This window comes from Amycolatopsis rubida (assembly GCF_900115345.1).
Lineage (GTDB): Bacteria > Actinomycetota > Actinomycetes > Mycobacteriales > Pseudonocardiaceae > Amycolatopsis > Amycolatopsis rubida.
This window is the reverse complement of sequence record NZ_FOWC01000012.1, coordinates 168,409-223,901: the sequence shown is the minus strand read 5'-3', so window position 1 is coordinate 223,901 and position 55,493 is coordinate 168,409. Positions and strand designations below refer to the sequence as shown.

Below are 55,493 nucleotides of genomic sequence, written 5' to 3'. Positions count from 1 at the left end.
CGCTCGGCGGCGATCCGGCCGGCCGGATCGCCGGCGGATTATCCCGGCTGGCCCAGATCGTCGTGCTCGCGCAGGCGTTCGGCGCGTACGTCTTCCCGGCGCAGCCCGGGTATGCCGCCGCTGCGCTCGTGGTGTTCGTCGCGGCGGCGGATTTCGCCGGGCTGCGGCTGCCGGATCTGCTGGTCACCTGGGTGCTGGGCGTGCTGCTGGCCGCCGCGGCGGTGCTCGTGGCGATGTGCCTGGCGGTCGCTCCGGTGTCGCAAACGGGCGGAATCGGGACACCGCCCGCGGCCGGGATCGTCGTCGCGGCGCTGTTCCTGCTGCCGTTCCTCCTTCCGGAACCGGGGGAGCGCGGCACCGGACGCGCGTTGGTTCTGAGCCTCGTCGCGGTGGCGGTCACAGCGGTGACGCTGCTGCAGCTGGGTCCGGTCCGGCTCGGATTGTCCGGGACCGCGATGCGGGATCTGCTGTCCGCCGCGGACGCCGGGCAGCTCCAGCCGTTGCTCACGGTGATCGCAGTGCTGGCGACTCTTCCCGCCGTATTCACGACTTTCGTCGGTGCGCGACAGCGGTTCGCGCCGTCCGGCGGGGCTCCGGTCGCGGTGGCCGCACTGCTGGCAGCGGCCGCCGCGGCGTTCGTTCCGCTGTCGGCGGCGCTGCTCGCGGCGGGGCTCGGCGCCGTCGCGGAACTGCTGCTGCGGGTACGGATCCGCCGCTACCGTGGCGTCCATGACTGAGCACCGCTGGGCGCCGGGACAGACAGTCGTCGAACGTTTCGTCCGCCCGGACGGCAGCATCGGCCAGCATCATCCGCTGCGTGTGATTTCCGACGACGGCGAGACGCTGCTCGGCTGGCTCCCGCTCGGCACGCCGATCGTCGGCAGCAGGCTCGCGGACGGCCGGTCTCTGCGGGAAGCGCCGCTGGAACAACGGTTTCGCGAGCCGCGCGTACGCGTGCCGGAGGTCTGGCACGGCACCTCGACGCTGCGGCTGATCCCCGACCGGGCGTGGTCGTCGGTGTGGTGGTTTTTCGAGGCGGACGGCCGGTTCCGCGACTGGTACGTGAACCTCGAAGTGCCGCGCGGGCGCACCGGAACCGGCCCGGACCGGATCGACGGCATCCTCGACCTGGTCGTGACGCCGGGCGCGGGCTGGAAGTGGAAGGACGAGGACGAAGCGGAGGCGGCCGTCGAGGCAGGCCGGTTGACCACCGCTGAACTCGGCAAGCTGCGCGCGGAGGGCGAACGGCTCGCCGGGCTGGCCGAGCGGGGCGCGTACCCGTTCGACGGCACGCACACCGATTTCCGCCCGGACCCGGACTGGCCCGCTCCGGCGCTGCCCACCGGGCTGTGCTGACTCACTGCGGGTTTCGCAGCGGCGCGGTGCACGGCGGGTTCGCGGTCCGGCCAGTGTCAGCGAGAACGGGAGGAGCCGCGCGGCCGCTACCGCGAAAACCTTACTGGGCCAGCAGGACCAGCACCCCGAACAGCACGATGTTGACGACGAGCAGGATCACCACGGATTTGGTCGGCAGGTTCCTGGTGATCACCTTGCCGTGCAGGTTCTTCCACCAGTAGATGCCGAATCCGGCGACGACGAGGCCGAGGAAGAAGCCGAACCCGCTCGAAAGCAGGCCCCAGCCGACCATCCCGAGCAGTCCCGCGCCGAAGGTCAGCAGGGCCGCGGCGCCGAAGGTCTTGACATCGGGCCCGGCCCCGGGCCCGGCTTGGCGTGCTGGTTGAGTGCTCACGCCGTCCATCGTAGTGGGGTGACGCCGCGAGCGCGGGACAGCGCGGCGAGTAAGACCACAGGACTTCCGACTAACGTGCTTCCGACCAAGCGCTATCGTCTACGCATGACCACAGCGACGCAGTTCACCCACGTTCCGAACCCGAGCCCCGCGAGTCCTGAACGCGTCGCCGAGGTACTTGCCAAGCCGGGGTTCGGCACGCATTTCACCGACCACATGGTCACCGTGCGCTACAGCACCGAGAAGGGCTGGCACGACGCCAAGGTCGGGCCGTACGAACCGTTCTCCCTCGACCCGGCCACGTCCGTGCTGCACTACGGGCAGGCGATCTTCGAGGGCCTCAAGGCCTACCGCCAGCCGGACGGCACGATCGCCGCGTTCCGGCCGGAGGCCAACGCGCAGCGGTTCCGCGAATCCGCCGAGCGGCTCGCGATGCCGCAGCTGCCGGTGGAGACCTTCGTCGACTCGCTGCGCGAGCTGATCGCCGTCGACGAGCGCTGGGTGCCGACCCGCGAGGGCGATTCCCTGTACCTGCGCCCGTTCATGATCTCCACCTCGGCCGGTCTGGGCGTGAACAGCCCGGCCGACGAGTATGTCTTCGCGGTGATCGCCTCGCCGGCCGGCTCGTACTTCAGCGGCGGCGTGAAGCCGGTCAGCGTGTGGCTGTCCACTGAGTACGTGCGCGCGGCCCCGGGCGGCACTGGCGCGGCGAAGTGCGCGGGCAACTACGCGGCGTCCTTCGTGGCGCAGGCGCAGGCCGTCGAGAAGGGCTGCGACCAGGTGGTGTGGCTGGACGCGGTCGAGCGCCGCTGGGTCGAGGAAATGGGCGGGATGAACCTGTTCTTCGTCTTCGGCTCGGGCGACGACGTCCGCGTGGTCACCCCGGAGCTGACCGGTTCGCTGCTGCCGGGCGTCACCCGCAAGTCGTTGCTGCAGCTGGCGAAGGACGCCGGGCACAAGGTCGAGGAGCGCCGGATCTCCACCGACGAATGGGAGAAGGCGGCCGCCTCGGGCGAGCTGACCGAGGTGTTCGCGTGCGGCACGGCGGCGGTCATCACGCCGGTCGGCCACGTGAAGCACGGCGGCGGCGAGTTCTCGATCTCCGGCGGGCAGCCGGGCCCGGTCACCATGGCCCTGCGCGAGCAGCTCGTCGGCATCCAGGAAGGCACCCGCCCGGCCCCGTCCGGCTGGATGACCCCGCTCACCTGACGCGCTAGCTGTCCGTGCGGGGAACCCTGAAGGACTCTGCTTCCCGCAGGGTTCCCCGCACGGCTTTCAGGACGACAGCGGGCCGGAGACGCCGGACTGCTCGTGGGTGGTCATTTCGGCGAGCACGCGGGCGGCCATCATCAGCAGCGGCAGCGCGGTGACCGCGCCGGTGCCTTCGCCGAGCCGGACGTCGAGGTCGAGCAGCGCGCCGAGGTCGAGGTGCTCCAACGCGAGCGCGTGCGCGGGTTCGCCGGTCAGCTGCCCGGACATCCACCAGCGGCGCGCGCCGGGTGCGAGTTCTTCGGCGACGAGCGCGGCGGAGCAGACCACGAGCCCGTCGAGCACCACCGGCGTGCGGCGAACCGCCGCCTGCGCGAGAAAGCCCGTCATCGCGGCGATATCGGCCCCCGAGGACGTCCGCAGCAGCGCGAGCGGGTCGGCCAGCACCGCGCGGGCCCGGCGCAGCGCGTCGCGGACCGCGGCGGCCTTGCGCATCCAGGTGTTGTCGTCGATGCCCGAACCCCGGCCGACCACGGCGACCGGTTCGCTGCCGGTCAGCGCCGCGACCAGCACCGATGCCGGGGTGCTGTTGCCGATCCCCAGGTCGCCGGCGATCAGCAGGTCCGCGCCGCCGTCGACCTCCGCGTCGGCGATCTTCCGGCCGGCGTCCACCGCGGCGCGCACCTCGGCGTCGGTGAGCGCGTCCTCGACGTCGATCGAGCCGGAACCGCGGCGCACCTTGAACTCGCCGATCGACCGCATCGCGGATTCCTCGGTGTCCACGGCCATGTCGACCACGCGCACGCCCGCGCCCGCCGCCGCGGCGAGCACGTTGATCGCCGCGCCGCCGGTCAGCATGGTGCCGACGAGCTGCGACGTGACCTCCCGCGGATACGCCGAGACGCCCTTCTTCGCGATGCCGTGATCGCCGGCGAACACGACGACGCGCGGGCGGGTGAACGGCCGCGGCGGCGCCTGGCCCTGGCACGAGGCGATCCAGACGCCCAGCTCTTCCAGCCTGCCGAGCGAGCCGGCCGGTTTGACGAGCTTGTCGTGCAGCGCGATCGCGCCCGACCGGGCCTGGTCGCTCGGCGGTTCGATCTCGCCGAACTCGATGCCCGTTTCCCCGGTGTCCACAGCCAGGTTTCCTTTCGCCGCTGGGCGTCCCGGCGCCCAACCTACCGCCGCGAGGGCAGGGCCCTTAGGGTCGGTCGGCGTGCGGGAATCGACGGCGGCCGGGGTCGTGCTGGCCAGTGGTGCGGGGACCCGGGTCGGGGCCGCGCTGAACAAGGTTTACCTGCCGGTCGCGGGCAGGCGGGTGGTGGCGTGGTCGCTGGACGCGTTCGCCGCCGCGCGCGGGATCGGCGTGCTGGTGCTGGTGATCCGGCCTGAGGACGCGCCGCTGGCCGAGGAAGTGCTCGCCGAACTGTCCGTCCCGGTGGAGATCGTGCCCGGCGGCCCGGCGCGGCAAGCCTCCGAGCTGAACGCGCTGCGCCATCTCGCGCCGCGGATCGCTGACGGGACAGTGGATTCCGTGCTGCTGCACGACGGGGCCCGGCCGTTGGTGACGCCGGAGCTGATCTCCGCGGTGCTGGAACGGACCAGGGAAGACGGGGGAGCGGTGCCGGGCCTGGCCGCGGACGACGTGGTCGCGATGGCCGGGCCGGACACGGTGGCCGGGCCGCTGCCGGGCGCGATCCGGGTGCAGACCCCGCAGGGCTTCCGGGCGCGACCGCTGCTCGCGGCCTACGAGCAGGCCGCCGCGGAAGGGTTTCTGGGCACCGACACGGCTTCGTGCATGGAGCGGTTCTCCGCGCTGCCGGTGCGGTGGGTGCCCGGCAGCGCGGAGAACGTGAAGATCACCTATCCGCACGACCTCGCGGTGGCGGAGCGGTTTCTGCTGCGGCCTTCTTCGTAGCCGCCGCAGTGCTCACGGACTTTCGCCGGGGCGAACCCGGCCGCGGTGATCAGGGGGAAACGGTGAGCGCCGGGTCGGCGACCACGACGTCGCCCAGCGCCTCGTCGATCGCCGTGAGCAGCTCCGGCTCCAGCTTGACGCCCGCCGCCTTGACGTTGTCGTAGACCTGCTCCGGCCGCGAGGCCCCGATGATCGCCGACGCGACGTTCGGGTTCTGCAGCACCCACGCGACGGCCAGCTGCGCCATCGACAGCCCGGCTTCGGCCGCCAGCGGCTCCAGTTTCGCGACCGCGGCGAGGGTCTTCTCGTCGAGGAAACGCTTCACCATGTTCGCGCCGCCGTTCTCGTCGGTCGCGCGCGAACCGGCGGGCAGCGGCTGGCCCACCTTGTACTTGCCGGTCAGCACGCCCTGCGCCACCGGCGACCAGACGATCTGGCTCAGGCCCTCGCGCTCGGAAGCGGGCACGACCTGCGATTCGATGACGCGCCACAGCATCGAGTACTGCGGCTGGTTCGACACGAACGGGATCTTCAGCTCGCGGGCGAGCGCCGCGCCGCGGGAGATCTGCTCCGCGTTCCACTCCGAGACGCCGATGTAGAGCGCCTTGCCCTGGCGGACCAGGTCGGCGAACGCCTGCATCGTCTCTTCCAGCGGCACCGTGCGGTCGAACCGGTGCGCCTGGTAGAGGTCGACATAGTCGGTGCCGAGCCGCTTGAGCGACGCGTTGGCCGACTCGATGATGTGCTTGCGGGAGAGACCCTTGTCGTTGGGGCCCTTCGGACCGGTCGGCCAGAAGACCTTGGTGAAGATCTCCAGGCTCTCCCGGCGCTGCCCCTTGAGCCCGCGCCCGAGCACCGACTCCGCGGCGGTGTTGGCGTAGACGTCAGCCGTGTCGAAGGTCGTGATGCCCGCGTCGAGTGCCGCCTTGATGCAGGCTTGTGCCTGGTCCTCCTCGACCTGGGACCCGTGGGTCAGCCAGTTGCCGTAGGAGATCTCACTGATGTTGAGGCCGCTGCGGCCGAGACGTCGAAACTCCATGCCGACAGCGTAAACGTTTCGTTCGCGTGGCTAACGACCTGTGTGCCGCACGGCTCAGTTCGGGATCGGGTCGCCTGCCTTCAACCGCGGCTTCGGGACCCGCAGCTTGCGGATCTGGCTCGCCCGGACGAAGGCGTACCAGCCGACGCCGCGGGTCGCCGTCGACGGCTCCTTCGGGAAGCGTTCGCGGACCAGCTTCGAGATCTTGCGGCCGTTCACGAAGCCCTCGATGGCCATGACCAGCAGCATCGCCATGCAGACCAGGGTGATGTACTGCTGCACCGCCGGCGCGGGCACCAGCAGCGCGAGGAACACCAGGATCGCCAGCGGCATGAACAGGCCGAGGATGTTGCGCCGGGAGTCGACCAGGTCGCGCACGTACGCCTTGACCGGGCCCTTGTCGCGCGGCGGCAGGTACTTGTCGTCGCCGGACATCATCCGCTCGCGGCGGACGCGGGCGGCCTCCTTGCGGTCTTCCTTGCTGACCGGATTGGCCTTGCGCAGCTCTTTGTTGCGCTTCATCGCCTCGCGCATGGAGGTGGGCGGCGCCGCGACCGGCCCGCGCCTGCGTCCTTCGGCCTCGCGCCGCTTGGGCGTCGCCTTGCCCTTTCCCGGCGTGTACGACTTGCTCGTGGCCTGGGAATCGACAACGGCGGTCTCGGCCGCGGAGTCGTCGGCGGCGGGGTCAGTGGTGCTTCGGCGCAGGAACCTCACCTCACCAGGGTATTGCAGCCGTCACGACGTTGTTCACCAGGTCGTTCCATATGCGACGATGGAGGGGAACAGATCGGGCGAGTCCCGTGTTGTGCCTAGGACACGAGATGTACCCGCAGCGAGTTCGACCAAAGAGGGAGTGCCATGACGACCGCTGAGCAGACCGGTGCGGCTGCGGCCGAGACCGCCGAGGAGACCCACGGCGTGACGTTGACCGACGCCGCGGCCGCCAAGGCGAAGGCGCTGCTCGAACAGGAGGGCCGCGACGACATGCACCTGCGCATCGCCGTGCAGCCCGGCGGCTGCGCGGGCTTGCGCTACCAGCTGTTCTTCGACGAGCGCACGCTCGACGGCGACCTGTTCCGCGACTTCGACGGCCTCCAGGTCGCCGTGGACCGGATGAGCGCGCCGTACGTGTCCGAGGCCGTGATCGACTTCGTCGACACCATCGAGAAGCAGGGCTTCACGATCGACAACCCGAACGCCACGGGTTCCTGCGCCTGCGGCGACAGCTTCCACTGAACCCAGAGCTGAAACAGGCCCCGGCGCGGCCGCGCCGGGGCCTGTTTGCGTTTTCCGGCGCGGACGCCGTTCACCTGCTGCCGAGCGTTCGCGGGCTCAGACGTACGCGTCGAGATCGGCGACCTGCGCGTGGCAGGCGTCGTCGACCGTCCACGGCCGGGCGGTCCTGGGCCGGGGCAGCCGGGCCTGGCCGGCGGGGCGCTCGGGCCGCAGCGCGGACGGGAGGTGGGCGCAGTCGGCGATCAGGTCGCCGAGGGTTTCCGGTTCGGTCGCGAGGTTCACGAACGTCACGCTATTCAGCCGGACTTGAACGGGAAACGAGTACCGGCCGGTAGTGTCGGAACGTGGCGCGGAAACTACCCGGAAGGGTCATGACCAGCGGGTAACTTGCGTCAGGGCGCGAAAACGACAGCTCATCCACCCCGTGAGGAGAACCGGTGGCAGACAAGCCCAGGATCGCCGTGTCCGGCAGCATCGCGACGGACCATCTGATGCACTTCCCGGGGAGGTTCGCCGAGCAGCTCGTCGCCGAGCAGCTGCACCGGGTGTCGCTGAGCTTCCTCGCCGACGACCTCGTCGTGCGCCGCGGCGGCATCGGCGCGAACATCGCGTTCGGCCTCGGCGTGCTCGGCGTGCAGCCGGTGCTCGTCGGAGCCGTCGGCCAGGACTGGGCGGACTACCAGTCGTGGCTGCAGCGGCACGGCGTGGACACCGCGGGCGTGCTGGTGTCCGAGGTCGCGCACACCGCGCGCTTCGTGTGCACCACCGACGAGGACATGTGCCAGATCGCGACGTTCTACGCGGGCGCGATGGCGGAGTCCCGCAATATCGAGATGGGGCCGATTTCGGACCGGGTCGGCGGGCTCGGGCTCGTGCTGATCAGCCCGGACGATCCTGAGGGCATGGTCCGGCACGCTCAGGAGTGCCGTCAGCGGGGGTACACCTTCGCGGTCGACCCGTCGCAGCAGCTGGCCCGGATGGACGGGGCGCAGGTGCGGTCGTTCGTCGAGGGGGCCAAGTACCTGTTCAGCAACGACTACGAGTGGGAGTTGCTGCTGCAGAAGACCGGCTGGACCGAGGCCGATGTGCTGGAGCGGGTCGGGCTGCGGATCACCACGCTGGGGGAGAAGGGCGTGGAGATCGTCGGGCGGGACGGGACCGCGCTGCAGATCGGGGCGGTTCCGGAGCGCGGGAAGGCCGATCCCACTGGGGTTGGGGACGGGTTCCGGGCCGGGTTCCTCGCGGCGATCGACGGCGGGCTCAGTTTGGAGCGGGCCGCGCAGTTGGGGTGTTTGATCGCGGTGCTGGTTTTGGAGACGGTGGGGACGCAGGAGTGGACGCTGGAGCGGGCTGAGGCGTTGGGGCGGTTGCGGGAGGCGTTCGGGCCGGAGGCTGCCGAGGAGATCGCGGCGGTTCTGCCTGCTTGACCGGGCCTGCTCGTCGCCTGGCGGCGACCTTGCGCCCGATCGCTTGCGGGCACCCCGAAGCTGATGGTGCTGACGGACGGCGGGTGCTCGTCAAGGCGGGAAAGATGCCTTGACAAGCACCCGCCGTCCGCATTCGGGCTTCGGATCGGGGTGCGGGTGGTATGGGTGCCTGGTTTGGTGGGTGCGCTGGTGTGGTTTCAGGGCCGTGAGGGGAACCCTGAGGGAATCAGATTTCCCCTCACCTGCGGTCAGAGCTTGACGGGGTAGGCCGGTTCCGGGATTTCCGGCTTGATGCGGTGTTCCACGAAGATGCCGTGCCACAGCATGAAGACCAGCAGAGCCCAGAGCTGGCGGCTGCGGTCCAGCTGGCCCTCCTTGTGCTCGTCCAGCAGGCGGAGCACGGCGGTTTTGTCCAGCAGCTCGTCGGTCTTCGAGTCGTTGATGATGCCGCGGGCCCAGTCGTGCATCTCGTTGCGCAGCCACAGCCGGATCGGCACGGGGAAGCCCAGTTTCTTCCGGTTCAGCACGTGGCCGGGGATGATCTTCGCCAGGGCCTGGCGCAGCGCGTACTTCGTGGTGCCGTGGGCGAGTTTCTGGTCCAGCGGGATCGAAGCGGCGACCTTGAACACCTCGGCGTCGAGGAACGGCACCCGCAGCTCCAGCGAGTTCGCCATGGTGACCTTGTCCGCCTTGACCAGGATGTCGCCGCGCAGCCAGGTGAACAAATCCACGTGCTGCATGCGGGCCACCGGGTCCCAGCCGCGGGACACCTCGTACCAGGGGTCGGTGACGTCCTTGAAGCCGACGTCTTCCTGGTAGGTCCGCAGCACGGCGCGCAGCTGCTCGTCGCGGAAGTTGCGGGCGTTGCCGTAGTAGCGGTCTTCCAGCGGGAGCGCGCCGCGGCGCAGCAGGTCCTTGCCGCGGGTGCCCTCCGGGATCTTCGTGGACACCTTGCCCAGCAGTTTCCGCACGCCGCCGGGGATCTTCTCGAACGGAGCCAGCGAGATCGGCTCGCCGTAGATCGTGTAGCCGCCGAACAGCTCGTCCGCGCCTTCGCCGGACAGCACCGCCTTCACGTGCTTGCGCGCCTCGCGCGCGATGAACCACAGCGGGACCAGCGCCGGGTCGGCGACCGGGTCGTCCAGGTACCAGACGATGAGCGGCAGCGCTTCCATCATCTCGTCCGCCGACACCGTGCGGACCACGTGCTTCACGCCGATCGCGGCGGCCGATTCCGCGGCCACGTCCACCTCGGAGTAGCCCTCGCGCTCGAACCCGGTGGTGAACGCGATGAGGTTCGGGTTGTGCTCCTTGGCGAGCGTCGCGGTCGCGGTGGAGTCGATGCCGCCGGAGAGGAACGCGCCGACCGTGACGTCCGGGTCGGAGATCATGTGCTTGCCGACCGAGTCGCGCATCACATCGGCGATGCGCTCGTACAGCGCCTCGGCCTCGGCGGGGCCGTTCACCGGCTTCGCGGCGAACTTCGGGTGGAAGTAGCGGGTGAACTCGGGCTTCCCGCCCGGCGAGAGCCGGAACGAGGTGCCGGACTCGACGCGGCGGATCGCGGTGTGCAGCGACTCCGGCTCCGGCGCGTACTGCAGGACCAGGTAGTGCTGCAGGGCCGTGCGGTCCAGCTCCTGCGCGACGCCGAGCGTGTCCGACAGCTCCAGCAGGCTCTTCTTCTCGCTGGAGAACGCGGTGCCCTTCGGGCCTTCGCTGTAGTAGAGCGGTTTGATCCCGAACGGGTCGCGCGCGCCGAAAACGACCTTTTCCGCCGAATCCCAGATCAGGAACGCGAACATGCCGCGCAGTTTTTCGACCGCTTTGTCCCCGAGGTAGTGATAAGCCGCGACGATCGCCTCGCCGTCGCCTTCAGTGGCGAACTTCGCACCGAATTCTTCGGCGAGCTCGTCGCGCAGTTCGCGGTAGTTGTAGATCTCGCCGTTGAAGTTCAGCGTGTACCGGCCGGGAGCCTCCGGCGGGCCCCACACCAGCGGCTGGTGCGCGTGGTCGACGTCGATGAAGGCGAGCCGGTTGAAGCCGTACACGACCTCGGCGTCCGCCCAGGTGTCCTGCTCGTCAGGGCCGCGGTGGCGCTGGCAGCGCATCGCCGCGCCGACGCTCTCCCGGGCGTTCGAGGCGTCGTTTTCGGTCGCGCAGATCAGTCCAAGCAGGCCGCACACGTGTACTCACACACCTCAGGGTCGGGCCGGTCCGGGGAAGGGCCCAGTATGCCGGGGCGGGGCGCCTCGCCCGGAACGCGGGTGACGCGTGGCGCAACTGGTCACCCCTTGGTCAGCGGGAGCGGCCAACTCGGCTAGGCTCCGCCTGTCACGAAGATCGGTCGAAGAAGGCCCGGTGTGAGAGGGCCTGTTGGGTGAAAGGGCAGGGCGCAGTGGGAAAACCAGAGCGCACCCCGGTGGGTAAGCGGGTCGGGCGTGTCGCCGCGCTGGCCGTGCTGGTGGCGCTGACCGCGACGGGCTGCTCGGGAGACGAGATCCTCCGCTTCGGCTGGCCCAAGGGCGTCACGCCGCAAGCCGACCAGATGCGCACCCTCTGGACGTGGACGGTCGTCGCGGCGCTCGTCGTCGGCGCGATCGTGTGGGCCCTGATCTTCTGGACCGCGATCTTCCACCGCAAGAAGAAGGGCGCGGCCGCCGAGGGCCCCGAGGACCTGCCCCGGCAGTTCCAGTACAACATCCCGCTGGAGATCTTCACGGTCGTCCTGCCGACGATCATGGTCTGCGTGCTGTTCTTCTTCACCGCGACGACCGAGAGCAAGGTCCTCGACAAGAAGCCGAACCCGGACGTCGTGGTCGACGTGATCGCCTTCCAGTGGAACTGGGAGTTCAAGTACGAGGGCGAGAACGCCAAGCGCGCCGACGGCACCCAGGTGAGCACCGTCGGCTCCTCCGGCGAGATCCCGCTGCTCGTGCTGCCGACGAACAAGACCATCGAGTACCGGCTCCGCTCGACGGACGTCATCCACTCGTTCTGGGTCCCGGAGTTCAACTTCAAGCGCGACGTGATGCCGGATCCGGAGAAGAACAACCAGGACAGCTCGTTCCAGAACTCGATCGACCGCGAGGGCTCGTTCGTCGGCCGCTGCGCCGAGCTGTGCGGGACGTACCATTCGGTGATGAACTTCGAGGTGCGGGCCTTGTCCCCGGACAAGTACGACCAGTACCTCAAGCTGCGCACCGAGACGAACCCGAAGACCGGCAAGCCGAACAGCGCGGCCGAGGCGCTGGCGTCGATGAACTGCGGCGAGCTGTGCAGCCCGTTCGCGGTGACCACGAAGCCGTTCAACACCGACCGCACCGCGCGCACCGCGTCCAACTGACGGCGAACCCAGAGGAGTAGGGGACCAATCCCATGAAGGTCGAAGCCCGGATTTTCTACATGGTGGCGGGATTCGCCGTCCTCATGACCGCCGTTTACTGGGTCATGACCGCGCTCTTCACGACCGACCAGAAGGCCGAGCCGGTCGGCATCGTCGCGCTGTTCCTGACCGGCGGCCTCGCGTTCCTCGCCGGCAGCTACATGCAGTTCGTGTCCCGCCGGATCGAAGAGCGCCCGGAGGACCGCGAGGACGCCGAGATCAGCGACGGCGCGGGCGAGCTGGGCTTCTTCAGCCCGGGCAGCTACTGGCCGGTCGCGCTGGCCGCGGCGGCCGGGCTGGCCGGCCTCGCCCTCGCGTTCTTCCACATCTGGCTGCTCGTGATGGCGATCGTGGCCCTGCTCATCGCCGTGGGCGGGCTGGTGTTCGAGTACCACACCGGTCCCGAGCACGACTGAGTTTTTCCGCTTCACCGCGACGCCCGGCTGGGAATTTCCGGCCGGGCGTCGCGCGTATCCGCCTTGGCGCGCTGCGGAGCGAGCGCCGCGGCGAGCACCGCCAGCATCCCCAGGCCCTCCGGCCAGGTGAGCCGGTGGCCGAACGCCAGCATGTCCACCACGACCGCGACCACCGGGTACAGGTAGGACAGCAGCGCCACCGTCGTGGTCGGCAGCTTGCCGATGCTGGCGTACATCAGCACGTACATCACCGCGGTGTGCACTGTGCCCAGCAGCAGGAGCCACAGCAGTCCCGGAGCCGAGCTCGGCAGCGGAGTGAAAATCAGCGCGGGGGCGAGCACGATCGCGCCGACCGTCAGCTGCACCGCCGCGAGCAAATGCGGCCGGATGTGCTTGAGCTGCTTCGCGATGAAGGACGCACCGGCGTAGAGCAGGGCCGCGCCGAGCGCGAGCGCGATCCCGGCGAACCGCACGGGTTGTCCGTCATCTCCTTGTGCGGAAAGGGAAATCACCATAACTCCGGCGAAAGCCACGCACGCGCGCAGGAGGTGCGAGCGGCCGACTTTCTCGCCGAGGAACATCGCCGCCATGCCGACCAGGATCAGCGGTTGGGTGTGGTAGACGACGGTGCTGACGCCGATGGACGACAGCGAGTAGGACGCGAACAGCAGCACCCAGTTGCCGACCAGCAGCAGGCCGCCGGCGACAGCGAGCAGCAGGTCGCGGCGGGCCGGCCGCCAGTCGCGGAACCAGCCTCGGGCCAGGGACCACCCGACCAGCAGGACACCGCCGACGAGGCAGCGGGCGAAGGCCACCGCCGGGGCGGCCGCGCCGCTTTCGAGCACGACCGCGCCGATCGTGCCGGACAACGCCATCGCCGCGGACCACTGCAGGACCGGGCGGGATTCGGGGTTCTTCATGCGACCCAGATTCGTCGCGGCGGTTCCGCTCAACCAGTGTCAGAGATGACAATGACCGCACAACTTGTGACATGCTGGGTCGCATGGACGTGCACCGGGTCGCCGTGCTGCTCGCGGACCGGGTTTCGCCGTTCGAGCTGGGGGTCGCGTGCGAGGTGTTCGGCACCGACCGCAGCGCGGACGGCATGCCCGGCTGGGACTTCGGCGTGTGCTCGCCGGGCGGGGCGGAGGTGGCCAGCTGGTCCGGATTCGGCCTCGCCGGACTGCGCGATCTCGACTTCGCGGCGTCGGCGGATTTGGTGATTGTGCCCACCCAGGCGCCGCGGACCGCGCCGCCGCCGGAGCCATTGCTGGACGCCTTGCGCGCTGCGCGGGAACGCGGCGCGTGGGTGGCGGGGTTCTGCGCGGGAGTGTTTTCGCTCGGTTACGCGGGACTGCTGGCCGGCCGTCGCTGCACGGTGCACTGGATCTACGAGCCGGAATTCCGCCGCCTGTTTCCCGCCGCGGAAGTAGATCCCCAAGCCCTCTATGCGGACGACGACGGCGTGTTCACCAGCGCTGGGACGGTCGCCGCGGTGGATCTGTGCCTGCACCTGGTGCGGCGCTTGCGCGGAGTCGCGGCGGCGACGGCACTGGCCCGGCGGATGGTGGCCGCTCCGCACCGCGCCGGCGGGCAGGCGCAGTTCGTGCAGGCCCCAGTGCCCGCGACGGCCGCTCCGGACGACGCGGTGGTCGCCGAAGCGCTCGAATGGGTGGAACGGCGGTTGGACCAGCCGTTCACGGTCGCGGAGCTGGCTCGCCGCAGCGGATTGGGGGAGCGGACGTTCCTGCGCCGCTTCTCCGCCGCGACCGGAACGACTCCGCATCGCTGGCTGACCGAACGCCGCCTCGACCGGGCGCAGGCGCTGCTGGAGGAGGGCTCGCTTTCAGTGGAGGACATCGCGGTGGCCTGCGGTTACACCTCCGCGGCTGCGCTGCGGCACCAGTTCTCGCGGCTGCGCTCTACCACGCCCAGCGCATACCGGACCGCTTTCCGTCCGTGAGGGGAACCCTGCGGGAATCAGATTCCCGCAGGGTTCCCCTCACGGACGTCCACCGAGGCAGGCCGCGCTCGCTGGCCGAGGCGAACTTCGGGCAGCGCGGACGGTCAGCGATCAGCCGAGGAGAACGCGATCCACCGGTCCAGCAGCGCCGCTGCCGCACCGCTGTCGATGGCCTGGCGTGCTTGGTCCAGCCCGGCCGCCAAGTCGTCTTCGAGCGAACCGGAGAAGCCCGCGAAGGCGGCCAGCGCGGCGGCGGCGTTCAGCGCCACCGCGTCGCGCACCGGACCGGTCTTGCCGCTGACCAGTTCCCGGACGACCTCGGCGTTCGCCGCGGCGTCGCCGCCGCGCAGGTCCTCCGCCGTGGCGCGCGGGATGTCGAGCGACTGCGGGTCGAAGGAGCGTTCCGTCACCGTGCCGCCGGAGACCACCAGCACCGACGTCGTCGTGGTGGTGGTGATCTCGTCCAGCCCGTCGTCGCCGCGGGCCACCAGCACCGACATCCCGCGTTCGGCGAAAATCTCCGCCAGGGCACGGGTTTTGTCCGCGTACGCACAGCCGATCAGGGCACTTCGCGGCTGCGCCGGGTTGGTCAGCGGGCCCAGCAGGTTGAACGTGGTCGGCACGCCCAGTTCGCGCCGCGGCGGGCCGGTGTGCCGGAACGCCGGGTGGAACGCCGGGGCGAAGCAGAACCCGATGCCGATCTCCTCGAGCGACGCGAGCACCGCTTCCGGCGGCAGGTCGATCTTCACGCCGAGGGTTTCCAGCACGTCGGCCGCGCCGGACTTCGACGACGCGCTCCGGTTGCCGTGCTTGGCCACCGGAGCGCCCGCCGCCGCCGTCACGATCGTCGCCATCGTGGAGATGTTCACCGAGTTCGACCGGTCGCCCCCGGTGCCGACGATGTCCACCGCGGGACGGCTCAGCGTGATCCGCCGGGCGTGCGCCAGCATCGCGTCGGCCATGCCGGAGATCTCCGCGGGCGTTTCGCCCTTGGCGCGCAGCGCGACCGCGAAGCCGCCGATCTGCGCCTGCCCGGCGCTGCCGGACATGATCTGGTCCATCGCCCACGCCGTGTCCTCCGCGGACAGGTTCTCGCCGGCGATGAGCCGGGTGAGCAGCGCGGGCCAGGTGTGCGGGGTGGCGCCCACCGGGCTCAGCCGCCGTTGACGGCGGGGACCCGCCCGGCGCGCAGCACGCCGGCGACGGTTTCCGCCGCGGTCAGCGGGTCGAGCGGGTGCACCAGCACGGCGTCGGCCAGCGCCCAGGTGGCGAGCCATCGGTCGTCCCGGCGGCGGACGGCCACGATGATCGGCGGGCAGTCGTCGATCTCGTGCTTGAGCTGGCGGGTCAGGCCGATGCCGCCGGTCGGCTGCGCCTCGCCGTCGAGGATCGCGAGGTCGACCGAGCCCGCGTCCATTTCGGCGAGCACGTCGGCGATGCCGGCCGCCTCGACCCACTCGACGCGGCCGAGGTCGGCCGCCGGGCGCCTGCCGACGGCGTTCATGATCGCCTCGCGGACCTCGGCCTTGTGGCTGAACACCAGGATCCGCTGGGACTGCTCGCTCATTGAGCACGCCTCCGTCTCGTCACGGGTGGAACAGCCGCGATCGTATCCGCCGAGACGCATCTCACGCGGACGCGGTGGGCGAGTCACCCGGTTGCCGCGCCTCCCAGCCCGGAGCGTCGCCGCCGAGCCGCTGCGCCAGACCGGCCATCCGGGACCGTTCCTGGGCGCAGTGCAGGGCGTCCAGCACCTGCACCCGCCGGGCGTGCGCCAGCACCCGGTCGCCGTCGCGGCTTTGTTCGCGCAGGTCGTAGCCGTCCTGCGCGAGAATCGCCGCCGCCTCCTCGATCCGGTCCGCCGGAAGGAGCAGGTGATGGACGAGGACCGCGGGCGCTTCGCTTGCCCAGCCGGGTGATTCGGCGAGCACCGCCGAATCCGCGACGGCCGGATCGAACGCCGAAACGACGGTCGCCAGACCGGGCGCGTCCGGGTCGAGAACCGCTTCTTCGGGCTTTCTCACCAGGTCACGGAGCTTCTCCAGCCAACTCACGAGTAACTCCTTCCGCCGCTGGTCCGCGTCGCGCGCGCGGGTGTGACGCGAAGCTCCCACGACCCGCCGCAGACCCGGCGGGCGGGGTGCGGTCGCGGGAGGACATAATGCGATTCGTGACAACGGCAGCTCCCACCATCAGCCAGCGGGTCCACTCGCTGAACCGGCCGAACATGGTCAGTGTCGGCACCGTCGTGTGGCTGTCCAGCGAACTGATGTTCTTCGCCGGACTGTTCGCCATGTTCTTCACCGTCAAGGCGCAGAACCCGGCCGGGGCGTCCTGGCCGCCGCCGTTGCACGGCGAGGAGTTCCACCTCAACGTCGCGTACGCGATCCCGTTCACGGTGATCCTCGTGCTGTCGTCGCTGACCTGCCAGTTCGGCGTGTTCGCCGCGGAGCGGGGCGACGTCTACGGCCTGCGCCGCTGGTACATCGTGACGCTGATCATGGGCGCGATCTTCGTGTTCGGGCAGGCGAACGAGTACCACAACCTGGTCGAGGAGGGGCTCACGATCCCGTCCGGCCCGTTCGGCACGGTGTTCTACCTCGCGACCGGTTTCCACGGCCTGCACGTGATCGGCGGGCTCATCGCCTTCGTGTTCCTGCTGGTCCGCACGAAGCTCAGCAAGTTCACTCCGGCGCAGGCCACCTCGGCGATCGTCGTGTCGTACTACTGGCACTTCGTCGACATCGTGTGGGTCGGCCTCTTCGCGGTGATCTACATCCTTCCCTGATCTCCGCACCGCCCACCACAAAACGGCCTGAACTGACAGCAAGGGTTGCCGCAAGATGACCACCAGCACCAAATCCTCGGAGCGCCGGTTCCGCGCGCGCTCGAAGATGCGCAGGCGCCTCGCGGGCGTGCTCGCACTCGGCGTCGCCCTGGTGGGGGCCGGCGCCCTGTACGCCGTCTTCGCCCCGGAACCGCAGACCGCGCAGGCACAGGGCGACCCGGCGCTGCTGCGTCAGGGCGAGCAGGTCTACAACAACACCTGCATCGAATGCCACGGCGCGAACCTGGAGGGCGTCAAGGACCGCGGTCCGAGCCTCATCGGCATCGGCGACGCGGCCGTCTACTTCCAGACTTCCTCCGGCCGGATGCCCGCGGCGCGCCAGGAGGCGCAGGCCGCCCGCAAGCCGCCGAAGCTGACCCCGAGCGAGATCGACGCGGTCGGCGCCTACGTGCAGGCACACGGCGGCGGAGCGCAGCGCCCGGCGGAGCGCGGCGAGGCGCTGCGCGGCAACGACCCGGCGCGCGGCGGCGAGCTGTTCCGGCTCAACTGCGCGTCGTGCCACAACTTCACCGGCCGCGGGGGCGCGCTGTCGGCGGGCAAGTACGCGCCGCCGCTCGACCCGGCCACCGAGGAGCAGATCTACGACGCGATGCTCACCGGGCCGCAGAACATGCCGAAGTTCTCCGACCGCCAGCTCAGCGCGGAGGAGAAGAAGGACATCATCGCCTACGTCAAGTCGGTGTCCGACGGCAACAACGACCCGGGCGGCAACGGTCTCGGCGGGGTCGGCCCCGCCTCCGAAGGCGTCATCGCCTTCGTCGTCGGAATCGCCGCGCTCGTCGGCATTACGCTGTGGATTGGATCGAAGGCATGAGTGCCGAAGGGCCCAAGCCGCCCTCGGAGGCGGAGCTGGCTGAGATGGACCGCGACGAGCTGCTCAAGCTCGGCGGTCAGCTGGACGGCGTCGAAATCGTCGACTACCCGGAGCCGTGGCCGGTCGAGGGCACCCGCGCGGAGCGGCGCGCGCAGCGCCTCGTCGCGTTCTGGTTCGCCCTGTCCGCGCTCGCCGGGCTGGCGTTCGTGGTCGTGATGGCCTGGCCGAAGTGGTGGGAGTACAAGGACCCGAGCGACCCGAGCGGGCACTCGACCTACAGCCTCTACACCCCGGCGCTCGGCGTCACGCTCGGTCTCGCGGTGCTGTCGCTCGGCATCGGCGTGATCCTCTACACCAAGAAGTTCGTCCCGCACGAGACCTCGGTGCAGCAGCGCAGCGACGGCCCGTCCGCGGAGGTCGACCGGGCCACCATCCTGGCCCACCTGGCCGACGCCGGGACCCGCAACGGCATCGCCCGCCGGTCGCTGATCAAGCGCACCGCCGGCGCGGGCGCGGGCGCACTCGGCCTCGCGGTGGCGGCCCTGCCGATCGCGTCCTTCATCAAGGACCCGTGGAAGGACACCGAGAACAAGGACGGCCTCTGGCACACCGGATGGCTGCCGAACTTCAAGGGCGAGAAGGTCTACCTGCGCCGCAACACCGGCAACCTCGAAGCCGACGTCAAGGAAGGCGTCGCGCTGGTCAAGGCCGAGGACCTCGACGCGGGCGCGATGGAGACGGTCTTCCCCTACCGCGAATCGGAGAAGGGCGACGAGAAGGCCCTGTCCGAGGCGCTGATGCGGGTCGACAACCCGGTCATGCTCATCCGGCTGCGCTCGACCGACGCCGCGCGCGTGGTCAAGCGCAAGGGCCAGGAGGACTTCAACTTCGGCGACTACTACGCGTACACGAAGATCTGCAGCCACGTCGGCTGCCCGACCTCGCTGTACGAACAGCGCACGAACCGCATCCTCTGCCCGTGCCACCAGTCGCAGTTCGACGCCCTGCACTACGCGAAGCCGATCTTCGGCCCGGCGACCCGTCCGCTCGCCCAGCTTCCGATCACGGTTGACGAAGAGGGATACTTGATCGCGAAGGGCGATTTCATCGAGGCCATCGGACCGGCCTTCTGGGAGCGTAAGTCATGAGTTCACTCACCACGCCGACCAAGGGCACGAGCGCACTCCAGAAGCACCTGGGCGAGGCCGCGGACAACGCGGACCAGCGGTACAAGCTGGCCAAGGGCCTGCGGCACCAGATGAACAAGGTGTTCCCGACCCACTGGTCCTTCCTGCTGGGCGAGATCGCGCTGTACAGCTTCATCGTCATCCTGCTGTCCGGGGTGTACCTGACGCTGTTCTTCGACCCCTCCATGCAGGAGGTCACCTACCACGGCAGCTTCACGAACATGCAGGGTATGCAAATGTCCCAGGCGTTCCGCACCACGCTGGACATTTCGTTCGACGTGCGCGGCGGCCTGTTCGTGCGGCAGCTGCACCACTGGGCGGCGCTGATCTTCGTCGCGTCGATGATGGTGCACATGCTCCGGATCTTCTTCACCGGCGCGTTCCGCAAGCCGCGTGAAGCGAACTGGGTCATCGGCGGCCTGCTGCTGATCCTGGGCATGTTCGAGGGCTTCTTCGGCTACTCGCTCCCGGACGACCTGCTGTCGGGCACCGGCATCCGCGCGACCCTGTCCGGCATCGTGCTGTCGGTGCCGGTGATCGGCACCTGGATCCACTGGGCGCTGTTCGGCGGGGAGTTCCCCGGCGACCAGATCATCCCCCGGCTCTACACGCTGCACATCCTGCTGGTCCCGGGCATCATGCTGGCGCTGATCGGCGCGCACCTGGCGCTGGTCTGGTACCAGAAGCACACCCAGTTCCCGGGCGTGCGGCGCAAGGAGACCAACGTCGTCGGCGTGCGGATCATGCCGTACTTCGCCCTCAAGGGCGGCGCGTTCTTCACCCTGGTCGTGGGCGTGCTGGCGCTGATGTCCGGCCTGTTCCAGATCAACCCGGTGTGGAACTTCGGGCCGTACAACCCGTCGATGGTGTCCGCGGGGTCCCAGCCGGACTTCTACATGGCCTGGGCCGACGGCATGCTCCGGATCTGGCCCGCCTGGGAGGTCTACCTCGGGAACTACACGATCCCGGCGGTGTTCTTCCCCGGCGCGATCGGGATGCCGATCCTGTTCGCGCTGCTGCTCGGATATCCGTTCCTGGAACGCAAGCTGTCCAAGGACAACGCGTCGCACAACCTGCTGCAGCGGCCGCGCGACGCACCGGTCCGCACCGCGCTGGGCATGATGGCGCTCGGGTTCTTCGCGGTGATCGAGCTGTCCGGCTTCAACGACATCATCGCCGACCAGTTCGACATCTCGCTGAACGCGACGACGTGGGCCGGGCGCATCGGCGTGCTGATCGTGCCGCCGCTGGCGTACTACTTCACCTACCGGATCTGCCTGGGCCTGCAGCGGTCCGACCGTGAGGTGCTGGAGCACGGCGTCGAGACCGGCATCATCAAGCGGCTGCCGCACGGCGAGTTCATCGAGATCCACCAGCCGCTGGGCGGCACGGACAGCCACGGCCACGCGATCCCGCTCGAATACCAGGGCGCGGCGGTGCCGAAGAAGATGAACAAGCTCGGCACCGCGGGCCACGCCGTCCCGGGTTCGATCTGGACGCCGGACCCGGCCGAGGAGAGCAAGGCGCTCGACCGGGCTCGCGGCAACGGCCACGGGAACGGGCACGGGAAGCTCGAAGGCACCGAGGAGTCGACCGAGGTCGGTTCCGGGCACTGAACCCCGGGGACTCCCGGGTCCCGCAGAACGCCGGAAGGCCCCTTCCTCATCGCGAGGGAGGGGCCTTCTTGCGGTGCTGGGCGGTTCTCCGAGCTGGATGCGGTCGTCCGTCTCGCCGGTCGGCCGGAAGCCCAGCTGCCGGGCAGAAGGGCCGGGAGCTGGGCTTTGCCGGGCAGCCAGCTGACCGTGACGGATTCGGCGTCGCGCTTCGGCCAGCACCGCTTCGACGGCGAACCGTCCGGGTCGCCGCCAGGACGAAGCCGACGAGTTTCTTCTCGGAGCAGATCAGCCTCGGTCAGGCGTTTTCGTGCACGCTAGCGCTGGCGGCGGGGTTCAGAGCCGGATGCGGGCGACGACCTCGCGTTCGTGAAGCTGGCCGGTGGCTGGAATCCCCGCCGCAGATAGAACGGTTCCGGACTGTGCTCGCCCGGCACCCCAAGCACCGTCGCCGACGCTTCTCCGCGACGGTGCGCTTCGGCCAGCACCGCTTCGACGGCGAACTTCCCGTAGCCTTTCTTCTGGTGCTCGGCGGCGATGTTCAGCCGCCAGATGCCGCAGCGGAAGTAGTCGATCGGACAGTCCGGATCGAAGGCGGCCATGACGAAGCCGACGAGGTCGTCGCCGGCGTAGACCAGCCTCGGCCAGGCGATGCCCGGCTGGGCGTGGGCCTCGGCCAGCGACCGGGGCTACGTAATCTTTCTGGTGTGGTGCTACCGCCAGATCGCAGGCCGCGCCCACATTGTCGCTGGTGACCTCGGCCAGCCGCAGTGTCGTCCTGCCCCGGACGTTAGCCCGGGGGTACGACAGGTCTCAGGCTCCTTCGACGCCGATCTCGAATGCGGAGTCGGTGTCGGCGCGCGAGTAGGACCGGAACGCGATGTGGGTGACGGTGTCGAGCACGCCGCGGACCTTGCCGATGCGGCCCGGGATCAGGTCGGCGAGGTCTTCGTGGGCCTGCACGCGCACGGTGGCGATGAGGTCGACGTCCCCGGCGCACGAGTAGACCTCGGACACCTGGTCGAGGTCCGCGATCGCCTGTGCGGCCTGCGGGATTTCCTCGGCCTCTACGTTGATCAGCACGATCGCCGTGATCACAGCGTTCCTCCCACTTCCTGGCGGTAACCGACGTGCGCGATCGTAGCCGGGAACGCGCCCGCGCACGGCGCAGCGGGTGTCTCAGCCCGCGAGGTGTTCGAGCGACCGGGCATCGGCGGCTCGGGCGAGCCAGGCTTGCCATCCGGCGACCGCGGCGGGCTCGGCCCACGGCCGGGTGGTGCGGACGAGCCGGGTCCCCGGCCGGGCGAGCCAGCGCAACAGGATCCCGACCTCCTCGCCGGGAGCACCCCGCAGCGGACCTTCTCCGGGCAGCACGGTTTCCCCCGCAGCGACCAGGGATTCGACCACCGGCATCGGCGGCACCCCACGCCGGGCGACCCCTGCGGAGGCGAGCCTGCCGTAGCGAATGACGGACAGTTCCCAGCCGCCATTGCCGTCCGGGGCCGCGGCGATGAGTTCCGCGACCGACGCGAGCGCGGCCTGCCGGTGTGCGCGGCCGACAGCGCGGACCAGCCCGGCCAGTTCGTCGCGGTGGCGCGCGGCCTGTTCGTAGTGCCTTCGCTCCGACATCTCCTCCAGCCTCGCCGCGGCCAGGTGGAGCGGACGGCCGTCGTGACCGGCGATGAGCCCGCGGGCAGCTTCCACCGCAGGGGAGTAGTCGGCGACGGTCTGCCTGCCCGCGCACGGGGCTCCGCAACGGCCGAGTTCGGCCAGGACACACGGCGTGCCGGACGCGGCGGTGGCGGAGATGCGTTGCGTGCAGGTGCGCAGCCCGGAAGCGTCGGCGAGAGTCTCCGCGGCGGTGCGCGCGTCGGCTTGGCTGCGGAACGGCCCGAGCGTGCCCGCGCGCGGCAGGCGTACCACGGAAAGCCGCGGGAAAGCCTCGTCGGTGACGCTGATCCACCAGCCGTGGTGCGGGTTTTTCGAACGCCGGTTGTACGCCGGCCGGTGCGCGGCGATCAGCCGCAGTTCGCGGATCTCGGCTTCGAGGGAGTGTGCGCATTCGATGGCGTCCACCCGCTCCGCCAGCGCGACCATCTCCCGGATCCGGCCCCGGCTTTCGGAACCGGTGAAATACGTCCGCACACGCCGTCTCAGGTCGCGCGCGGTGCCTACGTACAGGACTTCGTCGCGCGGTCCCTTGAAGAGGTACACGCCGGGCCGCGACGGCAGGTCGGCGGCGAGGTTTCGCTTGCGCCGCTGGGCTGGCGTGACGTCCGGGAGGTAGTCGATCAGCTCCTCGACGGTGTGCACGCCGAGGTTGCCGACTCGCTCCAGCAACGCGTGCAGGACGTCGGTGGTGGCGCGGGCGTCGTCGAGCGCACGGTGCGTCGGCCGGGTGCGTGCGCCGAGCAGCATGGACAGCGACGACAACCGGTAGCTGCGCGCTTCTTCGCGCGGGATGACGCGGCGCGCGAGCTTCACCGTGCAGACGACGGTGGGGCGCGGCCAGACGTAGCCGTGTCCCTCGCAGGCCGCCTTCATGAAGCTGGTGTCGAAGCCGGAGTTGTGCGCGACCAGCACGGTGCCCGCGATGAACTCCAGGAACGCGGGCAGCACGCGTTCGATCCGCGGCGCGTCGTAGACCATCGCCTGCGTGATCCCGGTCAGCTCGACGATCTGCGGCGGGATCGGCGTGCCCGGGTTGACCAGCGTCGCGAACTCGCCCAGCACCTGTCCGGCGCGGACCTTGACCGCGCCGATCTCGGTGATCCCGTCCGGCCCCGGCTTGGTTCCGGTGGTCTCCAGGTCGAACACGACGAACGTGGTGTCCCGCAGCGGGGTGCCGAGCTCGTCGAACGCCAGCTGAGCCTGGTCCGGCCTCGGTCGGGTCTCCATGATCGCGCACAGTAGGGCCGGCCACCGACAATCTTCGCGCGCGCCGCCCGTGGCCCGATGGTGACCAGTGGAACGGGCCGGTGCGGCGCGCGATCCGGCGGCGGGGCCTACCCTGGACCAATGCACCCTCAGCCCGTCGAACCGGAGGGAGCCGCGGAGGCCGTCGGCCCCTCGGCGGTTCCGGCACGGGCGGGACAGGACGCCGAGGTCCCGGAACCGGGGACGTGTCCGGAACCGGCGACGTGGACGAGCCTGCCGGAGGCAGTGCGCGAGCGGATCGCCGAACTGGCCGCGGCCGCGGTCGCGAAACTGCCGGTCGCGGACGTGCCGCGGCAGCTGCGGCCGGTCGCGAAGTTCGCCCCGGCCAAGCGCGCGAAGCTCGGCGGCACCGCGCTGCTGGCCGCGTTGGGGGACTCCGCGCAGTTCCGGACCGCGGTGCTGGAGTGGCTGCGCGAGCACCGGACCGACGCGCTGGACCCGAATGTCTCGGATTCCGTCGCTGCCGCTGCCGCCGCGGTGCTGCTCGGCGAATCCGGTGCGGCCGGACGCGTGCGGCTGATCGCGAAGAACGCCGAGGAAACCGCGCTGCGCGCGGAGCGGGACGCGGCGCTGGCCCGGAACCAGCGGCTGGAAGTCGAAATCGCCGAGCTGCGAGCCGAGCTGGAACAGGCGCGCGGGGCGGTCGAGAGCGCGCGCGGCGAACGCGAGGCCGAGGTCGAGAAGCTGCTGCGCCGGCTGCGGGAGCAGGGCGTGCTGCTGCGGCAGGCCAAGGACGCGGCCGAGGCGGCGCGCGCCGAACTGGCCGACGGGGGAGCGACGCGGGAACGCGAGATCGAGATGCTGAACGGGCAACTCGACCGGGAACGCCGCCGGGTCGCCGCCGAACGCACCCGTGCCGAACGGGCGGTCGCGGACGCGGAGATGGCCCGGCAGTCCGCGCGCGAGGCCAGGGAGGCCGACGAGGTCCGGCTGGCGTTGCTGGTCGACACGATCGACGGCGCGGTGCACGGCCTGCGTCGTGAACTCGCCTTGGGCGACCGCGGCGCGCGCCCTGCCGACATGGTGAGCGGCGCGCGGTCCGGACTCGGCCCGGGAGGGCGGATCCAGGACGTCACGGCCCTCGACCGGCATCTGGCGCTGCCGAACGTCCATCTCATCGTGGACGGCTACAACGTCACCAAAACGGGTTATCCGGAACTGGCGCTGGCCGATCAGCGAGACCGGCTGGTGCACCAGCTCTCGGCGCTGGCGGCGCGCACGTCGGCGGAGGTCACGGTGGTGTTCGACGGGGCCGGTGTGCTGTCGGTGCCCGCCGCGGTGCCGCGCGGGGTCAGAGTGCTGTTCTCCGAGCGTGGGGTGCTTGCCGACGACGTGATCCGGTCGTTGGTCGCGGCCGAGCCGAAGGGCCGCCCGATGGTCGTCGCGACGTCCGACCGGGCGGTCGCGGACTCGGTCCGCGCGGGCGGTGCGCATCCGGTGGCGTCGGCGGTTCTCGTCAGCCGATTGGGTCGAGTCTGACCCTGCCCGACGTGCGGGCTCCGGAAATTGTCGGTGGTGCTTCCTACCGTTTGTTCCCGAGGCGATTCCCGGAACCGGTCCGGGGCCTCGCGGACGGACGGAGGCCTGGCGATGGGCGAGAACGAGCGGGAGCGGTTCGGGGTCGGTTCCGGCATGCGTGCGGGAGACGCGACTGGTGCCAGCGGGGGAGTTCCCTTCGCGGCGGGGCCGGGGGATCGGGTCGGCTGTGCGGCGGGCCCGGGAGATCGGAACGCCGGTGTCGATGGCCGGGCGGTTGAGCGCTCTCGGCCGCCGGACTGTCGGGCTGGCGGGGCGGTTGGATGGTTCGGGCCGCTGGATCATGGGGCTGGTGGGGTGGCTGAGCGTTCTGGGCCGCCGGACTGTCGGGCTGGTGGGGCTGCTGAGCGTTCTGAGCCGCCGGACTGTCGGGCTGGCGGGGTGGCTGGATGGTTCGGGCCGCTGGATCATGGGGCTGGTGGGGTGGCTGAGCGTTCTGGGCCGCCGGACTGCCGGGCTGGCAGGATGGCTGAACGGTCCAGCCCGCCGGACCGGGCCGGTCACCCGGGCGGGGCGGGTCCGGCGGTGAGTCTTGCCACTGGGGTGAGTCCGGCCACGGGCCAGGCGCGGGACCGGGATCTGGAGGCGCGCCGGGAAAGCGGCGGTTCGCCGGGTGCTGGCGGGAGCGCTGCTGCCGCGGCTACCGGCGAAGGCGAGTGTGCGGAAGCTGGCAGTCGGCGGCGCTCGGCGCGGCGGCACCCGAGCGCGAAGTGGGCGAAACCTGGTGCCTCCCGCCAGGAAGAGCGGCGTCCAGCCGGCGCGGTGGACGTCGCGGTGGAGGACATCGACACGTTCGTCGTCGACTGCGACCGGTGTGCGGTGCGCGGGGCGGCGTGTGCCGATTGTGTGGTCAGTGTGCTGCTCGGGCCGCCGGTCGGCCTTGTCTGGGACGCGGCCGAACGGCGGGCTGTCGACGCGCTCGCCGAGGCGGGGATGGTGCCGCGGCTGCGTCTGGTTCCGGAGACCGACAGTAGGTCGGCGTGACACCAGTGGGTGACACTGGCTCGCCGAGCGGTCGCCTCGGTGCGGTGAACGGTAAGTAGTCGAAGAGGTCTTTTGTGCTGCCAGAGCGTGTGACCTAAGTCACGTGTAACTGCCTTGCTGGTCCGATGGTGTTTCGCCGGACTACGGAGAGTTTTTACGGGGGGCCCGGTGGACGCGCCGACGGTCTTTTCGTAACCTGGCCGAGATCTCGCGCCAGTCAGCTGTCGGACGACGGCGACGCGGGATCGCCGCCGGTTCGGCTTTGTCGGGGAGTCAGGACCGGAACCAACCACCGTGCGCGGGAATGCTGTTGTGGCACATGACGGCCGGAACGCGGACGGGCAGCGTGCGCGAAGAGGGCCCCCGACCTCTTCCGCGCCGGGGTTCCGGCCACGGCGGCCCGACGAGCAAAGGAGACCCGCGCGGCCGTGCAGTCGCATCCAGTCAAGCGCGTGGTGTCAGGCGCCCTCGCGGCTGCCTCGGTGATCGCAGTAGTCACCGTGGCGCAGCCAGTGGGCACCGCAGCCGCTTCCCCCCTCCCCGTCCTCCAGGCCCCGCCGGACTCCGGTTCGGACGCTCTCGCCAAGTACCGCGACCTCGCGGCGCAGGCGGAGAAGGCGAACGAGGACCTCCTCAAAGCCAAGGACGACCTCACCGCCCGCCAGGGCGACCTCGACAAGGCCAACGGAGACGTGGGCAACGCCCACAACCTCTCCGCGCAGGCGGCCGAGAACGAAAAGAAGTACAAGGTCGACGTCGACAAGTTCGCGAACGCGTCGTTCCTGTCCGGCGTGCAGATGAACAAGCTGTCCGCGCTGCTGGCGGGCACGTCGACGCAGGAGTTCCTCGACCGGTCGTCGGCGCTGGACCAGATCGCGTCGCAGAAGGCCGCCGCGCTGGAGAAGCTCCAGGGCGCGGTCGACCAGGCCAAGTCCGCCGAGAAGCTGGCCTCCGACGCCGCGCAGCGGGCCACCGCGGCGCGCGACGCGGCGGCGAAGCTGACCGAGGACATCACGGCCAAGAAGAAGACGCTCGACGACCAGGTCGCCGAGCTGAAGAAGACCTCGTCGGCGCTGAGCCAGGCCGACCGCAACGCGCAGAAGGACACCGGCGGCGACATCTCGGTGGACCTCGCGAACGCGGGCCCGGCCGCGGCGGCCGCGGTCCAGGCCGCGCTGAGCCAGCGGGGCAAGCCCTACGAATGGGGCGCCACCGGGCCGAGCTCGTACGACTGCTCGGGCCTGATGCAGTGGGCCTACAAGCAGGCCGGCGTCTCGCTGCCGCGTTCGAGCCGCGAGCAGAGCACCACTGGAACGCCGGTTCCGCGCAGCCAGCTGCAGCCCGGCGACCTGGTGTTCTACTACTCGCCGGTTTCGCATGTGGGCATGTACATCGGCAACGGGATGATGGTGCACGCGCCGACCACCGGCGACGTCGTCAAGATCTCGCCGCTGCAGAGCCAGTACGTGGGCGCGCGCCGGGTCGCCTGACCGGACGTTCTCGCTTCCATCGGGGCGGTGCCGCATTGCGCGGCACCGCCCCGATGTCGTTCACGGGAGCGCTTGACCGGAGGAGCCGACGATGCCGCTCGCGGGCGAGCTGGTGACCGAGACCTTCGCGTACGACCGCGGTCGCCAGGTCACGGTCTACGTTCCGGCGGGTCGGCCCGACGCGGCCGTGTTCGCCGGCGACGGCGAGCTGATCTCGCAGGGGGCAGCGATCTCAAGACCGCCGATGCGCCGCCCACGATGATCGTCGGCGCTCACTGCCTGGCCGATGACCTCCCGGCTCCACGAGTACTCGCCGGGATTCGATCCGGAGCGGTTTCGGCGCACGAGAGATTCTTCCGTGCGGATCTCGGCCGGTGGGTGCGATCGCGATGCGGAGTCGCGCTGCCCGCCGAGCGCACTGCGGTGTCTCGGCGAGGGTGTCTCGGCGGTGTCTCGGCGAGGGTGTCTCGGCGAGCGGAGAGCTGGCGCTGGCGATGGGGCTTCGGCATCCGGACGTCTACGGCACGGTTCTGTGCTCCTCGCCCGGAGGGGGGGTTATCGACGCTCCTCGCCCGGAGGGGTTATCGACCGCCTGCTGACCTGCCGGGTTCGCTTCCGCGCGGTACGTCGCGCCGGTGCGCGGGAACCGTTCTTCCTCCGGAACGCGATCCGGTGGGCGGACGTACCGTGCGAGGCCGGGGCAGGCGTCGTCGTGACCGAGCGAGCCGGATCGCACGGGGGTCCGTTCCGGCGGGAAGAGTTCCCGCTGAGGGTGGCGTGGGCGTTCGGGAGCTGAAGAAGCCGGCTGGACGTTCCCGCTTCACCGGGGCGGCCCCGCGCGGCTGCTCGTCGGTAGCCTGCGGGGGTGCTGAGGACCCTGCTCGTGACGAACGACTTCCCGCCGCGCCCCGGGGGCATCCAGAATTACCTCAATTCGCTGGCCACCCGGCTGCCCGCGGACGACCTCGTCGTCTACGCGCCGTCCTGGGAACGCAGCAGCGGCTCGCACGTCGAGTTCGACGCGGCCGCGCCGTTCGAGGTGGTACGCCATCCGACCTCGCTGATGCTGCCCACGCCCGACGTCCTGCGGCGCGCGAAGCAGATCATGCGCGCCCGCGGCTGCGAGGCCGTCTGGTTCGGCGCGGCCGCTCCGCTCGCGCTGCTGGGCCATCCGTTGCGGCAGGCCGGCGCGCGCCGGATCGTCGCGTCCACGCACGGGCACGAGGTCGGCTGGTCGATGCTGCCGGGCTCGCGGCAAGCTCTGCGGCGCATCGGCGAGACGGTCGACGTCGTGACGTACGTCAGCAAGTACACGCGCAACCGGTTCGCCGCCGCGTTCGGTCGGCACGCTGGGCTGGAAATGCTGCCGAGCGGCGTCGACACCACGGTTTTCGCGCCGGACCCGGTCGGCCGGGAGGAAATCCGGGCTCGGCACGGGCTTGGCGACCGACCGACCGTCGTGTGCGTTTCGCGGCTCGTTCCGCGCAAGGGCCAGGACATGCTGATCGCCGCGCTGCCCGCGATCCGCGAGCGCGTGCCCGGCGCGGCGTTGCTGCTCGTCGGGGGCGGTCCGGATCGCAAGCGCCTCAACCAGCTGGCTGCGGCACTGGGGGTGGCCGACGACGTGGTCTTCACCGGCTCGGTCCCGTGGGAGGAACTGCCCGCGCACTACAACGCGGGCGACGTCTTCGCGATGCCCGCCCGCACGCGCGGCAAGGGGCTCGACGTGGAAGGGCTCGGCATCGTCTACCTGGAGGCGTCCGCGACCGGGCTGCCGGTGGTCGCGGGCACGTCCGGCGGGGCGCCGGAGGCGGTGCTGGACGAGGTGACCGGGCACGTGGTCGACGGCCGCGACCCGGGCCAGCTCGCGGAGACTCTGGCGGCCCTGCTCTCCGACCCGGTCCGCGCCCGCAGGATGGGCGAGGCGGGCCGTTCGTGGGTCGCCGAGAACTGGCGCTGGGACACGATGGCGCAACGCCTCTCGACGCTCCTGGACGGCGATCCGGTGGCAGCGGTGCGCTGACCCGGCTCAGGGTTCGTAGATCGCCGGGTGGCGCGGGTCGTCCACGCGGACCACGACGTCCGCGAGGGCACTCGGATCGACTTCGTTCTCGTAGCGTTCGTAGGCGGGCAGCGCCCATTCCTCGGACACGCGGCGGCGCAGCGCGCCCGGCGAAAGCCACAAATGCACCACGAAATCGAACGCCAATCCCGCGCCCAGCAAGAACTCTCCGTCGACCAGGACGACGCCCCGGTCCGGGACCGGGACGCGCGGCAGCCTGGTCGCGCGGTCGCGTTCGGCGTCCCACAGCGCGGGCAGCACTTCGCCGCTTCCGTCGTCGGCGAGCGGGTCCAGGACTTCCCGGCGCAGACCGCCTGAATCGAGCCACTCGGCATACCGGGCGTCCGGATTCTGTCTCCCGTGCTCGAAACGGAGTGACGCTGGTCGCAGAAAACCGGCGGCGGGCACGTGCAGTACGGCCCGGCCGAGCAGCTTCAGCGGGTCGGTCAAGGCCTCCGCGAGCGGGCCGGTTCCGGCTGCTCCGTCGAGGGCGACGGCGATTCGCCCGCGGTGGGCGAGCGCGTCGACGCGCTCGGTCAGCTCGGCGGCGAGGGCGTCGGGGGAGATGGGGCGGTAGCGCACGATCGCATGATCCCGCACCGGTTTCCGCCGGTCCCCGATGCCCTGATGGCGGCATGGCCGGCGAGGAGGGCAAGACCGGGCGGAGTGGTGGGGAGACAGCCGTTGCCCGCACGATGCCGTACCCGGGCAGCCGGGTGTGGAGGTTCCTGGTGGGGACGGGATGGAGATCTGGCCCGGCCCCGGCGTCGAGCTGCCACGCGAACGCGGGGCCGGATACGAGACCGAACACGGCACCTGGCGTCCGACGGACTGGGATCACGATTCCTCGCTGGAACTCGAGGTCGCGGATCTCGGCAAGCGCAGCACGCGCAAGATCGCCGGGAGCGGCTCGCGGACGTGGCGGAAAAGGCCGGGCAGCGGGCATATTGGAAACCAGTGGTCGAGCGCGTCGAGGCGGCATTGGCCGAACGCTGACCGAACTGCCCAGGGGGCCTCAGCAGTGAGCGTCGACGAACAAACCGAGGAAATCCCTTACGCGGACGAGGAATTCTGGCAGCATCCGCACGAATGGCTCGCACAGCGGCGCGAGTCCGGCGCGGTGTGCCCGATGACCACCCGCCGCGGAATCCCGTCCTACCTGGTCAGCGGATACGAGCAGGCGCGCGAGCTGCTCAACGATCCCCGGGTCAGCAAGGACAGTGCCGACGTGCAGCGGGTGTACGCGGCGAAGGCCGGCCAGGAGGTCCAGGGGCCGGACTTCGGCAACCTGCTCACCCGGCACATGCTCAACAGCGACCCGCCGGTCCACACCCGGCTCCGCAAGCTGGTGAACAAGGCGTTCACCGCTCGCACCGTCGCGCGGCTGCGGCCGCGGATCCAGGAGATCGCCGATTCGCTGCTGGCCGAGATGGCCCGGCACGAGCAGGTCGACCTGGTGCGGGCATTCGCCGAGCCGTTGCCGATCACCGTCATTTGCGAACTGCTCGGCGTGCGGGTCGAGGACCGCGGCGAGTTCACTGCCTGGTCGCACACGCTGCTGTCGTTCTCCGAGGACCCGGAGTGCCAAGCCGCGGCGGCGCGCGACATGCAGAACTACCTGCGGCAGCTGGTCGAGAGCAAGCGCGCCGAACCGGCCGAAGACCTGCTGTCGGACCTCGTGCACGCCAGCGACGAAGGCGATTCGCTCGACGAGGACGAACTGATCTCGATGGCGTTCCTGCTGCTGGTCGCCGGGCACGAGACGACGGTCAACCTGATCGCCAACGCCACGTTCGCGTTGCTGCGTGCGCCCGAGCAGGCGGAGAAACTGCGTGCCGACCCGGGCTTGCTGCCGGGTGCGGTCGAGGAGTTCCTCCGGTTCGACGGGCCGATCAACTTCGCGACGCTGCGCTACACGGTCGAGGAGATCGAGGCGGGCGGCGTCACCGTGCCGACCGGCGAGTTCATGCATATCTCGCTGCTGTCGGCCAACCGCGACCCGGAGAAATTCCCCGACCCGGACACGCTCGACGTCACGCGAGCGCCGGGCGGGCATCTCGCGTTCGGGCACGGCATCCACTACTGCGTCGGCGCGCCGCTGGCCCGGCTGGAGGCGCAAATCGCGCTGGGCTCGCTGCTGGCGCGGTTTCCGGAGCTGAGCTTGGCCGTGCCTGCCGGGGACATCGTCTACCGGCCGAGTTCGCTGGTGCACGGTGTGCTGGCGCTGCCGGTGCGGCTGAAGGGGGCGTAGCGGCGGTCACTGCGGTTCCGCCCATCGCCCGGTTAGGGTCGGCGGGTGGAACCCAGTGCTGCCGATCTCCTCGCCCTCGACGCCGCGCACGTGTGGCATCCCTACGCGCCGATGCCGGGCCGGGTGCCGCCCCTGCTCGTGGAAGAGGCGAGCGGGGTGCGGTTGAAGCTCGCCGACGGACGGGAACTGGTCGACGGCATGTCGTCCTGGTGGGCGGCGGTGCACGGCTACCGGAACCCGGTGCTCGACACCGCGTTGCGGGAGCAGGCCGGGCGGATGAGCCACGTGATGTTCGGCGGGCTCACCCACGAACCGGCGATCACGCTCGCGAAGCGGCTGGTCGAGATGACCCCGGACGGGCTCGAGCACGTGTTCCTGTGCGATTCGGGCTCGGTTTCGGTCGAGGTCGCGGTGAAAATGTGCCTGCAGTACCAGCGTTCCCGCGGGCTGCCCGGCAAACACCGGCTGCTGACCTGGCGCGGCGGCTACCACGGCGACACGTTCACGCCGATGAGCGTCTGCGATCCCGACGGCGGCATGCATTCGCTGTGGCGCGGAGTGCTGCCGGAGCAGGTTTTCGTGCCCGCGCCGCCGTCCGGGTTCGGCACTCCGGTCGATCAGTCCTATGTGGACGAATTGGCGAAGGCGATCGGGCAGCACGCGGACGAAGTGGCCGCGGTGATCGTGGAACCAGTGGTGCAAGGCGCGGGCGGCATGCGGTTCCACCATCCCGGTTACCTGCGCGCGCTGCGCGAGCTGACCCGGGAACACGACGTGCTGCTGGTGTTCGACGAGATCGCGACGGGATTCGGCCGTACTGGAAGGCTTTTCGCGGCCGAGCACGCCGGCGTGACGCCCGACGTGCTGTGCGTCGGCAAGGCGCTCACCGGCGGCTACCTCACGATGGCCGCCGCGCTGTGCACGCCCGAAATCGCCGGCGGCATCAGCCGCGGCGAACTTCCGGTGCTCGCGCACGGCCCGACGTTCATGGGGAATCCGCTGGCTTCGGCGGTCGCCAACGCCTCGCTCGGCTTGCTGGCCGAAGGCCGATGGCAGGCCGACGTCGCCCGGATCGAAACCGCGCTGCGGCAAGGGCTCGAACCGGCTCGGGAGCTGCCGCACGTCGTGGACGTGCGGGTGCTGGGCGCGATCGGCGTGCTGCAGCTGGATCACGAGGCGGACATGGGCGTCGCGACCGAAGTAGTGACGGCCGAGGGCGCGTGGCTGCGGCCGTTCCGGGATTTGATCTACGCGATGCCGCCGTACATCAGCACTGACGCGGACCTGGCGGTGATCACGTCGGCGATGCGGGCCGCCGCGGCGAAGGCCTGAGGTTACTTCGGGTTTGACGTGGCTGCCGGTAGTGGATCTTGCCTGGTCGCGCAACCCGATCGTGGGTAATTCGATAAAGATCCACTCCATAGAGTGGGACATAGCGGACATTTCACAGGAACATCGGTTTCCTGGTCAGCATGAGACGACTTGCCGTGCTTCGCCACGACGTGCCCGCCTCGCTCGTGGTTTTCCTCGTCGCGGTCCCGCTTTCGCTCGGGATCGCCCTCGCGTCCGGCGCCCCGATCGTCGCCGGGCTGATCGCCGCTGTCGTCGGAGGTGTGGTCGCCGGCGCCCTCGGCGGCTCTCCGCTGCAGGTCAGCGGGCCCGCCGCCGGGCTGACCGTGCTGATGGCCGAGACGATCTCCACCTTCGGCTGGGCGGTCACCTGCCTGATCACCGTCCTCGCCGGGGCGCTGCAGATCCTGTTCGGGCTGAGCCGCGTCGCGCGGGCGGCGCTGGCCATCTCGCCGGCGATCGTGCACGGGATGCTCGCCGGGATCGGCATCACGATCGTGCTCGGCCAAGCGCACGTGCTGTTCGGCGGGAAGGCGCGGAGTTCGGCGCTGGAGAACATCGCCCAGCTGCCCGCGCAGATCGCCGCGCACCACGACGCCGCCGCGCTGATCGGCGTCCTGACCCTCGCCATCCTGCTGGCCTGGCCCAAACTTCCCGCGGCGGTAAGGAAAATCCCCGGACCGCTGGCGGCCATCGCGGTCGCGACGGTGGTGTCCCTGGCCGCCGGAATGACGCTGCCGCGCGTCGAACTCTCCGGCGACCTGCTGCAAATCCGTTTCACCCCGCAACTGCCGGACGGCGGATGGGGTCAGGTCGCGGTCGCGGTGATCACGATCGCGCTGATCGCCAGCGTCGAGAGCCTGCTGTCGGCGGTCGCGGTCGACAAACTCCAGAACGGCCCGCGCGCCAACCTGAACCGCGAGCTGATCGGTCAGGGCGCGGCGAACATGGTGTCCGGCGCGCTCGGCGGACTGCCGGTGACCGGTGTGATCGTGCGCAGTTCCACCAACGTCGCGGCCGGGGCGCGCACCCGGGCGTCGGCGATCCTGCACGGCGTGTGGGTGCTGGTGTTCGTGGTCGCGCTCGCCGGGGTGCTGAAGTCGATTCCGCTGGCCGCGCTGGCCGGGCTGCTCGTGCACGTCGGCGCGAAGCTGGTGAATCCCGGTCATCTGCGGCAGGTGCTGCGCCACGGCGATCTGCCGCTCTACCTGGTGACCGTCGCCGGGGTGGTCGTGTTCGACCTGCTGACCGGCGTGCTCGCCGGGATCGTGCTGGCAGTGCTGCTGATGCTGCGCCGGACCGTGTGGTCGGGCGTCCACGCCGAGCACCACGGCGGCGAATGGCGCGTGATTGTCGAAGGTGTGCTGACGTTCCTGTCGGTGCCGCGGCTGACGAAGGTGCTCGGCACGATTCCGGCGGGCTCGAAGGTGACACTGGAGCTGGTCGCCGACTACCTCGACCACGCGGCGTTCGAGAGCCTTTCTTCCTGGCAGCAGGCGCACGAGCGGACCGGCGGCACGGTGGTGGTCGACGAGATCGGGCATCCGTGGTTCGCGAAGGGCAAGGAAGGCCGTCCGACACTCCGGCGCACCGCGGCGGCCGGTGCGATGCCGAGGTGGCTGGCTCCGTGGTCGGCCTGGCAGGCGGTGGACGCGCGGGTTCCGGGGCAGCGGACGCACCGGGGCGCGACCGAGTTCCAGCGCCGGGCCGCGCCGCTGCTCAAGGACGTCCTCAGCGGGCTCGCGCACGCGCAGGAGCCGCACACGCTGTTCATCACCTGCGGTGATTCCCGGATCGTGCCGAACCTGATCACCACGTCCGGTCCGGGCGACCTGTTCACCGTCCGCAACATCGGCAACCTGGTGCCGCCGGGGCAGGCTGATCCGTCGACCAACGCGGCGATCGAATTCGCGGTCGGGGTGCTGGGAGTGCGGGAGATCGTGGTGTGCGGGCACTCCTCGTGCGGTGCGATGGGCGCGCTGGCCAGCGGTCCGCCCGCGGGCACCGCGCTCGCGACCTGGCTGGTGCACGCCGAACCGAGCCGGAAGCGGGCGGGCGCGGTGACCCTCGACGGGGAACGGCCGGAGCGCGAACCGGACCGGCTGGCGTTGCACAACGTCCTGCAGCAGCTGACGCATCTGCGGCAGTATCCGCTGGTCGCCGAGGCCGAAGCACGCGGCGAGCTGGCGCTGACCGGGCTGTACTTCGACGTGGGCGAGGCGCAGGTGTACCTCGCCGACCCGGAGAAGGGCGAGTTCGTGGCCGCGGGAGCGCCCGCGGCGGCCCCGGCGGGCTGACTCGGGCCCTCGCGCGTGCCTCCGGTGCGCGCGAGGGAACCCCGAGTGTTGACATCGGGCAACACGGCAATATCTTGATGGCTCGTGACGACGCTCGTGATGACCGGAACCGGGACCGACGTCGGCAAAACGGTCGCCACCGCGGCGATCGCGGCGCTGGCCCTCGCGCAGGGACAACGCGTCGCGGTGCTGAAGCCCGCGCAGACCGGTGTGCTCCCCGGCGAGGCAGGAGACCTCGCCGAGGTGGTGCGGCTGGCGGGCAAGGACCTGACGGTCCGGGAGCTGCGGCGTTATCCGGATCCGCTGTCCCCGGAAGCCGCTTCCCGTCGCTCCGGGCTCCCGGCTGTGGGTCCCGGGGAAATCGCCGCCGCCGCCAGCGAGCTGGACGCGGCGCACGACCTCACCCTGGTCGAAGGCGCGGGCGGGCTGCTGGTCCGGTTCGACTCGCAGGGGAGCACGCTGGCGGATGTTGCCTGGTCGCTGGGGGCTCCGGTGGTTCTCGTCGCGCAAGCCGGGCTGGGAACGCTCAACACGACTGCGCTGACCGCTGAGGTGGCTACCCGGCGCGGGTTGAACGTCGTGGGGGTCGTCATCGGGTCCTGGCCGGCTGATCCGGATCTGGCTGCTTTGGAGAACCTTCGGGATCTGCCGGTGGCCGGCGGTGCGCCCTTGCTGGGGGTCCTTCCCGCGGGTCTGGGCGCGGCGGATCGGGAGACCTTCGCCGAGCAGGCCAGGCGGGGGTTGTCGCCGTGGTTCGGCGGGGAGTTCGACCCGGAGGCGTTCACCGCGGCCGCCTCCGCCCAGAACTAGCCCCGCCGCGAGGAATCGCCCCGGTTCCGGGACTGAGCGATCCGCTCGGCCCCGGCTCAGCGGATCGGGAGGGGAAGAAACCGGGCCGATTCCTCCGCCGCGACGGAGCCGTGGCGATCAGACACGAGTCGCGGCACTCGAACTCACCGCGAGCGGTTACTCTCAGTCCCGCACACTCGCAGGGAACGCACGCGCAGGGAAGGGAGCCTCGGGTGGTCGATTCCGCGGGCAAGGCGGCGCATCGGTCTTCGGCGATGGCCGAGGAGTGGTCGGTGCCGGTGTTGTTTCCGCCGCAGCGGCCGCGGGTGGTGGTGAAGGCTGATCTGCTTCCCGCGGTGAGCGTGCTGTCGACTGCTGCGTTGCTGGGGATTCCGCTGGGGTGGTTGTGGTCCCTGCTGGCTCCGGCGGAGCGGGTGCGGGTGATCGGGACCAGCGGTCAGCTGGCGCCCTTGGAACTGGAGAGCTGGCATCGGTTCGACGATCTGGCCGTGTTCGGGTTTCTGGCGATGGCTGCCGGGTTGCTGATCGGGCTGGTGGTGTGGTTCCTGCGGGAGCGGCGGGGGCCGGTCGTGCTGGCGGCCGCTGCCGGCGGGGCGTTGGTCGCGGCCTGGCTGGGGACGCAGATGGGGCCCGCGTTCGCCAATGCGAAGTATTCGGTGGACGCGCCGCCCGCGTTGGGGACGGTGATTGAGCAGGCGCCCCGGATCGAGACCGGGTGGGTGGTGCTGGCCGCGCCGTTGGTGACTTGCCTGGTTTATGCGTTGATGACGGCGTGGAATGGGCGGGAGGATCTCGGGCGGCGGCTTGGGTGAGTCCTCCGTCCCGGGGGCTCGTCGCCTGGCGGCGACGTTGCCGCGGTTCTGTGTGGGGCCACCCCGAAGCTTGAGGGTGCCGTGTTTGTGGCTTCGTATCGGGGTGGTGGGGGTGTGGCTGTGTTGAGGGGTGGGGGTTCGCGGGCGGCGGTTTGGCGGCGGGTGGGACCGCGGGAGGCGAGAGAGGGGAACCCTGCGGGAATCTGGGGATGTGAGGGTGGCCCTCACGGCGAGCGGAGCGGGAGTGCGAGGGGGCTAGTTCAGGTCTGCGGGTTTGGTGAAGGTCGCCAGTTCGGTGGGCGGCAGGGGGACCGCGCCCAGGGTTTCCAGGAAGCCGGCTTCCCGGGTGAGCAGGCGGCAGGCGATGCGCAGGCGGCGAAGCGGGTGGGTTTCCTCCAGCAGCAGCTGCCGGTCCTCCAGCGGGAGCAGGCAGTCGGCGGCTAGCTGGTAGGCGAGTTCGCCCAGATCGGCGTCGTCGTGGGGTGGGTGCCAGTCGTCTGCGTGCCAGGCGGCTTCGCAGTATCGCTGGTGGGTGCCTCTCGCTACTTCAGCCAGTTGGCGGGCCGTGGACTCCGCTGAGGCGGGGACTGGGTCGTCGGGGAGCCAGTCGACCTCGGCCATCAGGTACGGCGCGGACGCTTGGTGCAGTTCGCGCAGGCGGAAGCGGCGGGCGGCGCGCGTGACTACGTCGTAGCGGCCGTCGGGGAGGCGTTTCGCTTCGCGCAGGATCGTGCTGCAGCCGACACTGTACACATGGTCCAAACCACTGACCTCGCGGACAAGCGGGGCGCGCAGGGCGACCACGCCGAACTCGTGCTCGGGGACGTTGCCGGTCACCAGGTCCGCGGTGAGCTGCCGGTAGCGCGGTTCGAAGATGTGCAGCGGCAGGTGCGTTCCGGGGAGCAGCACGGTTTGCAGCGGGAACAACGGCAGGGTCGCCGTTCCGCTGGGGCACTGCTCTGGCTCGGTCACGGCGTCCACGGTACGGGCTGCGGAGCCCCGCCGCAGTTCGTGTTTACCGCCGCGGAGGGGGCTTCAGTACCGCGAAAGGGTCGGTGATGTGCATGTCTTTCGCGGCAAAAGAAAACAGCGCCGCAGGTCGTCCGCCGCTCCGGCCGGGGGCCGCGGTGTGGCCGGTGGGGATCAGCAGGCCGCGCCGCTGGAGCACGCGTTGCAGGTTCGTCGCGGACACTTTGTAGCCGAGTGCGGCGGAGTACAGGCCCCTTAACGCGGAGATGGTGAATTCCTCTGGGGCCAGCGCGAAACCCAGGTTGGTGTAGCTCAGTTTCGACCGCAGGCGGTCGCGGGCGCGCAGCACGATCGCCTCGTGGTCGAACGCGGTGCGCGGCAGCGCGTTCACGTCGTGCCACTCGGTGTCTTCGGGGACTGCTGGGTCGACGCCGGAGGGGACCAGGCCGAGGAACGCGGTGGCTACGACGCGGGGGCCGGGGACGCGGTCCGGTGCGCTGAACACGGCGAGCTGCTCTACGTGCTTCAGCTGGCGTACGTCCACCTTCTCCGCGAGCTGCCGCCGGATGGAGGTTTCGACGTCCTCGTCGGGGCGCAGCCTGCCGCCGGGAAGCGACCAGCGGCCGAGGTGCGGATCGAGCGCTCGGCGCCACAAAAGCACGCGCAGTGTGTCCGAGCGCACTTGAAGGACTGCCGCCAGAACCTCGTGGGCGAGGGGGGCTTGGGTGTTAAGATGGCTTCGCACGGTTTTCGATTATAAGGCGAAAACCGGGATGGGGAGGAACCGGGGTCGATCCGGTTCCGAGGCCGGCGATTCTCGAGAGGGCCGAACACATGACCACCACGCTTGACCAGGATCTGACCCCTTACGGCGGGGTCGAGGCGGACGCCGACTGGGCCGCCCGCGTGCGGGAGCTCGCCCGCAAGCGCGACGCGGTGCTGCTCGCGCACAACTACCAGGTCCCGGAGATCCAGGACATCGCGGACTTCACCGGCGACTCTCTGGCGCTCAGCCGCATCGCGGCCAGCAGCGACGCGTCGACGATCGTCTTCTGCGGCGTGCACTTCATGGCCGAGACGGCGAAGATCCTGGCTCCGGAGAAGACGGTGCTGATCCCGGACGCGCGGGCCGGCTGCTCGCTCGCCGACTCCATCACCGGCGCCCAGCTGCGCGAGTGGAAGGCCGAGCACCCGGGCGCGGTGGTCGTCTCGTATGTGAACACGACGGCCGAGGTCAAGGCCGAGACCGACATCTGCTGCACGTCGTCGAACGCGGTCGACGTGGTCGCTTCCATCCCGGCTGACCAGGAAGTCCTCTTCCTGCCGGACCAGTTCCTCGGTGCGCACGTGAAGCGCGTGACCGGGCGCGGGAACATGCACATCTGGGCCGGGGAGTGCCACGTGCACGCCGGGATCAACGGGGCCGAGCTGGCCGCGCGCGCCGAGGAGAACCCGGACGCCGACCTGTTCATCCACCCCGAATGCGGCTGCGCGACCTCGGCGCTTTACCTGGCGGGCGAGGGCGCGGTGGCTCCGGAGCGGGTCAAGATCCTGTCCACCGGCGACATGGTGCACGCGGCCCGCGACACCAAGGCGACCTCGGTGCTCGTGGCCACCGAGATCGGCATGATCCACCAGCTGCGCAAGGCGGCGCCGGAAATCGACTTCCGCGCGGTGAACGACCGGGCGTCGTGCCGGTACATGAAGATGATCACTCCGGCCGCGCTGCTGCGGAGCCTGACCGAGGGCGCGGACGAGGTCCACGTCGACCCGGAGACGGCCTCGCGGGCGCGTGCCTCGGTGCGGCGGATGATCGAAATCGGGCAGCCTGGCGGTGGGGAATGAGCGGCCTAGTTAGCGCCGATGAGGCGAAAACCCCACCGGATCCGCGGTGGGAAGCCCGGGCCGATGCGGTGGTGATCGGCAGTGGCGTGGCGGGGCTGTCCGCGGCGCTGCGGGCCCGCGAACTCGGGCTGCACGTGCTGGTCGTGACGAAGGCTGCGGTCGCCGACGGCAACACCCGGTGGGCGCAGGGCGGCGTGGCCGTGGTGCTGGACGGCGAGCGCGACGAGGGCGACACGGTCGAGAAGCACACGGCTGACACGCTCACCGCGGGAGCCGGGCTGTGCGACGAGGACGCCGTTCGGTCGATCGTTGGCGGCGGTCCGGCGGCAGTCACTGAGTTGCGGCAGAACGGCGCGGTGTTCGATCACAGCGCGAGCGGGCTGTCGCGGGCTCGCGAGGGCGGGCACAGCGCGTTCCGGGTGATCCACGCGGGCGGCGACGCGACTGGTGCGGAGGTCGAGCGCGCGCTCGTCGCCCAGGCAGGCGAGCGGCGGATCCCGGTGCTGGAGCACCACATCGCCGTCGACGCGCTGCGCACGTCCGCGGGCGAGGTGGCCGGGGTGACGGTGCTCGACCGCAACGGTGTGCCGGGGGTTGTGCGCGCGTCGGCGGTGGTGCTGGCCAGCGGCGGATACGGGCAGCTGTACCAGGCGACCTCCAATCCGGAGATCGCGACCGGCGACGGGTTGGCGCTCGCGTTGCGCGCTGGTGCGGCGGTGGCCGACATCGAGTTCGTGCAGTTCCACCCGACGGTGCTGTACACGCCGGGCGCGCGCGGGCGGTGTCCGCTCGTCACGGAGGCGGTGCGCGGCGAGGGCGCGACGCTGGTGGACGGCGCGGGCGCGTCGGTGATGGCCGGGGTGCATCCGCTCGGCGACCTGGCTCCGCGCGACGTCGTGGCGGCGGCGATCACTCGGCGGCAGACGTTGGCTCCCGGCGGCATCGACGATCACGTTTTCCTTGACGCCACTGGAATTCCTGGCTTCGCGAAGCGGTTCCCGACGGTGCACGCGGCGTGCGCGGTGCTCGGCATCGACCCGGCAGTGGACGCGATTCCGGTGACGCCCGCGGCGCACTTCGCGTGCGGCGGTGTGGTGGCCACTGTGGACGGACGCTCGACGGTGCGCGGGCTGTACGCGGCTGGCGAGGTGGCTCGCACCGGGTTGCACGGGGCGAACCGGTTGGCGTCCAACAGTCTTCTCGAAGGATTGGTCGTCGGGCAGCGGGCCGCGGAGGCGGTCGCCGCGGATCTGGCCGCCGGGTTGCTGCCGGATCCGTCGCGGGGCCGGATTCCGGAACGGACAGTCGCGCCGACGGCGGAACGTGATGTGCTGCAACGGGTGATGAGCCGGTACGCGGCGATCGGCCGGGATGCCGACGGGCTGGCCGCGGCGGGTTCGGCGCTCGATTTGTCGACAACGGACAGTCCGTTGTGGACGCACACCGCGGTCGAGGACGCGGCGCTCACCTTGGCCGCGCAGGCGTTGCTCGCGGCGGCGGAGCGGCGGAGCGAATCGCGGGGATGCCACGTGCGGACGGACTTCCCGGAGCGGGTCGAAGGGCTGCGGCGGAGCCAGCTGATCCGGCTGAGCCCGTCGGGGCAGCCGGTGCTGGTCGAGGCGACATCGTTGGAAGGGGTGGCATGAGCGGGGAATTTTCGGAAGCGGTGGTGCGGGCGCTGGTGGTGGACGGGCTGGACGTCGCTGATGTCCGGCGGGTCGTGACCACCGCGCTGGAAGAGGATTTGCGGTACGGGCCGGACGCCACGACGGCGTCCACGGTTCCGGCCGGCGCCCGCGCGGTGGCGGAGTTGACGCCGCGCGTCTCCGGTGTCGTGGCCGGGATTCCGGTGGCGCTGGCGGTTTTCGACGAGGTGCTCGGGGCCGACTGCGAGGTGGTCTCGATCCGCGAGGACGGTTCGACCGCGGTCGCGGGGGAGCCGGTGCTCGTGCTGCGCGGTCCGGTGCGCGGGTTGCTGACCGCTGAGCGCACGGCGCTGAACCTGGTGTGCCAGCTGTCCGGAGTGGCGACGGCGACCGCGGCGTGGGTGTCCGCGATCGAGGGAACCGGTGCTGCGGTAAGGGATTCGCGCAAGACGACACCGGGGTTGCGGCTGCTGCAGAAGTACGCGGTGCGATGCGGCGGCGGCGTGAACCACCGGATGGGTCTTGGCGACGCGGTGCTGATCAAGGACAACCATGTGGTCGCGGCCGGTTCGGTCACCGCGGCGCTGGCGGCGGCACGGGAGCACGCGCCGCGGCTGGCGTGCGAGGTCGAGGTGGACGATCTGGCCCAGCTGGACGAGGCGCTGACCGCCGGGGCGGACGAGGTGCTGCTCGACAACTTCACGCCGGAGGAGTGCGTGAAGGCGGTCGCGCGGCGGGATGAGGTGTCGCCGAAGACGCGGCTGGAATCGTCCGGCGGGCTGACGCTCGACCGGGCGCGGGCGTACGCCGAGTCCGGTGTGGACTACCTCGCCGTCGGCGGGCTCACGCATTCCTCGCCCGCTCTCGATCTCGGGATGGACCTGCGCTGACCCTGTCGCCGCGGCCCGTTCTCCACTAGAATCTCCTTGTCCGGCAAGGGGAGGGGGCCGCGGTGCGGGGAATTGCCGCCGGAGCGGTGGCCGCGCTCGTGGCGCTCGGCCTGCCCAGCACGGCGACCTCGGCCGGGGCGGCCGCGTGCGCGAATCCGTCCGGTCCCTACACCGGGGCGGTGTCGTGGGGGCAGCGGCTGGTCAACCCGCCGCGGCTGTGGGCGCTGACCAGAGGCGAGGGCCAGACCGTCGCGGTGATCGGCACCGGTGTCGACAAGCAGAACGCGCAATTCGGGCCCGGACAGGTGCTCGGCGGCGCGGGCACCGCGGATTCCGATTGCGACGGCCGCGGCACGATCGCCGCGGGCATCGTCGGCGCGCAGCAGGCGAACGAGACCACGTTCACCGGCGTCGCACCCGGCGTGAAGCTGCTTCCCTTGCGCTATACCGAAAGCAACGGTTCGTCCTCGGACGGCGGCGGCGATCCCGGTGCGCTGGCGGGGGCGATCGACACGGCGGCCGACCAGGGTGCGGGTGTGATTCTCGTGGCGGTCCCGGCGGGTTCGGACAGCCCGGCGCTCGGCGCGGCGCTCGAGCACGCGAAGTCGCGCGGGGCCGTGGTGATTTCGGCCGCGGCGGCCACTCAGCAAGGGGCGCACACTTACCCGACCGCTTCGAAGGGCGTGCTCGCGGTCGGTTCGACCGACGAATCCGGCGCGCCGGTGCAGGCCGAAGCCGGGGACTACCTCGGAATCGCCGCGCCCGGCGCGAATCTGGTGAGCACGTCGGCGGGCGGCGGGGGCGCGGTCGCGCATCGCTGGCCGATCACCGACCCGAGCCTGGCCGCGGCGTATGTCGCCGGGGTGGCGGCGCTCGTTCGTTCGGCGCATCCGGAGCTGAAGGGCGAGGAGGTGGTGAACCGGTTGCTGCTCACCGCTTCCCGTCCGCCGTCCGGGGCGCACGATCCGCGCCGAGGGTGGGGAATGCTCGACGCTTACGCTGCGGTGTCTTCGACGTTGCCCGCTGACGCGCCCGGTCCGAGCGCGGCCGCGGTGCGGTCTGAGCTGCCCGCGGTGGTTCCGGCCGCGGCGCAAGCTCGGCCGGCGTCCGAGGTGGCGGCGGGAGTCGTCGCGGTGGGCGGGGTTGTGGCGGCGGCCGCGGCGGGGATCGGCGTGGCGGCGTTCCGGCGGGGGCGGCGGCGCGGGTGGCGGCCGTCGCGGTTCCGCGCGTCGTGAGTGTTCGTGCCGGTTCTCACTGCGATGACCACTCACGCGGCGGGGCGGGCTCGCGTCCGTTGCGTGCGAAGGTTGGCGGCGCGATGGGAGTCGTGCGTGTTTATGCCGGTTCTCACCGTGATCAGCACTCACGAAGCGGCGCGGGCGTGCGGGGTCAGTCTTCGTCAGCGTCGGGATCAGCGCTCACGAGCCGGGTCGAGCCGATGATCGCCACCCCACGCCCGTCGCGCGCGATGTGCACGCTGAAATCCGCGCCCGCACGGGAAAACCGCGCGATGACCTCGCGGTAAGTGCTGCGGTCGTACGCTTCCCAGCCCGCTGTTTCCAGCGTCGGCCGCACCGCTTCGGCCAGCACCCGCAAAGCTGCCGGGCTGTCCTCCAGCCGGACCCCGTACTGCCAGCACACCACATGCCCTGGCTGCGCCGGATCGCAGTCCAGTTCACCGTCCACCGTGGGCACTGCGCGAGGGCCGAACGCGGCGGCGACGCTGTCGACGACGTTCGTCAGCTCGGCGGCCAGATCCTTCAATTCCCGCGTGATCACGGAAGCACCGCCGGAACCGGCACGGGGGCCTCGGTGACGTGACCACCGGTCAGGACGCCGTAGATGTTCTCCCACGAATCCGAACCCGGTTTGAGCACGCCGCTGTGCGAGGACAAGCCCCACTGCACGTTTCCGGCCGCGTCGTGGCCGGTGGTGAGGTCGGTGACGCCGGGGAAGGTGTCCGGGTCGGCACCGTGGCCGATGCCGGTCCATTCCAGGGCCCCGGCGTTGCCCTGGGCGAGGATGATCGGGTCCAGCGGGGCGGTCATCGAGTACCGCTGCACGCCTGCCTGGCTCGGCGGCAGGTCCGCTGGGCTCCATACGCCGTGTCCCATGCCCGCCGACTCTACGTGCAGCACCCGGTCCACTGGCAAGCCTTGCTGGTCAGCGAGCCCGACGGTGGCGCCGCCGTAGCTGTGGCCGATCGCGGTGATGGTCGCCGCGCCGCCGGTCTGGGAGTCGACCTGGCCGCGCAGTTCGTCGCCGAACGCCTTGAGGTTCGGGGCCATCGTCTGCGCGTAGCTGGCTTCGGCGCCCTCGGTGGTGACATTCTGCGGGAACACGCCGTCGGCCCAGACGACCATCGCGGTCCGGCCGCTCGGGTCGGCGGCGACGAGGCTGCGCCCGAGGTCGGCGTAGGACTGGAAGGTGTCCATCCGGGTGTGCACGCCGGGCACGAACAGCCCGACGTTGCGTGTGCCCGGCTGGATCGTGCCGACCAGTTCGGCGATCCGGCCGTTGCCGGACGGGTCGAACCGCAGGATCTGCCGGTGGTCGTCGATAATGCTTTGGTACAAGGCGATTCGCCGCTTCGAGCGGGCGATGGCGTCCGGATCGGACAGTCCGGCCAGGCGGGTCCGTTCGGCGGCGAGCGCGTCGGAAACCTTCATCCGGTTGGCCGCGACGGTCCCGGCCCAGCCGCCGGCGGCGGCGGATTTCCCGGCTGAGGGCACCGGGTCTTCGGGCAGCAGCGAGCGGTACATCGCCGCCACCTGCTCGTCGGCGCGCCGGTAGCCCGCCGACGAAGCCGTGAGGCCGTCGCGAAGAACCTGGGCGCGAGCGACGCGCTGGTCGACGTCCGCGGCGAGTGCGCTGAGCGTTTTCGCGAGCCCGGCGGCACATCCGGACGACGCGGACACCTGGCCGAAGGCCGTGGCGGGCACTCGTTCGCCCGCCACGGCCTGCTGCACGGTCCGGAGCGCGCCGGTGCGGGCGTCCAATTCGGACGCCGCGCTGGCGAGTTTCGCCGGGGCGACCCGGTAGCCGTCGGTCACGGCTGGTCGGCCGGCTCTTCGCCGACGACCGAGGGCGCGACCGGAGCCTGCTGGCCCCACACGTTCTCGGTTTCGACGAGCCACGCGGGAATCCGGCGGCCGGAGCCCAGGTCGCCGCCCGCCCCCATGCCGCCCATCGGCATCATGGGCATCATCGGCATGGCGCTCTTGGCCGCCGCGCCCGCCGCACCGGCGGCACCGCCCGCGAGTCCGCTGAGGACGTTCGACTGCGCGTTCCCGGCGAGCCCGGAGTGCGCGGCCGGAGCCTCCCCGGCGCCGCTGAGGCCTCCGCCGGACGGAATGCCGCCGCCGTCGATCGACGGAGCGCCTCCGCCGCCGACCGGGATCCCGCCGCCGCTCCCGCCCTCGGGACCGGCGCCGCCGCCGAGCTTCATGCCCGGCGGAGTGTCCGGCTCCTTGTCCTTGCCGTCCTTGCCTTTGTCCTTGCCCGAGGCCCACGGCGGAACCTTCGGCATGATCGATCCGAACCGGCCGAACGCCGCCGCGGACGCGGCCGCGAGACCGGCGGTGAACATGTCGCCGAACAGCGGGCTGCCCGGATTCTGCGCCGGATGCCCTGGCTCGGAGCCGGGGACCTGTGTGCCGTCGGCGGGCAGCGGGTGCGAGTCGACCGGTGCGCCGACCGCGGTGCCGCCGTCCGGAGTGTTGCCGACCGCTCCGGTGCCGCCGGGCGAAGCGCCGCCGCCGGGGACCGGCTTGGGCGGAGGGGCGGCCGAGTTCGGCGAGACCGGGATCGAGTCCTCGGCGGTGTCGTAGTTCGTCGCGAGGTTGTTCATGACGACGATCGCCTTCGCGTGCGCGGAGCCGGCGGCGTTGGCGGCCTGTTGCTGCGCTTCGACGTTGGCGATCGCCTGCTGCCGCTGCTGCGTCGCGGCGATGATCGTGGCCGGCGGGGTGTCCGCCGGAAGCAGCGGCGGATTGACCGCCAGCGCGACGTCGGCGGGGGAGACGTCCGGCACCGCGACCGGCGGCGGCATCTCGGCCTTCGCCTTGACCAGCGCGTCCGCGGCGTCCTCCAGCATGTCGCGCATGCCCTGGGCGGTGACCGCGACCTTGCGGATGCCGCCCACGAGGTCGGTCATCATGGTCCGGTACTGGTCGGCCGCGCCGCCGGTCCACGAGCTGGAGAAGTCGGTGAGCTGGTCCGACAGGTTTTCGGCCTGGTCGTACAGCCCGCGCGAGGCCGAACTCCACTGTTCGGCCGCGGCGCGCGCGGTGGTCGGGTCGCCCGCCTGCAGCATCGCGTAGAGCTGCTGGTGGGTGTAGCCGGCGAAGTTGGTGCGAGGCCCGCTCATGCGTTCTTACCCCCTGAAGAATCAAGGCCCAGCAACGAGAAAAGCGGGTCCAGCAGACCGGTCTGCTGACCCGATTGGTGCAGGTCGCCCGCGACCGACTGGTCGGCCTGGGCGTATCCGTCGGCGACGGTGGTGGTGACGTCCTGAGCGAACGTGATCGCCCCGCGGACCTGCTCCAGCAGGCCCTGCATCTCGGCGACCGCGGCGTGGTGGGCGTCGGCGAGCGAAGCGGCTTCCCCGAACTCCCCGAACAGCAGCGGATGCTCGCCGAGGGTGCGCAGGAAGTCGTTCGGCCGGGACATCGCGTGGATCTGGGTTTCCAGCTCCCGGACGAAGTCGCTCAGCGATTCCAGGTGGACGTAGTACGACTGGTCGGGCATCGGCCGGTGACCTCTCGTGCGGCAGGACGCGGGAAAGCCGGCCGTCCGGAGCGGGCGGGGGGTGGTCCCGCCCCGGACGGCCGGCGTCGGGGCCGGATCAGGCGAACAGGCCCTGGTTGCGGTTCTCCAGCTGGTGCTGGAGATCGTGGGCGTCGCCGACCTTGGTGCCGAACTGCGCGATGATCGCGACGATGTCGGCGGTCGCCTGGCGGAGCCGGGTCTCGGAGGCGCGCGCCGCTTCACCGGCGGAGCTGCCCGAGGCGTACCAGGTCTGGGTGATCGGCTGCAGGTTCTGGTGCAGCTGCTCCAGCTGGGAGGTCAGCGCCTTCGCCTTGGCGGCGAGCGACGCGGAGCTGTGCTGCAGGGCCCCGAAGCTGATTTCTACGACGTCAGCCATGGTGTCTTGTCCTCTCTCAGGGGTTGAGGCGAGGGATCACGTTGCCCTCGACGGTGTGGCTGACGCTCTGGAAGCTCTGGTGCACGTCGGAGTCGCCCGAGTTGTAGTTCGCGTGGCTGGTGTGCACCAGCTGCGACATCGTGTCCAGCTCGCGGACGGCCGCGGTCATCTTCTCCTGGAGCCTGCGCTGCAGGTCCCAGAACGCGACGGCCTGGTCGCCCTTGTAATTCCGCAGCGTCTCGGTCAGCTCGGACTCCAAGCTGGCCATCGTCGTCTTCGCGCTCGACGCGGTCTCCTCGAAGCCCTGGACGGCGCGCGTCATGGCAGCTGAATCTGCCTGGAATCCCGGACTGGACATCTGACGGGCCACCTCCTTCCCTCTCGTGGAAAATCCCGGTGCGCGGCGGGCCGCGCGATGTGAATGTCACGCTAGAAAAGAAGCGGGTGTGGTCAAACGGCACAACTGCCGGTCGCTTTGACGGCACTATTACCCACAGGTGGGGCGCTCCCTACCCCCGAGACGGGGGACGACGCCAGTGCTCGCGCCCCCGCGCGCGGCCAGGCTGACCCCCATGACTTCCTGGGGATTACGACTGTTCCGGCTGCACCGCCCGCTCGGCGTGCTGGCCGGGGCGATGGCGGTGCTGCTGGTCGCGTGCGGGTTCGGGCTGCTCCTGGATGATCGCACGCTCGTCAACGCGCCGCTGTGGGCGAAACCGTTCAAATTCGCGGTTTCGGTGGCGCTGTACGCGCCGACGCTGGCGTGGCTGCTCTCGCTGGTGCAGCGCGGCCGCCGGGCTGGCTGGTGGATGGGCACGGCGTTCGCGGTGGGCATGGGCACGGACATGGCACTGCTGGTATGGCAGGTGCTGCTCCACGACCGGCCGCTGCACTTCAACCACGCGACGCCGGCCGACGTGACGATCGGCAACGTCCTGGCCACCGGCGCGTTCACCGCGTGGGGCGCGACCGCCGCGGTCGTCGTGCTGCTGCTGTTCCACAAGCTGCCGGACCGCGCGCTGACGTCCGCGCTGCGGTGGGGAACCGCGCTCGCGGCGGGCGGAATGGGAGTGGCGCTCATGATGTTCTCGGCCAGCCCGGCGCAGCAGCGGGTGCTGGACGGCGGCGGGAAGCCGTCGATGATCGGCGGGCACACGGTCGGGCTCGAGGACGGCGGGCCGGGGCTGCCGCTGCTGGGCTGGAGCACGGTCGGCGGGGACCTGCGGATCACGCATTTCGTGGGGATCCACGCGATTCAGGCGTTGCCGCTTCTGGCGCTCGCGCTGGTGGCGCTTTCCCGGCGGTATCCGGTGCTGTCGAACGAGCTTGTGCGGCGCCGGCTGGTGTGGACCGGTGCGGTCGGGTACGCCGGGGTCATCGTGATCACGGCGTGGCAGGCGATGCGGGGACAGTCGATCGTGCGGCCGGACTTCTGGACGCTGGCTGCGACTGCCGGGTTGGTCGCGGTGGTGGCGCTGGGCGGCGTGCGGTCGGTCCGGGCGGTGAGCGTTCCCGATGAGCGGCATGCGCTGAGGGGATTCTGAGATCTCTCCGGTACCCCTTGGCGGGTTGGCCCGACGGGAGGACGGCGTGATGGCATTTCCCCAAGACCTGCTGGATTCGCTGCGGCGCGCGCCGGACGCGGTCGCGTTCGAGCACGGGGACCGGCGGGTGCGCCGGGGCGAGGTGCTCGACCTGATCGGCCGGTTCGCCGCCGGGCTGCGGGCGGCCGGGATCCGGCCGGGCGACGGGGTCGGGCTCGCGACCGGGGTGACGCCGGAGGGATGGGCCGCCCAGATCGCGGTGCAGACACTGGGGGCTCGGGCGGTGGGCGTGCGGGCCGGGCTGCCCGCGGCGCATCTCGACGCGGTGCTCGACGGGGTGGCCGCGGTGGTGACTGACGCCGAACTGCCGGAGCCGGCGGGCGTGCGGACGCTTCCGATCGGGCCGGAACTCCTTGCCGCGCATGAGGAACCGGTGCCGTGCGGGAAACCGTCAGACCTCGGCTGGGTGGTGTTCACCAGCGGGAGCACGGGGGTGCCCAAGGGGGTCGCGTATCGGTTCGACGCGTTGGGCGAGTTCGGGCTGGAGCAGCGGGCGGGGGAATCGGCGGCGGACTACCGGCGGTTTCTGCTGTTCGGGACTTTGAGCAGCGCGGTGATGGTGTTGCATGCGCAGGCTTGCTTGCTCGCGGGCGGTACCGTGGTGATCCCGGCGGGGCTTCCGGACTTTCCCCGGATTCTGCCGAGGCTGGACATCACGGCGGCGCTGGTGACGGTTCCCCGGCTGTATCGGATGCTGGATGTGCTGCGGGAGGAGGAAATCGATCTTTCCGGGCTGCGGGCGCTGACTGTCGCCGGGTCTCCGGTGGAACCGGGGTTGCTGGCCGAGGGGTTCGCGCGAATCGGGCCCGCGCTGCGGCAAGGGTACGGGCAGACCGAGACCGGGAAATTGACTGTGCTGGGCACGGCGGACGTCGCGGAGCGCCCGGAGGCGATCGCGTCGGTCGGACTGCCGGTCGAGGGGGTCTCGCTGGAGGTGCGGGATGGTTCGGGGCGTGCGGTGCCCGCTGGGGTGACGGGGGAGGTTTTCGCCCGTACCGCAAGGGCTTTCGCGGGATACTGGCGCGATCCACCGCTGAGCGCGACGGTGCTGGCCGACGGCTGGGTCCGCACGCAGGACATCGGGCGGCTCGACGAACGCGGGTTCTTGTATTTGACCGGCCGCGCCCGGGATGTGGTGATCGTGAACGCGGTGCTTCATCACACCGGTCCGATCGAGCGCGCGCTCGCCGCGCATTCCGCCGTGGATCAGGCGTATGTCGTCGCGGTTCCGGATGAACGGACCGGGGAAGCGGCGCACGCGTTCGTGGTCGCCGCGCCGGGGTGCGAGCCCGATCCGGGGGAATTGCGGGCGGCGGTCGCCGCGGAAGTGGGGGAGGCCGCGGTTCCGGCCTCGTTCACGGTGCTGGCCGAGGTCCCGGTCGCGGAATCGGGGAAACCGGACAAGGCCGCGTTGCGCGCCCTCGCCCGGTGAATCCCGCGGGGTTCCGGCCTGCCGCGCACGGGGGCGGCAGGCCGGAACGCGCGGATCAGACGCCCGCGGTCTGCTTGATCCAGTCGCGGCTGCCGGCGACGCTGGCGTAGTTCTGCGTGCCGTGCTCGTCGCTGCCGGAGTTCTCGCCGGTCGAGCAGACGCCGACCTGGACGCCGTCGGCCAGCTGCGGGCCGCCGGAGTCTCCGTGCCACGAGGAGCCGGTGACGCCCTTGCTCGCGATTGCCTTGCCGTTGAAGGCATCCGTGCTCTCGCCGGTCACCTGGACGTCCGCGGTCTTGAGGGTGTCCGAGGGCGGGCTCTGGTCCTTGGTGCGGCCCCAGCCGTAGATCTGGTTGGTGGCGCCGTTTTCCGGGTCCTGGTCGGCCAGCTTCATGAACGTCGTGTCCACAGCGGACTTCAGGTGCAGCAGGGCGATGTCGCCGTTGGGCGAGGCCTTCTGCTCGTCGACCGCGGCCTCGGTGCCCTGGCCCAGCGCGACGTCGCCGACCTTGACGTGCATGCCGCCCTTGTTCAGGCAGTGCTGCGCGGTGAGCACCCACTGCGAGGCGATGATCGTGCCGGAGCATTCGAAGCCGCCGTAGTCGGTGACGTCGTCCCAGAACACCTGGGCTCCCCACGGGGCCGACTTCACGGTGTCGCCGCCGATGATGTGCGTGTCGGCACTCGCCGGGACCGCCGCCCCGGCTCCGAACGCCATCGCCGCCCCGGCGACTACGGCCGCCGCTTTCGCGTAACGCATGGAAAATCCCTCCGCCTCGGTGGTGATTTCCCGACCGTAGGCGGCAGGTGGAAATCCGGTAACCTACGGAAGTCGGTCTTCGATCCACGTTTCGCGGAGCGTGCCGTCCGGGTCAAGTCGCTGGTGGAGGGTCTCGGCTTGCTCCGGCCGGGTGAGTGCGGCGACGGCTGCTTCCTGCTGAAGGCGCAGTGCGTGCACGGCGACGCGGAGTTCGCGGATCCGGCCGCGCGTGCGGAGCCGGGCTCGCCACGGGCGCCAGAGGACGGCGAGCAGGAGTCCGGTGGTTTCGGCGCGGTAGGCCTGGGCGGCTTGGGTCAGCTGGTCGGTGTCGGCGAGCCCGCCGAGCCGGCGGTTGACGGCTGTTGCCACCGCGCTTTCCAGGACGCGTTCGTGCGCACCAGCGGCGAAATCGGCGACGCGGCGGGGGATTCCGGCGACCAGCACCGCGGTGAGCAGTTCGGAGAGGGCTTCGCGGAGGGCGCGGTGGGCGTCTGTTCCGTCTTCGAGGACGGCGACGATCCCGAGTGCGTCAGCGAGGGTTTTCCGGCTGGTCAAGGTGTTCGGGGGCAAACCGATCCGGATTTCGCGCACACCGCCGGAGATCGCGCGGGTCGCTTCGAGCCGCCGGTAGACCTCGGCGCGGAGCTGGCGGCGTTCCTGGATCTTCGTGAAGTAGTTCGTCAGTGCGGCTCCGACGACGCCTCCGCCGGTGGTGTAGGCCAGTTCGACCAGGCCGGGCATCAGGGCTCCTTCGCTCGTGGACTGCCTATGCTGGCAGCAGCGGGGATACCAGGGAGCGGGATGCACACGGTGACTTTCGGCGCGGCGCGCGGGGATCGGCTGGTGATCGCTGTGCACGGGCGGGCGCATCCCGGCGCGGACGATTTCTGGGACGGGAACTGGCTGGTCAGCCCGATCGAGATCGTCTCGGGCGGATTCACCGCGCGGCTGGCCGCTGGGCTGCGGGCCAACGAACTGCGGGAGTTCCGGCGGGAACTGGCGGCCTGCGCCGAGTCCGGCGGCAGCGCGCGGCTGACGTCGCTGGAGGATTGGCTGGACCTGACCGTGACTGTCGCGGACGGACGGGTCGAGGCGGAGGGCGTCGCGGTCGCCGAGCATTCGAGCGGGAACCGGTTGTCGTTCCGCCTCGAAGGGATCGAGTACGCGCGGCTGGCCGAGGCGGTGGCTGGGCTGAGCGCGATCGAGGCCAGTTATCCGGTGCTGGGACTTCCGTAGGTCGTGAGGGGAACCCTCACGACCTACGGAAGCGATCAGCCCGCGAGTTTGGAGGAATCGGGAGCCGCGGTCACGGGGACCGGCGTGGTTTCGCACGGCGGGGAAAGGCGGCCGGAATGACTGTGCCGGAGCCTCGGCGGCCCGCCGGTTTCGGGGATTTCCGCCGGATCTCGGACATGTTCGCCTGGCCCGCACGCCGGAAGTCGCTTCCCGGGGAACGGCCGGACATCCAGTGGCGGTCGATCAAGGTCATGGCGGAGTGGAGCGCCCGCCCGGTGTGGTTCTTCAACCCGTACACGCACGACGTGAGCACCCCTGCCGACCCCGCGTCGCCGGAGCTGGGGCTGGGCGCGGAACCGGCCCGCGATCTGGCGGCGTGGCAGGACGAATGGGACGTCACCCGCACCACGGACGGCCCGGCGTCCTGCGCATTCCCCTCGGAGGAAGCCGGGCGCCGGTTCGACGAGCGGGGCCGGGAACTCACGCGCCGGGTTCGGCGTGAAGTGCCCGTGGACTGGGACGTTTCCTGCTTGAGCCACCTGACCAACCGAGAGGTCTTGCTCGACTGAGCCGTTCAGTCCTCCACCGGCTTGGTCCACGCCACCTGCACCAGCTCCGTACCGTGCCGGCGCGACACCAGCGTGCCACGGCCAGCAGGCTGCGGCGAAGGCTTCACATCGCCCAGCAGCGCGCCCTCTTCCTTGCCGCCGGACATGACCAGGCCCGGTGAGCCCAGTTCCCGGACTCGCTGGATCACCGCCTCGTACAGGCCCCGTCCGGCGCCGCCGGAGGAGCGGGCCAGGATCAGGTGGAGGCCGATGTCCCTTGCCTGCGGCAGGAATTCCAGCAACGGCAGCACCGGGTTCCGGCCCGCGGTCGCGACCAGTTCGTAGTCGTCGATGACCACGTACAGGTCCGGTCCCCGCCACCAGGAGCGGTTGCGCAGCTGGTCGGGCGTGACGTCCGGGCCGGGGAGGCGGTTGCGCATCGCGGTCGCGCATTGGTGCACCAGGTCGGTCAACGTGTTCTCGGCGCCGGCGTAGCCGAGCAGATGCGGGTGGTCCACCACGCCCAGCAGGCCGCGGCGGTAGTCGCCGACCAGGATCAACGCCTCGTCGGGGGTGTTCGCCTGGCAGATGCCGGTGACGAGGGCGCGCAGCAGGGAGCTCTTGCCCGATTCGACGTCGCCGAAGGCCAGGAAGTGCGGGTCGGTCCGGAAATCCAGGTGAACGGGGCGCAGGGTGGATTCGGCCAGGCCCAGGGTGATCCGGCCGTGCGGGGCGGCGGGGAGCGAGTCCAGCGGGACTTCCGGCGGGAGGAGGCGGACCTGGGGCGCGCGCGGGCCGGTCCAGGCCGCCGAGACTCGGCGGACCAGGTCCAGGCCGCCCGCGCCGACGGTTTCCGGGCGTTGATCGGAGTCGATGCGCGGGAGAGCCGCGAGGAAGTGCAGTTTGTCCGCGGTGAGGCCGCGGCCGGGGCGGTCGGCGGGGACGTTTTGCGCCACCTTGCGGTCGATCGACGAGTCCGCCGGGTCGCCCAGACGCAGTTCGAAGCGGGTGCTGATGGCGTCGCGGAGTTGGGCGCGGGCACCGATCCACTGGTTGAGCGAGACCAGGACGTGGATGCCGAAGCCGAGACCGCGTTGGGCTAGTGCGGTGATCTGTTCTTCGAGGCGTTCGTATTCGGACCGGATGGTGGTCCAGTTGTCCACGAACAGGAACACGTCGCCGAACTCGCGGTCGTCGTTGCTTTCGGTGAATTCGCCGCGGCGGCCGCGGAAGGCAGCCATCGATTCGATTCCGTGCGCGGCGAAGAATTCTTCCCGCTGTTCCAGCAAGGTGACCAGTTCGGCGACGACCCGGCGGCAGCGTTGCGGGTCGCGGCGGGTGGCGTAGCCCGAGACGTGCGGGAGTCCGGCGATCGGGGCCAGCGCGCCGCCGCCCATGTCCAGGATGAAGAACTGCACCTCGGCGGGGGTGTGGGTGAGCGCGAGCATCGCCGCGATGTCCTTCATCAATGTCGACTTGCCGCTTTGCGGTGCGCCGACGATGACCGCGTTGCCCGCCGCGCCGGAGAAATCCGCCCACAGCATGTCGCGGCGTTGTTCGAAAGGCTTGTCCACCAACGCGACCGGGATGGTCAGCTTGCCGTTGCCGCCCCAGCCGAGCGGGCACAACCCGCGGTGGGGGTCTTCGCCGATGGGCGGCAGCAGCTGGTCCAAAGCGGGCGGTTCGGCCAGCGGCGGCAGCCAGATCTGGTGCGCGGCCGGGCCGCGTCCCTCCAACCGGGACAGCATCGCGCCGATGATGGTCTCGCCGGTGCCCTTCGCGGGGGTCTCGGCGGCGGGCTGTTCGGCGACGGGGACTTCAACCGGGCCCAGGGTGAAGGGCAGCACGCCGAGTTGTCGTCCGTCCGAGCGCACGATGCGGCTGCGCGGCGGGAGTTCGCCGGAGACGTAAGCGGCTTTGAGCCGGATCAGGGTGTCGTTGTCGGACTTCAGGTAAGCCGAACCGGGCACCGGCGGCAGCTGGTAGGCGTCGGCGACACCCAGCACCGCGCGGCTTTCCGCGGCGGAGAACGTTCGCAGGCCGATCCGGTACGACAGGTGCGAGTCGAGCCCGCGCAACCGGCCCT

General features: G+C 70.7%; 57 protein-coding genes (2 of these 57 only partly in view). 32 read left to right on the top strand and 25 right to left on the bottom strand.

The genetic code is table 11. The annotated features are described in order from the left end of the window. Both BM362_RS35005 and BM362_RS35000 read left to right on the top strand, forming a co-directional pair. A protein-coding gene (locus BM362_RS35005) for a sulfatase (protein WP_093576068.1) crosses the window boundary here: on the top strand, positions 1-737 show its 3' portion. The gene continues 121 nt to the left of window position 1, outside the view; the window shows 737 of its 858 coding nt (coding positions 122-858); its start codon lies beyond the left edge, outside the window; it ends in the stop codon at positions 735-737. Further along, the gene (locus tag BM362_RS35000) at positions 730-1,356 is read left to right on the top strand and encodes a ribonuclease FAU-1 family protein (protein ID WP_067578183.1); all 627 of its coding nucleotides are present in this window, start codon (positions 730-732) and stop codon (positions 1,354-1,356) included. The genes BM362_RS35005 and BM362_RS35000 overlap by 8 nt, the downstream gene beginning before the upstream one ends. A 100-nt stretch (positions 1,357-1,456) precedes the next feature. Here BM362_RS35000 and BM362_RS34995 read toward each other — a convergent pair whose 3' ends face one another. Continuing rightward, complete coding sequence (locus BM362_RS34995) at positions 1,457-1,759, bottom strand: hypothetical protein (protein ID WP_067577974.1); 303 nt, start codon at positions 1,757-1,759, stop codon at positions 1,457-1,459. Positions 1,760-1,855: 96 nt separating this feature from the next. Between BM362_RS34995 and BM362_RS34990 the strand changes: the two genes are divergently transcribed. Continuing rightward, entirely contained in the window at positions 1,856-2,959 is a 1,104-nt protein-coding gene (locus BM362_RS34990; protein WP_093576067.1) for a branched-chain amino acid aminotransferase, read from the top strand. A gap of 66 nt (positions 2,960-3,025) precedes the next feature. On the opposite strand, the gene cobT is transcribed toward BM362_RS34990, so the two are convergent. Further along, positions 3,026-4,096 carry a nicotinate-nucleotide--dimethylbenzimidazole phosphoribosyltransferase gene (gene cobT, locus BM362_RS34985; protein ID WP_093576066.1) on the bottom strand — a complete coding sequence of 357 codons (1,071 nt, stop codon included), beginning with the start codon at positions 4,094-4,096 and terminating at the stop codon, positions 3,026-3,028. Positions 4,097-4,175: 79 nt separating this feature from the next. Here cobT and BM362_RS34980 point away from each other — a divergent pair, with 79 nt between their 5' ends. After that, complete coding sequence (locus BM362_RS34980; protein WP_067577969.1) at positions 4,176-4,877, top strand: IspD/TarI family cytidylyltransferase; 702 nt, start codon at positions 4,176-4,178, stop codon at positions 4,875-4,877. Between the two features lie 49 nt (positions 4,878-4,926). On the opposite strand, the gene BM362_RS34975 is transcribed toward BM362_RS34980, so the two are convergent. Then, positions 4,927-5,916, bottom strand: coding sequence for an aldo/keto reductase family protein (locus BM362_RS34975; protein WP_067577968.1), 990 nt, complete (start codon positions 5,914-5,916; stop codon positions 4,927-4,929). Positions 5,917-5,970: 54 nt separating this feature from the next. After that, positions 5,971-6,630, bottom strand: a complete 660-nt coding sequence (locus BM362_RS34970) for a DUF3043 domain-containing protein (RefSeq protein WP_067577966.1) — start codon at positions 6,628-6,630, stop codon at positions 5,971-5,973. Positions 6,631-6,774: 144 nt separating this feature from the next. On the opposite strand from BM362_RS34970, the gene BM362_RS34965 reads away from it, so the two are divergent. Then, on the top strand, positions 6,775-7,152 hold the full coding sequence (locus tag BM362_RS34965) for a HesB/IscA family protein (RefSeq protein ID WP_037809530.1): 378 nt from the start codon (positions 6,775-6,777) through the stop codon (positions 7,150-7,152). A gap of 96 nt (positions 7,153-7,248) precedes the next feature. On the opposite strand, the gene BM362_RS34960 is transcribed toward BM362_RS34965, so the two are convergent. After that, positions 7,249-7,434, bottom strand: coding sequence for a hypothetical protein (locus BM362_RS34960; RefSeq protein WP_067578181.1), 186 nt, complete (start codon positions 7,432-7,434; stop codon positions 7,249-7,251). 155 nt (positions 7,435-7,589) lie between these two features. Here BM362_RS34960 and BM362_RS34955 point away from each other — a divergent pair, with 155 nt between their 5' ends. Next, the gene (locus tag BM362_RS34955) at positions 7,590-8,579 is read left to right on the top strand and encodes a carbohydrate kinase family protein (RefSeq protein WP_093576065.1); all 990 of its coding nucleotides are present in this window, start codon (positions 7,590-7,592) and stop codon (positions 8,577-8,579) included. Positions 8,580-8,827: 248 nt separating this feature from the next. Here BM362_RS34955 and asnB read toward each other — a convergent pair whose 3' ends face one another. Beyond that, positions 8,828-10,762, bottom strand: coding sequence for an asparagine synthase (glutamine-hydrolyzing) (asnB, locus tag BM362_RS34950; protein ID WP_093576064.1), 1,935 nt, complete (start codon positions 10,760-10,762; stop codon positions 8,828-8,830). Positions 10,763-10,974: 212 nt separating this feature from the next. Between asnB and ctaC the strand changes: the two genes are divergently transcribed. After that, positions 10,975-11,922 (top strand): aa3-type cytochrome oxidase subunit II, encoded by a 948-nt coding sequence (ctaC, locus tag BM362_RS34945; RefSeq protein WP_067577962.1) that lies wholly within the window; start codon positions 10,975-10,977, stop codon positions 11,920-11,922. 32 nt (positions 11,923-11,954) lie between these two features. Continuing rightward, positions 11,955-12,377, top strand: a complete 423-nt coding sequence (locus BM362_RS34940; RefSeq protein WP_037809532.1) for a cytochrome c oxidase subunit 4 — start codon at positions 11,955-11,957, stop codon at positions 12,375-12,377. An 11-nt stretch (positions 12,378-12,388) separates the two neighbouring features. Here the strand turns inward: BM362_RS34940 and BM362_RS34935 are convergent, their stop codons facing one another. Further along, positions 12,389-13,297, bottom strand: a complete 909-nt coding sequence (locus tag BM362_RS34935; protein ID WP_208865425.1) for a DMT family transporter — start codon at positions 13,295-13,297, stop codon at positions 12,389-12,391. 83 nt (positions 13,298-13,380) lie between these two features. Between BM362_RS34935 and BM362_RS34930 the strand changes: the two genes are divergently transcribed. Next, complete coding sequence (locus BM362_RS34930; RefSeq protein ID WP_093576062.1) at positions 13,381-14,340, top strand: GlxA family transcriptional regulator; 960 nt, start codon at positions 13,381-13,383, stop codon at positions 14,338-14,340. A gap of 104 nt (positions 14,341-14,444) precedes the next feature. Here BM362_RS34930 and trpD read toward each other — a convergent pair whose 3' ends face one another. The 3 genes from trpD to BM362_RS34915 form a co-directional block, all read right to left on the bottom strand. Beyond that, on the bottom strand, positions 14,445-15,488 hold the full coding sequence (gene trpD / locus BM362_RS34925; protein WP_198545206.1) for an anthranilate phosphoribosyltransferase: 1,044 nt from the start codon (positions 15,486-15,488) through the stop codon (positions 14,445-14,447). A gap of 5 nt (positions 15,489-15,493) precedes the next feature. Beyond that, positions 15,494-15,907, bottom strand: coding sequence for a hypothetical protein (locus BM362_RS34920; RefSeq protein WP_067577956.1), 414 nt, complete (start codon positions 15,905-15,907; stop codon positions 15,494-15,496). Positions 15,908-15,968: 61 nt separating this feature from the next. Continuing rightward, a complete protein-coding gene (locus BM362_RS34915) occupies positions 15,969-16,394 on the bottom strand; it encodes a ribonuclease E inhibitor RraB (protein ID WP_067577954.1) in 426 nt (141 codons plus the stop codon). A gap of 107 nt (positions 16,395-16,501) precedes the next feature. Here BM362_RS34915 and ctaE point away from each other — a divergent pair, with 107 nt between their 5' ends. The 4 genes from ctaE to qcrB are packed head-to-tail and all read left to right on the top strand — an operon-like array spanning position 16,502 to position 20,805. Further along, entirely contained in the window at positions 16,502-17,128 is a 627-nt protein-coding gene (gene ctaE, locus BM362_RS34910; protein ID WP_067577952.1) for an aa3-type cytochrome oxidase subunit III, read from the top strand. A gap of 55 nt (positions 17,129-17,183) precedes the next feature. Then, positions 17,184-18,002: a cytochrome bc1 complex diheme cytochrome c subunit gene (gene qcrC / locus BM362_RS34905; protein ID WP_067577950.1), complete on the top strand. Its 819-nt coding sequence runs from the start codon at positions 17,184-17,186 to the stop codon at positions 18,000-18,002. Then, positions 17,999-19,150, top strand: coding sequence for a cytochrome bc1 complex Rieske iron-sulfur subunit (gene qcrA, locus BM362_RS34900; protein WP_093576061.1), 1,152 nt, complete (start codon positions 17,999-18,001; stop codon positions 19,148-19,150). The genes qcrC and qcrA overlap by 4 nt, the downstream gene beginning before the upstream one ends. Continuing rightward, positions 19,147-20,805, top strand: a complete 1,659-nt coding sequence (qcrB, locus tag BM362_RS34895) for a cytochrome bc1 complex cytochrome b subunit (RefSeq protein WP_067577947.1) — start codon at positions 19,147-19,149, stop codon at positions 20,803-20,805. Before qcrA ends, qcrB begins: the two co-directional genes overlap by 4 nt. 314 nt (positions 20,806-21,119) lie before the next feature. Here qcrB and BM362_RS50380 read toward each other — a convergent pair whose 3' ends face one another. From BM362_RS50380 to BM362_RS34880, 3 genes are all read right to left on the bottom strand, one after another. Beyond that, positions 21,120-21,404, bottom strand: a complete 285-nt coding sequence (locus tag BM362_RS50380) for a GNAT family N-acetyltransferase (protein ID WP_342029828.1) — start codon at positions 21,402-21,404, stop codon at positions 21,120-21,122. A 211-nt stretch (positions 21,405-21,615) separates the two neighbouring features. Continuing rightward, positions 21,616-21,900, bottom strand: coding sequence for an Lrp/AsnC family transcriptional regulator (locus BM362_RS34885; protein WP_009074830.1), 285 nt, complete (start codon positions 21,898-21,900; stop codon positions 21,616-21,618). An 81-nt stretch (positions 21,901-21,981) separates the two neighbouring features. Then, positions 21,982-23,700: a DEDD exonuclease domain-containing protein gene (locus tag BM362_RS34880; protein WP_093576060.1), complete on the bottom strand. Its 1,719-nt coding sequence runs from the start codon at positions 23,698-23,700 to the stop codon at positions 21,982-21,984. Between the two features lie 120 nt (positions 23,701-23,820). On the opposite strand from BM362_RS34880, the gene BM362_RS34875 reads away from it, so the two are divergent. The 6 genes from BM362_RS34875 (at position 23,821) to BM362_RS34850 (ending at position 29,772) form a co-directional block, all read left to right on the top strand. After that, on the top strand, positions 23,821-25,218 hold the full coding sequence (locus BM362_RS34875; protein WP_093576059.1) for an NYN domain-containing protein: 1,398 nt from the start codon (positions 23,821-23,823) through the stop codon (positions 25,216-25,218). 226 nt (positions 25,219-25,444) lie between these two features. Beyond that, the gene (locus BM362_RS34870) at positions 25,445-25,804 is read left to right on the top strand and encodes a hypothetical protein (protein ID WP_093576058.1); all 360 of its coding nucleotides are present in this window, start codon (positions 25,445-25,447) and stop codon (positions 25,802-25,804) included. A 233-nt stretch (positions 25,805-26,037) separates the two neighbouring features. Beyond that, positions 26,038-26,259: a hypothetical protein gene (locus BM362_RS34865; protein WP_093576057.1), complete on the top strand. Its 222-nt coding sequence runs from the start codon at positions 26,038-26,040 to the stop codon at positions 26,257-26,259. A gap of 428 nt (positions 26,260-26,687) precedes the next feature. After that, positions 26,688-27,749 carry a C40 family peptidase gene (locus BM362_RS34860; protein WP_067577937.1) on the top strand — a complete coding sequence of 354 codons (1,062 nt, stop codon included), beginning with the start codon at positions 26,688-26,690 and terminating at the stop codon, positions 27,747-27,749. 91 nt (positions 27,750-27,840) lie between these two features. Next, complete coding sequence (locus BM362_RS48485) at positions 27,841-28,011, top strand: hypothetical protein (RefSeq protein WP_198545205.1); 171 nt, start codon at positions 27,841-27,843, stop codon at positions 28,009-28,011. 603 nt (positions 28,012-28,614) lie between these two features. After that, positions 28,615-29,772 carry a glycosyltransferase family 4 protein gene (locus tag BM362_RS34850; RefSeq protein WP_208865424.1) on the top strand — a complete coding sequence of 386 codons (1,158 nt, stop codon included), beginning with the start codon at positions 28,615-28,617 and terminating at the stop codon, positions 29,770-29,772. 6 nt (positions 29,773-29,778) lie between these two features. Here BM362_RS34850 and BM362_RS34845 read toward each other — a convergent pair whose 3' ends face one another. Next, on the bottom strand, positions 29,779-30,393 hold the full coding sequence (locus BM362_RS34845) for a nucleoside/nucleotide kinase family protein (protein ID WP_067578175.1): 615 nt from the start codon (positions 30,391-30,393) through the stop codon (positions 29,779-29,781). Positions 30,394-30,553: 160 nt separating this feature from the next. On the opposite strand from BM362_RS34845, the gene BM362_RS34835 reads away from it, so the two are divergent. From BM362_RS34835 to BM362_RS34815, 5 genes are all read left to right on the top strand, one after another. Then, positions 30,554-32,062, top strand: coding sequence for a cytochrome P450 family protein (locus BM362_RS34835; RefSeq protein WP_244287379.1), 1,509 nt, complete (start codon positions 30,554-30,556; stop codon positions 32,060-32,062). A 45-nt stretch (positions 32,063-32,107) separates the two neighbouring features. Beyond that, positions 32,108-33,394, top strand: coding sequence for an adenosylmethionine--8-amino-7-oxononanoate transaminase (locus BM362_RS34830; protein ID WP_093576055.1), 1,287 nt, complete (start codon positions 32,108-32,110; stop codon positions 33,392-33,394). 140 nt (positions 33,395-33,534) lie between these two features. Next, positions 33,535-35,709, top strand: a complete 2,175-nt coding sequence (locus BM362_RS34825; protein WP_208865423.1) for a SulP family inorganic anion transporter — start codon at positions 33,535-33,537, stop codon at positions 35,707-35,709. 84 nt (positions 35,710-35,793) lie between these two features. Beyond that, positions 35,794-36,519: a dethiobiotin synthase gene (gene bioD, locus BM362_RS34820; protein WP_067577931.1), complete on the top strand. Its 726-nt coding sequence runs from the start codon at positions 35,794-35,796 to the stop codon at positions 36,517-36,519. A 254-nt stretch (positions 36,520-36,773) separates the two neighbouring features. Continuing rightward, positions 36,774-37,331, top strand: coding sequence for a DUF2567 domain-containing protein (locus tag BM362_RS34815; protein ID WP_067578169.1), 558 nt, complete (start codon positions 36,774-36,776; stop codon positions 37,329-37,331). A 255-nt stretch (positions 37,332-37,586) separates the two neighbouring features. On the opposite strand, the gene BM362_RS34810 is transcribed toward BM362_RS34815, so the two are convergent. Next, the gene (locus BM362_RS34810; protein ID WP_093576089.1) at positions 37,587-38,303 is read right to left on the bottom strand and encodes an LON peptidase substrate-binding domain-containing protein; all 717 of its coding nucleotides are present in this window, start codon (positions 38,301-38,303) and stop codon (positions 37,587-37,589) included. Positions 38,304-38,346: 43 nt separating this feature from the next. Next, positions 38,347-39,000, bottom strand: a complete 654-nt coding sequence (locus BM362_RS34805; protein WP_202507341.1) for an NUDIX hydrolase — start codon at positions 38,998-39,000, stop codon at positions 38,347-38,349. Between the two features lie 134 nt (positions 39,001-39,134). On the opposite strand from BM362_RS34805, the gene nadA reads away from it, so the two are divergent. From nadA to BM362_RS34785, 4 genes are all read left to right on the top strand, one after another. After that, positions 39,135-40,145: a quinolinate synthase NadA gene (nadA, locus tag BM362_RS34800; RefSeq protein ID WP_093576052.1), complete on the top strand. Its 1,011-nt coding sequence runs from the start codon at positions 39,135-39,137 to the stop codon at positions 40,143-40,145. After that, entirely contained in the window at positions 40,142-41,791 is a 1,650-nt protein-coding gene (locus tag BM362_RS34795; protein WP_093576051.1) for an L-aspartate oxidase, read from the top strand. Before nadA ends, BM362_RS34795 begins: the two co-directional genes overlap by 4 nt. Further along, positions 41,788-42,681, top strand: coding sequence for a carboxylating nicotinate-nucleotide diphosphorylase (gene nadC / locus BM362_RS34790; protein ID WP_093576050.1), 894 nt, complete (start codon positions 41,788-41,790; stop codon positions 42,679-42,681). Before BM362_RS34795 ends, nadC begins: the two co-directional genes overlap by 4 nt. Before the next feature lie 62 nt (positions 42,682-42,743). Beyond that, on the top strand, positions 42,744-43,916 hold the full coding sequence (locus BM362_RS34785) for a S8 family serine peptidase (RefSeq protein WP_093576049.1): 1,173 nt from the start codon (positions 42,744-42,746) through the stop codon (positions 43,914-43,916). A 154-nt stretch (positions 43,917-44,070) separates the two neighbouring features. Here the strand turns inward: BM362_RS34785 and BM362_RS34780 are convergent, their stop codons facing one another. From BM362_RS34780 to BM362_RS34755, 6 genes are all read right to left on the bottom strand, one after another. Continuing rightward, complete coding sequence (locus BM362_RS34780) at positions 44,071-44,460, bottom strand: hypothetical protein (protein ID WP_093576048.1); 390 nt, start codon at positions 44,458-44,460, stop codon at positions 44,071-44,073. Then, positions 44,457-45,734 (bottom strand): alpha/beta hydrolase, encoded by a 1,278-nt coding sequence (locus BM362_RS34775; RefSeq protein ID WP_067577918.1) that lies wholly within the window; start codon positions 45,732-45,734, stop codon positions 44,457-44,459. The genes BM362_RS34780 and BM362_RS34775 overlap by 4 nt, the downstream gene beginning before the upstream one ends. After that, complete coding sequence (locus BM362_RS34770; protein ID WP_093576047.1) at positions 45,731-47,050, bottom strand: WXG100 family type VII secretion target; 1,320 nt, start codon at positions 47,048-47,050, stop codon at positions 45,731-45,733. Before BM362_RS34770 ends, BM362_RS34775 begins: the two co-directional genes overlap by 4 nt. Beyond that, positions 47,047-47,430 (bottom strand): hypothetical protein, encoded by a 384-nt coding sequence (locus BM362_RS34765; protein WP_067577914.1) that lies wholly within the window; start codon positions 47,428-47,430, stop codon positions 47,047-47,049. Before BM362_RS34765 ends, BM362_RS34770 begins: the two co-directional genes overlap by 4 nt. A 97-nt stretch (positions 47,431-47,527) precedes the next feature. Further along, on the bottom strand, positions 47,528-47,827 hold the full coding sequence (locus BM362_RS34760) for a hypothetical protein (RefSeq protein ID WP_037809581.1): 300 nt from the start codon (positions 47,825-47,827) through the stop codon (positions 47,528-47,530). A 16-nt stretch (positions 47,828-47,843) separates the two neighbouring features. After that, positions 47,844-48,185: a WXG100 family type VII secretion target gene (locus BM362_RS34755; RefSeq protein ID WP_093576046.1), complete on the bottom strand. Its 342-nt coding sequence runs from the start codon at positions 48,183-48,185 to the stop codon at positions 47,844-47,846. Between the two features lie 214 nt (positions 48,186-48,399). Between BM362_RS34755 and BM362_RS34750 the strand changes: the two genes are divergently transcribed. Then, positions 48,400-49,371, top strand: a complete 972-nt coding sequence (locus tag BM362_RS34750) for a hypothetical protein (RefSeq protein WP_067577910.1) — start codon at positions 48,400-48,402, stop codon at positions 49,369-49,371. 49 nt (positions 49,372-49,420) lie between these two features. Further along, entirely contained in the window at positions 49,421-50,863 is a 1,443-nt protein-coding gene (locus BM362_RS34745; protein ID WP_093576045.1) for a class I adenylate-forming enzyme family protein, read from the top strand. Between the two features lie 55 nt (positions 50,864-50,918). Here BM362_RS34745 and BM362_RS34740 read toward each other — a convergent pair whose 3' ends face one another. Together BM362_RS34740 and BM362_RS34735 are read right to left on the bottom strand one after the other, a co-directional pair. Then, positions 50,919-51,623 (bottom strand): S1 family peptidase, encoded by a 705-nt coding sequence (locus BM362_RS34740; RefSeq protein WP_093576044.1) that lies wholly within the window; start codon positions 51,621-51,623, stop codon positions 50,919-50,921. A 63-nt stretch (positions 51,624-51,686) separates the two neighbouring features. Then, positions 51,687-52,364, bottom strand: coding sequence for a hypothetical protein (locus tag BM362_RS34735; RefSeq protein ID WP_067577908.1), 678 nt, complete (start codon positions 52,362-52,364; stop codon positions 51,687-51,689). A gap of 60 nt (positions 52,365-52,424) precedes the next feature. Between BM362_RS34735 and BM362_RS34730 the strand changes: the two genes are divergently transcribed. Beyond that, a complete protein-coding gene (locus BM362_RS34730; protein ID WP_067577906.1) occupies positions 52,425-52,859 on the top strand; it encodes a WapI family immunity protein in 435 nt (144 codons plus the stop codon). A 116-nt stretch (positions 52,860-52,975) separates the two neighbouring features. Continuing rightward, complete coding sequence (locus tag BM362_RS34725) at positions 52,976-53,428, top strand: hypothetical protein (RefSeq protein WP_093576043.1); 453 nt, start codon at positions 52,976-52,978, stop codon at positions 53,426-53,428. Positions 53,429-53,433: 5 nt separating this feature from the next. Here the strand turns inward: BM362_RS34725 and eccCa are convergent, their stop codons facing one another. Next, positions 53,434-55,493, bottom strand: the 3' portion of a protein-coding gene (gene eccCa / locus BM362_RS34720) for a type VII secretion protein EccCa (RefSeq protein WP_093576042.1). Its footprint extends 1,885 nt past the window's final position; the window shows 2,060 of its 3,945 coding nt (coding positions 1,886-3,945); the start codon falls outside the window, past its right edge; it ends in the stop codon at positions 53,434-53,436.

Excerpts from the sequence above, each read along its gene's own strand:
- BM362_RS34735 (WP_067577908.1), bottom strand. The coding sequence starts at position 52,364 with ATGCCCGGCCTGGTCGAACTGGCCTACACCACCGGCGGAGGCGTCGTC.
- BM362_RS35000 (WP_067578183.1), top strand. The coding sequence starts at position 730 with ATGACTGAGCACCGCTGGGCGCCGGGACAGACAGTCGTCGAACGTTTC.
- BM362_RS48485 (WP_198545205.1), top strand. The coding sequence starts at position 27,841 with ATGCCGCTCGCGGGCGAGCTGGTGACCGAGACCTTCGCGTACGACCGC.
- BM362_RS34795 (WP_093576051.1), top strand. The coding sequence starts at position 40,142 with ATGAGCGGCCTAGTTAGCGCCGATGAGGCGAAAACCCCACCGGATCCG.
- BM362_RS34920 (WP_067577956.1), bottom strand. The coding sequence starts at position 15,907 with ATGAGCGAGCAGTCCCAGCGGATCCTGGTGTTCAGCCACAAGGCCGAG.
- BM362_RS34730 (WP_067577906.1), top strand. The coding sequence starts at position 52,425 with ATGCACACGGTGACTTTCGGCGCGGCGCGCGGGGATCGGCTGGTGATC.
- BM362_RS34930 (WP_093576062.1), top strand. The coding sequence starts at position 13,381 with ATGGACGTGCACCGGGTCGCCGTGCTGCTCGCGGACCGGGTTTCGCCG.
- BM362_RS34755 (WP_093576046.1), bottom strand. The coding sequence starts at position 48,185 with ATGTCCAGTCCGGGATTCCAGGCAGATTCAGCTGCCATGACGCGCGCC.
- BM362_RS34975 (WP_067577968.1), bottom strand. The coding sequence starts at position 5,916 with ATGGAGTTTCGACGTCTCGGCCGCAGCGGCCTCAACATCAGTGAGATC.
- BM362_RS34760 (WP_037809581.1), bottom strand. The coding sequence starts at position 47,827 with ATGGCTGACGTCGTAGAAATCAGCTTCGGGGCCCTGCAGCACAGCTCC.
- nadA (WP_093576052.1), top strand. The coding sequence starts at position 39,135 with ATGACCACCACGCTTGACCAGGATCTGACCCCTTACGGCGGGGTCGAG.
- BM362_RS34765 (WP_067577914.1), bottom strand. The coding sequence starts at position 47,430 with ATGCCCGACCAGTCGTACTACGTCCACCTGGAATCGCTGAGCGACTTC.
- BM362_RS34940 (WP_037809532.1), top strand. The coding sequence starts at position 11,955 with ATGAAGGTCGAAGCCCGGATTTTCTACATGGTGGCGGGATTCGCCGTC.
- BM362_RS34770 (WP_093576047.1), bottom strand. The coding sequence starts at position 47,050 with ATGAGCGGGCCTCGCACCAACTTCGCCGGCTACACCCACCAGCAGCTC.
- qcrB (WP_067577947.1), top strand. The coding sequence starts at position 19,147 with ATGAGTTCACTCACCACGCCGACCAAGGGCACGAGCGCACTCCAGAAG.
- BM362_RS34825 (WP_208865423.1), top strand. The coding sequence starts at position 33,535 with ATGAGACGACTTGCCGTGCTTCGCCACGACGTGCCCGCCTCGCTCGTG.
- BM362_RS34875 (WP_093576059.1), top strand. The coding sequence starts at position 23,821 with ATGCACCCTCAGCCCGTCGAACCGGAGGGAGCCGCGGAGGCCGTCGGC.
- BM362_RS34990 (WP_093576067.1), top strand. The coding sequence starts at position 1,856 with ATGACCACAGCGACGCAGTTCACCCACGTTCCGAACCCGAGCCCCGCG.
- BM362_RS34880 (WP_093576060.1), bottom strand. The coding sequence starts at position 23,700 with ATGGAGACCCGACCGAGGCCGGACCAGGCTCAGCTGGCGTTCGACGAG.
- nadC (WP_093576050.1), top strand. The coding sequence starts at position 41,788 with ATGAGCGGGGAATTTTCGGAAGCGGTGGTGCGGGCGCTGGTGGTGGAC.
- BM362_RS34835 (WP_244287379.1), top strand. The coding sequence starts at position 30,554 with ATGGAGATCTGGCCCGGCCCCGGCGTCGAGCTGCCACGCGAACGCGGG.
- BM362_RS50380 (WP_342029828.1), bottom strand. The coding sequence starts at position 21,404 with ATGGCCGCCTTCGATCCGGACTGTCCGATCGACTACTTCCGCTGCGGC.
- BM362_RS34750 (WP_067577910.1), top strand. The coding sequence starts at position 48,400 with ATGACTTCCTGGGGATTACGACTGTTCCGGCTGCACCGCCCGCTCGGC.
- BM362_RS34965 (WP_037809530.1), top strand. The coding sequence starts at position 6,775 with ATGACGACCGCTGAGCAGACCGGTGCGGCTGCGGCCGAGACCGCCGAG.
- ctaE (WP_067577952.1), top strand. The coding sequence starts at position 16,502 with ATGCGATTCGTGACAACGGCAGCTCCCACCATCAGCCAGCGGGTCCAC.
- qcrA (WP_093576061.1), top strand. The coding sequence starts at position 17,999 with ATGAGTGCCGAAGGGCCCAAGCCGCCCTCGGAGGCGGAGCTGGCTGAG.
- BM362_RS34725 (WP_093576043.1), top strand. The coding sequence starts at position 52,976 with ATGACTGTGCCGGAGCCTCGGCGGCCCGCCGGTTTCGGGGATTTCCGC.
- BM362_RS34995 (WP_067577974.1), bottom strand. The coding sequence starts at position 1,759 with ATGGACGGCGTGAGCACTCAACCAGCACGCCAAGCCGGGCCCGGGGCC.
- BM362_RS34745 (WP_093576045.1), top strand. The coding sequence starts at position 49,421 with ATGGCATTTCCCCAAGACCTGCTGGATTCGCTGCGGCGCGCGCCGGAC.
- BM362_RS34815 (WP_067578169.1), top strand. The coding sequence starts at position 36,774 with ATGGCCGAGGAGTGGTCGGTGCCGGTGTTGTTTCCGCCGCAGCGGCCG.
- BM362_RS34935 (WP_208865425.1), bottom strand. The coding sequence starts at position 13,297 with ATGAAGAACCCCGAATCCCGCCCGGTCCTGCAGTGGTCCGCGGCGATG.
- BM362_RS34740 (WP_093576044.1), bottom strand. The coding sequence starts at position 51,623 with ATGCGTTACGCGAAAGCGGCGGCCGTAGTCGCCGGGGCGGCGATGGCG.
- qcrC (WP_067577950.1), top strand. The coding sequence starts at position 17,184 with ATGACCACCAGCACCAAATCCTCGGAGCGCCGGTTCCGCGCGCGCTCG.